Origin of the sequence: Rhizobacter sp. Root1221, assembly GCF_001425785.1 — a bacterium.
GTDB lineage: Bacteria > Pseudomonadota > Gammaproteobacteria > Burkholderiales > Burkholderiaceae_C > Rhizobacter.
The window spans coordinates 91,300-147,562 of the sequence record NZ_LMDI01000005.1 but is presented as its reverse complement, the minus strand read 5'-3'; the positions used below and the strand labels follow the sequence as shown (position 1 = coordinate 147,562).

48 protein-coding genes and 1 pseudogene (1 of these 49 cut by a window edge) are annotated in these 56,263 nt (G+C 68.2%); 30 read left to right on the top strand and 19 right to left on the bottom strand.

The features are described from left to right. A protein-coding gene (locus ASC87_RS05325; RefSeq protein ID WP_056657821.1) for a helix-turn-helix domain-containing protein crosses the window boundary here: on the bottom strand, positions 1–142 show its 5' end (the start). Its footprint begins 215 nt before the window's first position; 142 of the gene's 357 nt are visible here — the first part of the coding sequence; the start codon lies at positions 140–142; its stop codon lies beyond the left edge, outside the window. Positions 143–259: 117 nt separating this feature from the next. Between ASC87_RS05325 and ASC87_RS05320 the strand changes: the two genes are divergently transcribed. Then, positions 260–1,123 carry an NAD(P)-dependent oxidoreductase gene (locus tag ASC87_RS05320; RefSeq protein WP_056657818.1) on the top strand — a complete coding sequence of 288 codons (864 nt, stop codon included), beginning with the start codon at positions 260–262 and terminating at the stop codon, positions 1,121–1,123. 25 nt (positions 1,124–1,148) lie between these two features. Here ASC87_RS05320 and ASC87_RS05315 read toward each other — a convergent pair whose 3' ends face one another. Continuing rightward, positions 1,149–1,814, bottom strand: a complete 666-nt coding sequence (locus ASC87_RS05315; protein ID WP_056657815.1) for a GntR family transcriptional regulator — start codon at positions 1,812–1,814, stop codon at positions 1,149–1,151. 159 nt (positions 1,815–1,973) lie between these two features. On the opposite strand from ASC87_RS05315, the gene dctP reads away from it, so the two are divergent. The 4 genes from dctP to ASC87_RS05295 all read left to right on the top strand — a co-directional run bounded on the left by dctP (position 1,974) and on the right by ASC87_RS05295 (position 6,224). Next, on the top strand, positions 1,974–2,996 hold the full coding sequence (gene dctP / locus ASC87_RS05310; protein WP_369820735.1) for a TRAP transporter substrate-binding protein DctP: 1,023 nt from the start codon (positions 1,974–1,976) through the stop codon (positions 2,994–2,996). Then, positions 2,993–3,571 carry a TRAP transporter small permease gene (locus tag ASC87_RS05305; RefSeq protein ID WP_056657812.1) on the top strand — a complete coding sequence of 193 codons (579 nt, stop codon included), beginning with the start codon at positions 2,993–2,995 and terminating at the stop codon, positions 3,569–3,571. Before dctP ends, ASC87_RS05305 begins: the two co-directional genes overlap by 4 nt. Then, positions 3,568–4,929 carry a TRAP transporter large permease gene (locus ASC87_RS05300; protein ID WP_056657809.1) on the top strand — a complete coding sequence of 454 codons (1,362 nt, stop codon included), beginning with the start codon at positions 3,568–3,570 and terminating at the stop codon, positions 4,927–4,929. Before ASC87_RS05305 ends, ASC87_RS05300 begins: the two co-directional genes overlap by 4 nt. A gap of 194 nt (positions 4,930–5,123) precedes the next feature. Continuing rightward, positions 5,124–6,224: an ABC transporter substrate-binding protein gene (locus ASC87_RS05295; RefSeq protein WP_056657806.1), complete on the top strand. Its 1,101-nt coding sequence runs from the start codon at positions 5,124–5,126 to the stop codon at positions 6,222–6,224. Here the strand turns inward: ASC87_RS05295 and ASC87_RS05290 are convergent. Next, the gene (locus ASC87_RS05290; protein WP_056657803.1) at positions 6,221–6,907 is read right to left on the bottom strand and encodes a Crp/Fnr family transcriptional regulator; all 687 of its coding nucleotides are present in this window, start codon (positions 6,905–6,907) and stop codon (positions 6,221–6,223) included. The two genes, ASC87_RS05295 and ASC87_RS05290, sit on opposite strands and share 4 nt — an antisense overlap. Positions 6,908–7,005: 98 nt before the next feature. On the opposite strand from ASC87_RS05290, the gene ASC87_RS05285 reads away from it, so the two are divergent. Next, positions 7,006–7,779 (top strand): class II aldolase/adducin family protein, encoded by a 774-nt coding sequence (locus ASC87_RS05285; protein ID WP_056657800.1) that lies wholly within the window; start codon positions 7,006–7,008, stop codon positions 7,777–7,779. A 19-nt stretch (positions 7,780–7,798) separates the two neighbouring features. Here ASC87_RS05285 and ASC87_RS05280 read toward each other — a convergent pair whose 3' ends face one another. After that, the gene (locus tag ASC87_RS05280; protein ID WP_056657797.1) at positions 7,799–8,734 is read right to left on the bottom strand and encodes a LysR substrate-binding domain-containing protein; all 936 of its coding nucleotides are present in this window, start codon (positions 8,732–8,734) and stop codon (positions 7,799–7,801) included. 142 nt (positions 8,735–8,876) lie between these two features. Between ASC87_RS05280 and ASC87_RS05275 the strand changes: the two genes are divergently transcribed. From ASC87_RS05275 to ASC87_RS05265, 3 genes are all read left to right on the top strand, one after another. Further along, positions 8,877–9,854, top strand: a complete 978-nt coding sequence (locus ASC87_RS05275) for a tripartite tricarboxylate transporter substrate binding protein (RefSeq protein ID WP_056657795.1) — start codon at positions 8,877–8,879, stop codon at positions 9,852–9,854. Between the two features lie 308 nt (positions 9,855–10,162). Continuing rightward, positions 10,163–11,962, top strand: coding sequence for a polysaccharide lyase family 1 protein (locus ASC87_RS05270; RefSeq protein WP_162255132.1), 1,800 nt, complete (start codon positions 10,163–10,165; stop codon positions 11,960–11,962). Between the two features lie 66 nt (positions 11,963–12,028). Next, the gene (locus ASC87_RS05265; protein WP_056657789.1) at positions 12,029–13,180 is read left to right on the top strand and encodes a polysaccharide lyase family 1 protein; all 1,152 of its coding nucleotides are present in this window, start codon (positions 12,029–12,031) and stop codon (positions 13,178–13,180) included. Positions 13,181–13,295: 115 nt separating this feature from the next. On the opposite strand, the gene ASC87_RS05260 is transcribed toward ASC87_RS05265, so the two are convergent. After that, entirely contained in the window at positions 13,296–14,387 is a 1,092-nt protein-coding gene (locus ASC87_RS05260; protein ID WP_056657785.1) for a tartrate dehydrogenase, read from the bottom strand. Positions 14,388–14,611: 224 nt separating this feature from the next. Between ASC87_RS05260 and ASC87_RS05255 the strand changes: the two genes are divergently transcribed. Both ASC87_RS05255 and ASC87_RS05250 read left to right on the top strand, forming a co-directional pair. Beyond that, positions 14,612–15,091: a VOC family protein gene (locus ASC87_RS05255; protein ID WP_056657782.1), complete on the top strand. Its 480-nt coding sequence runs from the start codon at positions 14,612–14,614 to the stop codon at positions 15,089–15,091. Positions 15,092–15,182: 91 nt separating this feature from the next. Beyond that, positions 15,183–16,484, top strand: coding sequence for a hypothetical protein (locus ASC87_RS05250; RefSeq protein ID WP_056657779.1), 1,302 nt, complete (start codon positions 15,183–15,185; stop codon positions 16,482–16,484). Positions 16,485–16,503: 19 nt separating this feature from the next. On the opposite strand, the gene ASC87_RS05245 is transcribed toward ASC87_RS05250, so the two are convergent. From ASC87_RS05245 to ASC87_RS05235, 3 genes are all read right to left on the bottom strand, one after another. Further along, entirely contained in the window at positions 16,504–17,103 is a 600-nt protein-coding gene (locus ASC87_RS05245) for a YdeI family protein (protein WP_056657776.1), read from the bottom strand. A 90-nt stretch (positions 17,104–17,193) separates the two neighbouring features. Continuing rightward, a complete protein-coding gene (locus ASC87_RS05240) occupies positions 17,194–17,940 on the bottom strand; it encodes a sulfite exporter TauE/SafE family protein (RefSeq protein WP_056657773.1) in 747 nt (248 codons plus the stop codon). Beyond that, positions 17,937–19,259 (bottom strand): MgtC/SapB family protein, encoded by a 1,323-nt coding sequence (locus ASC87_RS05235; RefSeq protein ID WP_056657770.1) that lies wholly within the window; start codon positions 19,257–19,259, stop codon positions 17,937–17,939. The genes ASC87_RS05240 and ASC87_RS05235 overlap by 4 nt, the downstream gene beginning before the upstream one ends. Positions 19,260–19,456: 197 nt before the next feature. Here ASC87_RS05235 and putA point away from each other — a divergent pair, with 197 nt between their 5' ends. The 6 genes from putA to ASC87_RS05205 all read left to right on the top strand — a co-directional run bounded on the left by putA (position 19,457) and on the right by ASC87_RS05205 (position 28,178). After that, positions 19,457–23,269 (top strand): trifunctional transcriptional regulator/proline dehydrogenase/L-glutamate gamma-semialdehyde dehydrogenase, encoded by a 3,813-nt coding sequence (gene putA / locus ASC87_RS05230; RefSeq protein WP_056657768.1) that lies wholly within the window; start codon positions 19,457–19,459, stop codon positions 23,267–23,269. Between the two features lie 96 nt (positions 23,270–23,365). Beyond that, positions 23,366–24,490: a branched-chain amino acid ABC transporter substrate-binding protein gene (locus ASC87_RS05225; RefSeq protein ID WP_235582064.1), complete on the top strand. Its 1,125-nt coding sequence runs from the start codon at positions 23,366–23,368 to the stop codon at positions 24,488–24,490. Positions 24,491–24,545: 55 nt separating this feature from the next. Beyond that, complete coding sequence (locus ASC87_RS05220) at positions 24,546–25,475, top strand: branched-chain amino acid ABC transporter permease (RefSeq protein ID WP_056657762.1); 930 nt, start codon at positions 24,546–24,548, stop codon at positions 25,473–25,475. After that, positions 25,472–26,626, top strand: a complete 1,155-nt coding sequence (locus ASC87_RS05215) for an ABC transporter ATP-binding protein (RefSeq protein ID WP_056657759.1) — start codon at positions 25,472–25,474, stop codon at positions 26,624–26,626. The genes ASC87_RS05220 and ASC87_RS05215 overlap by 4 nt, the downstream gene beginning before the upstream one ends. Beyond that, the gene (locus tag ASC87_RS05210; RefSeq protein WP_056657756.1) at positions 26,623–27,435 is read left to right on the top strand and encodes an ABC transporter ATP-binding protein; all 813 of its coding nucleotides are present in this window, start codon (positions 26,623–26,625) and stop codon (positions 27,433–27,435) included. Before ASC87_RS05215 ends, ASC87_RS05210 begins: the two co-directional genes overlap by 4 nt. Then, entirely contained in the window at positions 27,432–28,178 is a 747-nt protein-coding gene (locus ASC87_RS05205) for an ABC transporter ATP-binding protein (RefSeq protein ID WP_056657754.1), read from the top strand. The genes ASC87_RS05210 and ASC87_RS05205 overlap by 4 nt, the downstream gene beginning before the upstream one ends. Here the strand turns inward: ASC87_RS05205 and ASC87_RS05200 are convergent. The 3 genes from ASC87_RS05200 to ASC87_RS33055 all read right to left on the bottom strand — a co-directional run bounded on the left by ASC87_RS05200 (position 28,154) and on the right by ASC87_RS33055 (position 29,783). Beyond that, positions 28,154–28,369, bottom strand: coding sequence for a hypothetical protein (locus ASC87_RS05200; RefSeq protein ID WP_056657750.1), 216 nt, complete (start codon positions 28,367–28,369; stop codon positions 28,154–28,156). The genes ASC87_RS05205 and ASC87_RS05200 overlap by 25 nt on opposite strands. A gap of 410 nt (positions 28,370–28,779) precedes the next feature. Then, entirely contained in the window at positions 28,780–29,262 is a 483-nt protein-coding gene (locus ASC87_RS05195) for a GreA/GreB family elongation factor (RefSeq protein ID WP_056657748.1), read from the bottom strand. 188 nt (positions 29,263–29,450) lie between these two features. Further along, positions 29,451–29,783, bottom strand: coding sequence for a LysR substrate-binding domain-containing protein (locus ASC87_RS33055; RefSeq protein ID WP_056657744.1), 333 nt, complete (start codon positions 29,781–29,783; stop codon positions 29,451–29,453). Positions 29,784–30,285: 502 nt separating this feature from the next. On the opposite strand from ASC87_RS33055, the gene ASC87_RS30590 reads away from it, so the two are divergent. The 6 genes from ASC87_RS30590 (at position 30,286) to ASC87_RS05160 (ending at position 41,702) form a co-directional block, all read left to right on the top strand. Next, the gene (locus ASC87_RS30590; protein WP_235582057.1) at positions 30,286–32,298 is read left to right on the top strand and encodes a DUF4157 domain-containing protein; all 2,013 of its coding nucleotides are present in this window, start codon (positions 30,286–30,288) and stop codon (positions 32,296–32,298) included. 525 nt (positions 32,299–32,823) lie between these two features. Continuing rightward, a complete protein-coding gene (locus tag ASC87_RS05180) occupies positions 32,824–36,759 on the top strand; it encodes a DUF1326 domain-containing protein (RefSeq protein WP_056657741.1) in 3,936 nt (1,311 codons plus the stop codon). Beyond that, a complete protein-coding gene (locus ASC87_RS05175; RefSeq protein WP_056657738.1) occupies positions 36,756–37,544 on the top strand; it encodes a DUF2182 domain-containing protein in 789 nt (262 codons plus the stop codon). Before ASC87_RS05180 ends, ASC87_RS05175 begins: the two co-directional genes overlap by 4 nt. A gap of 203 nt (positions 37,545–37,747) precedes the next feature. Then, positions 37,748–39,460, top strand: a complete 1,713-nt coding sequence (locus tag ASC87_RS05170; RefSeq protein WP_082568403.1) for a M20/M25/M40 family metallo-hydrolase — start codon at positions 37,748–37,750, stop codon at positions 39,458–39,460. A 435-nt stretch (positions 39,461–39,895) separates the two neighbouring features. Continuing rightward, positions 39,896–40,336, top strand: a complete 441-nt coding sequence (locus tag ASC87_RS05165) for a LexA family transcriptional regulator (protein WP_082568402.1) — start codon at positions 39,896–39,898, stop codon at positions 40,334–40,336. A gap of 10 nt (positions 40,337–40,346) precedes the next feature. After that, positions 40,347–41,702, top strand: a complete 1,356-nt coding sequence (locus ASC87_RS05160) for a Y-family DNA polymerase (RefSeq protein WP_056658108.1) — start codon at positions 40,347–40,349, stop codon at positions 41,700–41,702. A gap of 448 nt (positions 41,703–42,150) precedes the next feature. Here the strand turns inward: ASC87_RS05160 and ASC87_RS05155 are convergent, their stop codons facing one another. Further along, positions 42,151–42,510: a hypothetical protein gene (locus ASC87_RS05155; RefSeq protein ID WP_056657735.1), complete on the bottom strand. Its 360-nt coding sequence runs from the start codon at positions 42,508–42,510 to the stop codon at positions 42,151–42,153. A 277-nt stretch (positions 42,511–42,787) separates the two neighbouring features. Beyond that, positions 42,788–43,930, bottom strand: coding sequence for an ABC transporter substrate-binding protein (locus ASC87_RS05150; RefSeq protein ID WP_082568401.1), 1,143 nt, complete (start codon positions 43,928–43,930; stop codon positions 42,788–42,790). Between the two features lie 118 nt (positions 43,931–44,048). On the opposite strand from ASC87_RS05150, the gene ASC87_RS05145 reads away from it, so the two are divergent. From ASC87_RS05145 to ASC87_RS05130, 4 genes are read left to right on the top strand one after another with little or no spacing between them, the layout of a single operon-like run. Beyond that, positions 44,049–44,537: a DUF2867 domain-containing protein gene (locus ASC87_RS05145; protein WP_235582056.1), complete on the top strand. Its 489-nt coding sequence runs from the start codon at positions 44,049–44,051 to the stop codon at positions 44,535–44,537. A 41-nt stretch (positions 44,538–44,578) separates the two neighbouring features. Next, positions 44,579–45,577, top strand: coding sequence for a diguanylate cyclase (locus ASC87_RS05140; protein WP_162255131.1), 999 nt, complete (start codon positions 44,579–44,581; stop codon positions 45,575–45,577). Between the two features lie 37 nt (positions 45,578–45,614). After that, positions 45,615–46,949 (top strand): amidase family protein, encoded by a 1,335-nt coding sequence (locus ASC87_RS05135; RefSeq protein WP_056657722.1) that lies wholly within the window; start codon positions 45,615–45,617, stop codon positions 46,947–46,949. Between the two features lie 50 nt (positions 46,950–46,999). Next, positions 47,000–47,329: a hypothetical protein gene (locus ASC87_RS05130; protein ID WP_056657719.1), complete on the top strand. Its 330-nt coding sequence runs from the start codon at positions 47,000–47,002 to the stop codon at positions 47,327–47,329. Here the strand turns inward: ASC87_RS05130 and ASC87_RS05125 are convergent, their stop codons facing one another. Genes ASC87_RS05125 through ASC87_RS05105 form a run of 5 tightly spaced genes read right to left on the bottom strand, consistent with a single transcriptional unit; the run spans position 47,330 to position 52,813 of the window. Continuing rightward, positions 47,330–48,109 carry an enoyl-CoA hydratase gene (locus ASC87_RS05125; protein ID WP_056657716.1) on the bottom strand — a complete coding sequence of 260 codons (780 nt, stop codon included), beginning with the start codon at positions 48,107–48,109 and terminating at the stop codon, positions 47,330–47,332. It lies immediately after the preceding gene. Further along, positions 48,106–49,002 (bottom strand): 3-hydroxyisobutyrate dehydrogenase, encoded by an 897-nt coding sequence (gene mmsB, locus ASC87_RS05120; protein WP_056657713.1) that lies wholly within the window; start codon positions 49,000–49,002, stop codon positions 48,106–48,108. Before mmsB ends, ASC87_RS05125 begins: the two co-directional genes overlap by 4 nt. A 13-nt stretch (positions 49,003–49,015) precedes the next feature. Further along, on the bottom strand, positions 49,016–50,131 hold the full coding sequence (locus tag ASC87_RS05115; protein ID WP_056657710.1) for an enoyl-CoA hydratase/isomerase family protein: 1,116 nt from the start codon (positions 50,129–50,131) through the stop codon (positions 49,016–49,018). A gap of 15 nt (positions 50,132–50,146) precedes the next feature. Next, the gene (locus ASC87_RS05110; RefSeq protein ID WP_056657707.1) at positions 50,147–51,301 is read right to left on the bottom strand and encodes an acyl-CoA dehydrogenase family protein; all 1,155 of its coding nucleotides are present in this window, start codon (positions 51,299–51,301) and stop codon (positions 50,147–50,149) included. A 9-nt stretch (positions 51,302–51,310) separates the two neighbouring features. Beyond that, positions 51,311–52,813, bottom strand: a complete 1,503-nt coding sequence (locus tag ASC87_RS05105; RefSeq protein ID WP_056657704.1) for a CoA-acylating methylmalonate-semialdehyde dehydrogenase — start codon at positions 52,811–52,813, stop codon at positions 51,311–51,313. Positions 52,814–52,924: 111 nt separating this feature from the next. Here ASC87_RS05105 and ASC87_RS05100 point away from each other — a divergent pair, with 111 nt between their 5' ends. Continuing rightward, on the top strand, positions 52,925–53,818 hold the full coding sequence (locus tag ASC87_RS05100; protein WP_056657701.1) for a LysR family transcriptional regulator: 894 nt from the start codon (positions 52,925–52,927) through the stop codon (positions 53,816–53,818). On the opposite strand, the gene ASC87_RS05095 is transcribed toward ASC87_RS05100, so the two are convergent. Next, positions 53,815–54,831: an AraC family transcriptional regulator gene (locus ASC87_RS05095; RefSeq protein ID WP_056658104.1), complete on the bottom strand. Its 1,017-nt coding sequence runs from the start codon at positions 54,829–54,831 to the stop codon at positions 53,815–53,817. The genes ASC87_RS05100 and ASC87_RS05095 overlap by 4 nt on opposite strands. Positions 54,832–54,947: 116 nt before the next feature. On the opposite strand from ASC87_RS05095, the gene ASC87_RS05090 reads away from it, so the two are divergent. Together ASC87_RS05090 and ASC87_RS33050 are read left to right on the top strand one after the other, a co-directional pair. Next, complete coding sequence (locus ASC87_RS05090) at positions 54,948–56,132, top strand: acetyl-CoA C-acyltransferase family protein (RefSeq protein ID WP_056657698.1); 1,185 nt, start codon at positions 54,948–54,950, stop codon at positions 56,130–56,132. A 32-nt stretch (positions 56,133–56,164) separates the two neighbouring features. Next, a pseudogene (locus tag ASC87_RS33050) lies at positions 56,165–56,263 on the top strand (electron transfer flavoprotein subunit beta/FixA family protein); the annotation flags it as partial.

The window sequence follows — 56,263 nt, the reverse complement described above, 5'->3', positions numbered from 1 at the left end:
TGATGCCCGGCACCAGGCGCTTGAGTTCGCCGAAGCGCCGCGCCTGCCCGTGGATCTCCCACAGGATCACGGCCTTCCACTTGCCACCGATCACTTCGAACGCCGGGCCGATGCCACATCCGAACGGTTCTGCGCGCTTCATGCGAGGCCCCATCACTTACCAAATGGTCAGTACCGCACTTTACCGTGCGTACTTGACCCTTGGCAAGTGACGGTCCTACGATCGATTCGTCTTGAACCAACCCTGGAGTGAATCGACATGAGCGACGTGACCATCGTGGGCCTGGGCGCAATGGGTTCGACCATCGCGCAACTCTTCATCCGGCATGGCCTGGCCGTGACCGTCTGGAACCGCACGCCGGAGAAGGCCGCGCCGCTGGTGGCACAAGGCGCCCGCCTCGCGCCCAGTGCGTCGGCCGCCGTGCTGGCCAGTCCCGTGGTGGTCATGTGCGTGTACGACCACGCGGCCGCGGCGGCCATCCTCGCGATGGACAACGTGGCACCCGCGGTGCACGGGCGGCTGCTGGTCCAGCTCACCACGTTCAGCCCGAAGGAATCGCGCGACGCGCAGGCCTGGGCACGGCACCACGGTGCGCGTTACCTCGCGGGCGCCATCCAGGCAGCACCGAGCCAGATGGGGCAACCCGACACCCCGCTGCTGCTGTCGGGCCCCGCCGCCGACCGGGAGGCCGCGGCACCGCTGCTGAAGGTGCTGGCCGGAGGCATCGTCGACCTGGGCGAGCCCATCGCGGCCGCCGCGACGATGGACCTGGCCACGCTGTCGTACATCTACGGGGCGTCGCTCGGATTCCTGCACGGCGCGCGCATCGCCGAATCGGAAGGTTTCGACGTGGCCCGCTTCGGCGACATCGTGGCCGGCATCTCACCCAGCTTCGGGGCGTTCCTGAAACACGAAGGCCATGTGATCCAGTCGGACGATTTCACGATCTCGGAGAGCCCGCTGCGCATCTCCGTGGAGGCCACGCAACGCCTGCTCGACACGGCACGGCAATCCGGCATCGACACCGGTTTCCCGGCCTATGCGGCCGGGGTGTTCCGGCGCGGGCACGAGGCGGGGCTCGGCGGAGAGGAGATGGCGGCGCTGGTGAAAGTGTTGCGCTGACGGTGCCCCCGCGCGCGGCCACCGGTCACTTCACCGGCACCGCCTCCATGCGGGCCAGGCCGGCCACCAGGTCGGCGAACCGCTCGCCCTGCACCACCACGTGGCTGCGGATGGCGTTGACGGCCTGTTCGGCGTCGCCCGCCTTCAAGGCGTCGAGGATCTCCTGGTGTTCCTCGAACGACCGGCTCACCCGGTTGCGCACCCGCAACTGCAGGCGGCGATAGGGCCGCACCTTGCGCTGCAACGACAACGCCTGCTCGGCCAGGAAGCTGTTGTGCCCGGCGCTGTAGATGGCCTGGTGGAAGTGTTCGTTGGCGTAGAAGTACGCGTCGGAGTCTCGGGTGGCGGCCGCCTCGCGGCAGCGTTCGTGCGCCGCCTCGAGCGCGGCGATCTCGGCCGCGGTGATGCGGCGGGCCGCGAGCCGCGCGCACATCGCCTCCAGCTCGGCCATCACCTCGAACATCTCGAAGAGCCGTTGCGGCGTGACCTGCGCCACCACCGCCCCGCGGCGCGGGCGGATTTCCACGAGGCCCTCGCCCGCCAGCAGGCTGAGCGCCTCGCGGATGGGGGTGCGTGAGACCCCGAACCTTTGGGCCAGCTCGATTTCGTCGAGGTGGGTGCCGGGCAGCAGCTTGCCCGTGGCCACCTCTTCCTCGATGGCCTCCCTCAAGCTTTCAGACAAACGGTTCATGCCAGAAGTCTACGGTCGTTTGTATGACAGCGCACCGCCACCAAACCCTTCCGGGGTTTCTCCTCATACAAACCGGCTTGTTGGTTATACATGCCAGAACTACATTGCATGCACCCCAGGTGCCACTTCCCGGCGCCGCCCCCGTTCGACCAGGAGAACCTGATGAACCTGAGCAGACGCCAGATCATTCACGCCGCCGGCGGCACGGCACTCGCCGGCTGGATGGGCCCCGCCTTCTCGCAAGGCACCGCGCTCAAGATCTCCCACCAATTCCCGAGCGGCTCGCTGACCGACGGTGACTTCCGGGACCGCCTGTGCCGCAAGTTCGCCGCCGAGGTGGAAAAGCGCACGTCGGGCGCGCTGAAGGCGTCGGTGTACCCCGGTTCGTCGCTGATGAAGACGAACGCGCAGTTCTCGTCGATGCGCAAGGGCGCGCTCGACATGAGCCTCGTGCCGCTGTCGTACGCCGGCGGCGAGGTCCAGGAAACCAACATCGGCCTCATGCCGGCCCTGGTGCCCAGCTACGAGCAGGGCGCCGCGTGGAAAACCGCCGAGGTGGGCAAGCTGCTGTCGAAGGTGCTCGACGACAAGGGCGTGATCATCGTCAGCTGGGTCTGGCAGGCCGGTGGTGTTGCCAGCCGCTCGAAACCCCTGGTCACGCCGGAGGATGCCAAGGGCATGAAGGTGCGAGGCGGCAGCCGCGAGATGGACATGATGCTCAAGAGCGCCGGCGCCTCGGTCATCACGCTGCCGTCGAACGAGATCTACGCCGCCATGCAGACCGGCGCGATGGACGCGGCGATGACCTCGTCCACCAGCTTCATCTCGTTCAAGCTCGAAGAGATCGCCAAGCACCTGACATCGGGCCGCGAGCGCACCTACTGGTTCATGCTCGAGCCGCTGATGATCTCGAAGGACGTGTTCTCGAAGCTGCCGAAGGCGCAGCAGGACATCGTGATGGCCGTGGGCGCCGAACTCGAGGTGTTCGCCCGCGACGCTGCACGTGCCGACGACAAGGCCGCTGCCGAGATCTACGCCAAGGCCGGCGCCAAGGTGTACGACATGGACGAACCCACGCTGCGCAAGTGGCAGACCATCGCCCGCGACACGGCATGGAAGGACTTCGCCGAGAAGAACGAATCGTGCGCCGGCATGCTCAAGGCCGCGCAGAAGCTGCTATGAGCCACGGCGCCGACCTCGGCCCTGCCCCCGGCCCGGTGGTGGACCCCGACACCCCGGCGATGCTCGTGCCGCTCGCACGCGCGCTGCTGTGGGTGAACCGCGCGATGGTGTTCCTCGGCATGCTTGCGCTGCTGGTGGCGTCGTTCGTGCTGACGTTCAGCGTGTTCTCGCGCTACCTCGTGAAGGCGTCCACCGACTGGCAGGACGAAGCCGCGGTGTTCTGCCTGGTGGGCGCCACGTTCCTGTGCGGCGCGTTCGTGCAGTCGCTGCGCGGCCACGTGGGCATCGAGGCGGTGGCCACGCTGCTGCCCCGCGCGGTGAACCGCCTGCGCCTCGCGCTGGTGGACCTGATGTGCACCCTCTTCTGCGTCTTCTTCTCGTGGAAATCGTGGACGCTCCTCCATGAGGCGTGGGTCGACGGCCAGACCACCTCGTCGTCGTGGGCGCCGCCGCTGTGGATCCCCTACCTGCTGATGTCCGTCGGCATGTCGCTGCTCGCGCTGCAGTTGCTCGTGCAGTTCACCGCCCGCCTCAACGGGTTGTTCGTCAAATCCCGCCCAACGGTGACCGCATGAGCATGCTTCTCCTCGGGTCCCTGTTCGGGGTGGTCACGCTGCTGTTCATGTTCTCGGGCGCGCCCATCGCATTCGCGCTCGGCAGTGTGGCCGTGCTGTTCATGTACATCTTCATGCCCGCGTCGGCGCTCGACACGGTCACGCAGAACGTCTATGAGGAGATGGCCAGCATCACGCTGCTCTCCATCCCGTTGTTCATCCTGAAGGGCGCGGCCATCGGCAAGTCCCGGGCGGGCCAAGACTTGTACGCGGCCATGCATGTGTGGATGGGCCGCATTCCCGGCGGCCTGGGCATTGCCAATGTGTTCGCGTGCGCCCTCTTCGCCGCCATGGCCGGGTCCAGCCCGGCCACGTGTTCGGCCATCGGCAGCGCCGGCATCCCCGAGATGCGCAAGCGCGGCTACTCGCCGGGTTTCGCGGCCGGCATCATCGCCGCGGGCGGCACGCTCGGCATCCTGCTGCCGCCGTCCATCACGATGATCCTGTACGCGGTGGCCGCCGAACAATCGCTCGGCCGGCTGTTCCTCGCCGGCATCGTGCCCGGCGTGTTGCTGGTGGCGCTGTTCGCGGCCTATGCGGCGTTTCGCTACCGCAAGGAATACCACCTGGCCGAAGCCGAGTTCAATCGCACCGGCGCGGCCTCCGCGCTGCTGGCCAACGAAACGTTCACCCACCGCCAGAAGTTCGAGATGCTGCCCCGGGTGGTGCCGTTCGTGCTGCTGCTGATCGGTGTGATGGTGGCGCTCTACGGCGGCTTCGCCACCCCGTCGGAGACCGCCGGCCTCGGCGCGCTGCTCGCGCTGGTGCTGATCGCGGTGGTGTACGGCGTGTGGCGGCCGAAGGACGTGGCCCCCATCCTGTCGTCCACGCTGAAGGAGTCGACGATGCTGATGCTGATCATCGGCATGTCGCTGCTCTTCTCGTACGTGATGAGCTACCTGCACATCAGCCAGGCGGCGGCCGAGTGGATCGTGGGCATGCAGCTGTCGAAGTGGGTGCTGCTGGCTGCCATCCTGTTCATGGTGATCGTGCTGGGCTTTTTCCTGCCGCCGGTCAGCATCATCCTGATGACCGCCCCCATCATCCTGCCGCCGCTGAAGGCCGCCGGCTTCGACCTGATCTGGTTCGGGGTGCTGATGACCATCGTGATGGAGACCGGCCTGATCCACCCGCCGGTGGGCCTGAACATCTTCGTCATCAAGAACATCGCCCCCGACATCGCGCTCAACGACATCATCTGGGGCGTGCTGCCGTTCGTGGTGCTGATGCTGCTGGCGGTGCTGCTGATCTGCATCTTCCCCGGCATCGCCACCGCGTTCCCCGACCTGGTGATGGGTGTCGCCGCACCGGCCCGCTGAGCCGCGAACGCGCCCCGCGGGCCGCATCGAACCGGTGCGGCCCTGCGCATTGACAACAAATCACGGAGTTCCCGCGGGCTTACCCGTATCTGCGCAAAGTCGTGCGGAAATGGTGTCCCCGGACGAGCCCGGCGGCCCACAATGGCGCTCCATGTTCGTCACAGGAAGCGCCGGTTGTCCGGCCCACCGATACCATGAAGAAGTTCGCGTTGTACTGCGCCCTCTGGGTTGGCATATCGGGTTCCGCGTGGGCGGACATCAAGGTCGGGCAGACCGCCGGCCACACCGGCGCCGTGGCGGCCACCGTGTATGAAGCCACCCTGGGCGCCAAGCTCTACTTCGACGCCACCAATGCCCGCGGCGGTGTCAATGGTGAGCGCATCCAGCTGATCTCGCTCGACGACAAGTTCGACCCCAAGCTCGCGGTCGAAAACGCCCGCACCTTGATCGACCAGGGTGTCGTGGCACTGTTCCTGAACCGCGGCACACCGCACACGCAGGCCATCATGCCGCTGCTGGTCGAGCACAAGGTGCCACTCGTGGGGCCGTCCACCGGCGCGATGGTGTTGCACAGCCCGGTGCACCCGTGGTTGTTCAACGTGCGGGCCACCTACCGCCGTGAGGCCGAACGCGCCATCTCCCACTTGAGCCTGATCGGCGTGGACCGCATCGCCATCGTGCACGTGGACGACTCGTTCGGCACCGACGCCGTGGTGGGCGCGGTCAAGGGCCTCACCGCCGTCAACAAGCAGCCGCTGGCCCTCGAGAAGTACGACCGCGCCAAACCGGACTTCGGCCCCATCATGCCGAAGATCGTGGCTGCCGACCCGCAGGCCGTGATGTTCATCGGCTCCGGCACCGCCATCGTGGAAGGCATGAAGGCGCTGCGCGCCACCGGCTCGCGCGCGCAGATGGTCACGCTGTCGAACAACGCCTCGGCCGGCTTCATCAAGGACCTGGGTGACATCGCGCACGGCGTGGTCGTGAGCCAGGTGTTCCCGTACGAACGCTCCATTGCGTCGCCGCTGGTGAAGGAAGCCATGGAACTCGCCAAGGCTGCCAAGGTGGAACTGACCCCGAGCATTCTCGAAGGGTACGTGTCGGCCAAGGTGCTGGTCGAAGGCCTGCGCCGCGCCAGCCCGAACCCCACGCGCGAGAAGCTGCGCCGCGCCCTCGAGACGTTCAACCGCTTCGACGTGGGCGGCCTCGAGGTGAGCTTCAGCCCCGGCGACCACACCGGCCTCGACTACGCCGACCTCTCCATCGTGGGCCCGGACGGGCGCTTCAGGCGCTAGGCCTGGGCGCCCCGTTCCAGCATCGGCATCGACAAGATGTCGATGCGGCCATACCCCACCGAGATCGCGCCATCGCCAGCCAGCGCTTTCAGTTCCTTCGACAGCGTCTGGCGGCTGATGCCCAGCATCATCGCGAGTGACTCCTGCGGCAGCGTCACGGTGCGCCGGGCCACCGCCGACGGCGTGGTGTCCCCATGGGCCAGGCTCAGCAGCCGGCGGGCCACGCGTGACCGCAAGCCGCCCGGTGCGGCCGTGTCGATGAGCCCGTACAGCCCACGCACCCGCGACGCCAGCAGCACCGCCACGGCCCGCGCAAACGGTGCCGAGTCCATGCACGCGGCGAACACGGCGGCCGGCACCGCGAGCAACCGGCACGCGGACAGCGCGGTCACGTCGTGCGTGCGCAAGGACCCGTCCACCAGCGCCACCTCACCGAACCAGTTGCCAGCCTCCATGATCGCGAGGATCGACTCGCGGCCGTCAGCATGCAGCGTGGACAGCTTGAGGCTGCCATCGAGCACCGCATAGAAGGCGCCGCCGCCGTCGCCCTGCCGGTACACCATCTCCCCAGCCGGCACCGCCAGCGTTTCGGCGGCCGCCAGCATCGCCGCACGCTCGCGCGCAGGCAAGGCCACGAACCAGGGATTGCCCTGCAGGACGGTGGGCTCGGGGGTGGACGGCATGCGAGAAGCCAGGGTGTTCCCGAGGATTGTCAAATCCTTGACGGTGGTCCGTCAAGCCGGCGCCTACAGTGACCCGAAACCTGCCACGGAGCACCCCGATGACCACCCCTGCCTTCACCGACCCCGACCTCCGCCGCCATGTGTCCGCCGAAGAATGGCAGCTGCGCACCGACCTTGCCGCGTGTTACCGGCTCGTGGCGATGCACGGCTGGAGCGACCTGGTGTTCACCCACATCACTGCGCGCATCCCCGGCCCGGAGCACCACTTCCTGATCAACCCGTACGGCCTCGCGTTCGACGAGGTGTGCGCCTCGAACCTCGTGAAGGTAGATGGGTCGTGCAACAAGGTGATCCCGTCGCCGCACCCGGTGAACCCGGCCGGCTTCGTGATCCACAGCGCGGTGCATGCCGCGCGCGAGGACGTGCAGTGCGTGATCCACACGCACACGCGCGCTGGCGTGGCGGTGTCCGCCCAACGCGACGGCCTGCTGCCCATCAGCCAGCAATCCACATTCGTGCTGGGGTCGCTGACGTACCACGACTACGAGGGGGTCGCGTTCCGCGACGACGAAAAACCGCGCCTGCAGGCCGACCTCGGCACGTCGAACTTCCTGATGCTGCGCAACCACGGCCTGCTCGTGTGCGGGCAGTCCGTGGCCGATGCGTTCCTGTCGATGTACATCTTCGAGTCGGCCTGCCAGATCCAGGTCTCCGCGCAGGCCGGTGGCAGCGCCCTCACGCTGGTGCCAAGGCCCATCATCGACGGCGTGGCACAGGCGATGAAGGTGCAGACCGGCGGCATGGGCGGAGCGTTCGTGTGGCCGTCGCTGGTGCGAAAGCTCGACCGCACGGACCCGGGCTACCGCCAATGACAGCGGCCGGCCCAGGCCTTCAAGGCTCATGGTCCGCACTGACCTTCGCGAACGCCAGCTCCACGAACTTCACGAAGGCACGGACACGCGGTGAGAGCTGGTGGCGCTGCGCGTAGATGGCGTAGATGTCGGCATCGGGCGTCTTGTAGTGGGGCAACACCTCCACCAACCGGCCGCTCCTCAGGTAGCGCCGCACGTCCCACTCCGCACGCATCAGGATCCCGTGGCCTTCCAGCGCCCACTTGACCGCGATCTCGCCGTCGTTCGTGGACAGGCTGCCCCGGGTCTTGATGGACTCGGTGCGCTGGTTGGCTCCCCGCCGGCTGGTGAGCTTCCACACGCCAAAGCTTTCGTCGCCCTGGCGAATGCCGATGCAGTTGTGCCGGGTCAGGTCGGACGGTGACTTGGGTGTGCCGTGCTCGGCCAGGTAGCCGGGGGACGCACACAGCAGCCGCCTGTTGCCGGCCAGGCGCCGCGCGACGACGCGGGCGTCGGGCGGCTCTCCGAACCGGATGCAGACGTCGTACGCGTCGTCGCTCAACGGCGGCGGATTCACGGACAACTGCAGCTGCACCTCGACCTGCGGGTTCTCGCGCGCGAAGCGGGACACCACGGGCGCCACGTAGCTGCGCCCGAACCCGAGCGTGGCGTTGACCCGCAGCAGGCCGGTGGGTTGCCCCTTGGCGCTGCCCAGCAGCTGCTCCATCTCGTCGATCTCGGAGAGGATGCGGCGCGCATGCATCAGGTACAGCTCGCCTTCCGGCGTGAGGTTCATGCGCCGGGTGGTGCGGACCACCAGGGCCACCCCCAGGCGCGCCTCCATGTTGGTCAGGCGCTTGCTGATGGCGGCGGTGGTGAGGCCCATTTCGCGGGCCGCGGCACTGAGGCTGCCGGCGGCCGACAGCGTAGAGAAGAACCCTAGCTCGGAGGGTTGGGCGCCTGGGGAAACGAGCATGCGCTGTTGAAATCAAGTTAAGGGTGAGTTGACTCTAGGCTTGGTCGTCGACCCTGTCCACTCTCTAGAGTTGACTCGTCATCCGCTGCAGTCGCGGGTGGTACGCCGACGAATCGAGTCGGCGCCAACTGTGGAGAATCCCATGCGACCGATTCCATTCCCACGCGCCGTGCTGGCCGCGTGCAGCCTCACCGTCCTGCTGGCCAGCCAGGCCATGGCCCAGGCCTACCCCACGAAACCGGTGACCCTCATCGTGCCGTTCCCGCCCGGCGGCACCACCGACGTGCTGGCCCGCGCCCTGGGCGAAAAGCTCGGGCAGTCACTGGGCCAGACCGTCATCGTGGAGAACAAGCCCGGCGCCGGCGCCACCCTCGGCGCCGACTACGTGGTCAAGGCGAAACCCGATGGCTACACGCTGCTCATGGGTGCGGTGCACCACACCATCGCCACGAGCGTCTACCGCAAGCTCCCGTACAGCTTCGACAAGGACCTGGCGCCCATCACCACCGTCGCGCTGGTGCCCAACGTGCTGGTCGTCAGTGAAACCACGAAGGCCACCGACATGAAGTCACTGGTGGCCCTCGCGAAGGCGGCCTCCCCGAAGTTCACGTACGGCTCCAACGGCAACGGCACCGCGCAGCACCTGATCGGAACCCAGTTCAGCGCGCTCACCGGGACGGAGTTGCTGCACATCCCGTACCGGGGCAGCGGCCCGCTCACGACCGACCTGATCGGTGGCCAGGTCATGATGTCGTTCGACACCATCACGCCGGTGCTCCCGCACGTCAAGGCCGGCAAGCTGCGCGCGCTGGGCGTGACGACGGCGAAGCGGTCCTCCGCCCTCCCCGACGTGCCTACCCTGGACGAGCAGGGACTCAAGGGCTTCGACATGGGGACGTGGTTCGGCGTCCTCGCCCCGGCCGCAACGCCCAAGGACGTCGTCGCGAAGCTGAGCACCGAGATGATGAAGATCATCGCATCACCCGATTTCCGCAAGCGCATGAACGAGATCGGCGCCGAACCGATCGGGGACACACCTGCGCAGATGGCGCAACTGATCAAGACGGACACCGAGCGCTATGCACGACTGGTCAAGTCAGCGAACGTGACGCTGGACTGACACACCGGCACCCTGTCGAACGCCACGTCATGACATGTGCCCGGGGCCGGCGCTTCACAGCGCGCGGCCCCGGTGCCATTGGGTCGAAGCGGGCAGGCACAGGCCGGTGTCCGGCCTGAACGAAGCCTGCCTGGGCGAGTCCGTGCACGAGGTGCGACAACCTCTTGAAACACACGGTCATCGATCCGTCATTTCGGGAGCGGCACGGATGCCTAGCATCCGCCGGAAGCAAGCAGGCCCGGATCGGCTGTGGCACCACCAGGACGGCGGTGCTGTTCGCCATGCACCGGCCTATTCCAATGCACAACATGCCCACACTTCCCTTCACTCGACGCGCCTCGTGGGCGGTGGTCGCTGCCGTGGCCGCCGTCGTTGCGGCGTGCGGCGGCTCGGACAACGACGTGTCGTCCACCCCTTCGCCGTCGCCCAGGGCCGTGCCCTTGTCGCTCGGCGCCGATGGCTGGGCCACGGTAGCCGACGGCGGTGGTGTCTTCGCGGTCACCGGCGGCGCCGCGGCGGATGCCGGACACACCTTCATCGTCACCAACCGGGCGGAACTGGTTGCCGCGCTGTACGGCCCAGGTGTCGACCCCTCCACGGCAACCCCGGACAACACCCCCAAGCTGATCTATGTGAAGGGTTCGATCGACCTCAACGTCGACGACAGCAACCAGCCCCTGGCCGAAGCGGACTTCATGAAATCGTGCGAGACGAGCTACACGTCGTACGCCACGTTCATCGCGGACTACAAGCTCGCCTATGACCCCAACCTCTGGGTCAAGCAGTCGCTGGATACCGACAACAAGCCGCCCGCCTTGCCCATGACGGCGACCGATGGATCGCTCACGCTCGAGGGCCAGCGCCGGTGTTTCCAGCGTGCACAGGCCAAGCGCGCCGTCCTGGTCGTGGGTTCCAACACCTCGGTGCTGGGCCTGGGCCCGGATGCACGGCTGCTGCACGCCAGCCTGCGGCTGGGCGACGCGGCGGCTTCGAGCAACAAGGACGCGGCCGGCTACACCATCCTGTCGAAGAACGTGAAGGCGAACAACATCGTCATCCGCAACATCGCCTTCGAAGACGCCTACGACATGTTCCCGTCCTGGGATCCCAAGGATTCGTTCAGCATCACCCCGGCCGAGTTCGGCACCGGCAAGTGCGCCAAGGCCTACGACGCGGCCGCCGACACCGGCCCGCATCAGTGCGCCAGCCGCAAGGGGGGCCGCTGGAACTCCGAGTACGACATGATCTCGATGCTCAACGCCACGAACGTCTGGATCGACCACAACACGTTCAGCGACGGCAGCCGGCCCGACGACCTCGACCCGCCCGTGCCCACGTGGGCCGCGCCATTCAACGAGCACGAGCAGAAGGTCCAGCATCATGACGGCGCCGTCGACATCACGATGTTCACCGACCGCGTGACGGTGTCGTACAACCACTTCAAGGATCACGACAAGACCAACCTGCTGGGCGGCAGCGACACCGCCACCCGCTACAGCGACGGCACGAGCGTCGTCGCCAGCACCGGGCCCGACAAGCTGTCGGTCACGATGCACCACAACTTCTTCGAGAACACCGTGCAGCGGCAACCGCGGGTGCGCTTCGGCAAGGTGCATGTCTACAACAACGCCTACAGCGGCCGGCTCGCACCGAAGGATGAAACGAAGACGGGCCCGGCCTATCCGTGGCAGGCCGCGTGGGGCATCGGCACAGCCTCGAAGTACTACCTCGAGAACAACGTGCTCGACGTCACCGTGGGCGATCCGGCCGACGCGATGCCCGATGCAGCCAAGCTGGCCTTCGGCAACGCCGTGTCCTCGTCCACCGGCAACCGCGACAAGTGCACCGCTGCAGCCCCCGGCGCGGCGTACCCGGCCGCCGATTGCGATACCTACTTCTTCGAAACCGGCACGTTGCTCAACGGCACCCTGGTCGCCGAGGGCAGCCTGCTGGCCGCCGCACAGCTCAAGGGCACGGGCAGCAACGTGCGCCCGAAACTGCTGGATGCGAGCTACTGGGTGCCGAGCTCGAGCTACGCGTATCAAGCGCAGCCGGTCGACACGGTCAAGGCCGACGTGCTGGCGAAGGCCGGAGCCGGGAAGCTCTGACTGCCGGCGCCATCCCCGTTGACCCCCAGGATCCCCTCTCCCTCCCACCACCGCAAGAAGTCCATCATGAACCGTCCTCGATTCCTCTTCGCCCTGTCAGCGCTCGCCTTCGCGGGGGCAGCCCTGGCCGACAACAGCACCGACGTTGCACCCAAGGATGGCTGGGCCAGCCAGGGCGGTGGCACCACCGGCGGTTCGGCGGCCTCGTCGAAGTACATCTCGAAGGTCAGCTCGGCTTCTCAGTTGGAGTCCGCACTGTCCCTCGGCGGCACCAACCCGAAGATCATCAAGATCTACGGCACCATCGACATGGCCTCGGCTGACAACGGCGGCGCGTTCACCGACCACGACGACCAGGCGGCCCGCGGCCTCATCGTGGTTCCGAGCAACACCACGTTGATCGGTGCCAGCGCCGATGCCAAGATCGTCAATGCGTCGATCAGCATCAAGAAGGTCGAGAACGTGATCCTCCGCAACCTGACGATCGTGTCACCTTGCGATGTCGAACCGGTGTGGAGCTCGAGCGAAGGCCGTTGGAACTCGGAGTTCGATTCCGTCGTGATCTACAGTTCCAAACGCGTCTGGGTCGATCACAACAAGTTCACCGATGCACCGCTGACCGATGACCAGCTGCCGGTCGAGAATGGCCAGGTCAAGCAATGCCACGACGGCGCACTCGACATCATCCACGCCAGCGACTACATCACGGTCTCGAACAACACGTTCGACCAGCACGACAAGAACAACCTGATCGGTTCGTCGGACACCAGCAAGGATGAAGAAGGCCACCTGACCGTGACCTTCCACCACAACCTGTTCACCAAGGTGATGGAGCGTGCCCCGCGCGTGCGCTATGGCAAGGTTCACATCTACAACAACTACTATTCGGGCAGCAAGTCCGACTCGCCGTACAAGCACAACTACAGCGTGGGCGTGGGCTACAAGTCGCAGATCCTGTCGACGAACAACGCGTTCGACATCACCGGGGCCAAGACCTGCGCCGACGTGGTGAAGAACCCCGGCTCCTCCAAGTTGACCGGTAGCATCGCGGACAGCGGCTCGCTGCTCAACGGCACCGATCTCGCGCTGTCGACCAAATGCAGCTTCGCCAAGGCGAGCTGGACGATTCCGTACACCGGCTACCCCCTCGACAACGCCGCGAACGTGAAAAGCAAAGTCACGGCCAATGCCGGCGTGGGCAAGCTGACGGTCAACTGACGGGAGGCAGGAACCGCCGCCCCGGGCTGACAGGCAGCCACCTCCGCGGTGGAGGCGGTGCCGCCCAGGGTCCGGGGAGGAGCCCTCGCGGGCCCCTCGGATCAAACCTGCGCGCTCAGGCGGCGCGGCGGCCGCTGGCGGTGCCGGCCAGGCTGGCGCACACGGCGGCGGTCACCTGTTCGGTGGTGGCGGTGCCACCCAGGTCGCGCGTGTGCAGCGACGGGTCGGCCGTGACGGCCTCGATGGCCTTCATCACCTGGGCCGCGGCGGCGGTCTCGCCCAGGTGTTCGAGCAGCATGACCACCGACCAGAACGTGCCCACCGGGTTGGCGAGGCCCTTGCCCATGATGTCGAACGCCGACCCGTGGATGGGTTCGAACATCGACGGGTAGCGCCGTTCCGGATCGATGTTCCCGGTGGGTGCGATGCCCAGGCTGCCCGCGAGCGCCGCGGCCAGGTCGCTCAGGATGTCGGCGTGCAGGTTGGTGGCCACGATCGTGTCGAGCGTGGCCGGCTTGTTGACCATGCGGGCCGTGGCGGCGTCGACGAGTTCCTTGTCCCACGCCACGTCCGGGAACTCGCGCGACACCTGCAGCGCGATCTCGTCCCACATCACCATCGCATGGCGTTGCGCGTTGCTCTTCGTGATGACCGTGAGCTGCTTGCGCGGCCGGGACTGGGCAAGCTTGAACGCGAAGCGCAGGATGCGCTCGACGCCTACCCGGGTCATGATCGACACGTCGGTGGCGGCCTCGATGGGATGTCCCTGGTGAACACGGCCGCCCACCCCCGAGTACTCGCCTTCCGAGTTCTCGCGCACGATGACCCAGTTCAGGTCTTCCGCGCTGCAACGCTTCAGCGGACCATCGATGCCCGGGAGAATGCGGGTGGGCCGGACGTTCGCGTACTGGTCGAAGCCCTGGCAGATCTTCAGGCGCAGGCCCCACAGCGTGATGTGGTCGGGGATGTGCGGGTCACCGGCCGACCCGAACAGGATCGCGTCCTTCCCGCGCAGCGCGTCGAGCCCATCGTCCGGCATCATCACGCCGTGCTCGCGGAACCAGTCGCCGCCCCAGCCGAAGTTCTCGAACTCGAACGCGAACTGCTGGCCGGCCGCGCTCAGCGCCTCCAGCACCTTCTGCCCGGCCGGAACCACTTCCTTGCCGATGCCGTCACCCGGGATGGTGGCAATGCGATACGTCTTCATCAGTCTCTCCTGCGTCGATGCGGCATGCCGCGATGAAGAGACTTTAAGAACCTGCAGCGCGTGCAACTCGCGCACGATTTCAAGGCATCGTTAACTTCGGTTCAACAGCGGGTTTCCGCTCGCCGGGCGTCGGCGTCATGGGCACAGGGTTTCCATCTAGACGCCTGCCATGGGGGTACCCCACGGGTACGATGCACGTCCCGGTCATGAGCAGGAGAACGAACGTGATCCCCAAGAACACCCTCTGCCTCTGGTACGACGGCACCGCCCTGGACGCCGCACAGTTCTATGCCAAGACATTCCCGGACAGCGCGGTGGGCGCGGTCCATCGCGCGCCCGGCGACTTCCCCGCCGGCAAGCAGGGCGACGTGCTGGTCGTCCATTTCACCGTGGCCGGCATTCCGTGCATCGGCATGAACGGCGGCCCGGGCATGAAACACAGCGAGGCGTTTTCGTTCCAGATCGCCACCGACGACCAGGAGGAAACCGACCGCTTGTGGAACGCGATCGTCGGCAACGGCGGCCAGGAAAGTGCATGCGGCTGGTGCAAGGACAAATGGGGCTTGTCGTGGCAGATCACGCCCCGCGTGCTGACGGCAGCGTTCACCGACCCTGATCGCGCGGTGGCCAAACGCGCATTCGAGGCGATGATGAAGATGACGAAGATCGACATCGCCGCGATCGAAGCGGCCCGCCGGGGCTGACAAACCGGAACTTCTGCCGGAAGTCGCCACCTCGCCTTCCGTTGAGGGCCACCCTTGTTGTTAAGGTGGCGGCCTCAACTGGAGACCCTCGATGGCATCTACACAGCAGGAAACGATCAGCGTCCCCGCATCCCCGGCGGACGGCCGGGCCACCGTCGACGCGGCGCTCGCGGCCGCCGCGGCCAAGCTGGCGCGCCTCGCCCAACTCGACCCGCTGCTGATCGACGTCTCGCTCCGTGAACCCTGCTTCGCCTCGCCGCTGGGCCACACGCTGCAGGACAAGCTGGCGTTGCTGTCGCTGGCCGAGGCGTTCGGCATCCAGGACCGGATCGTTGCGACGCTGGACTACCAGTACCCCGACCAGGCCCAGGTCGAGGACCAGTTCTGCCTCCACCTGCGCAACACGGGCTACGACTTCCGGCGCTCCTTTGCGGCATCGTCGCTCGGCTCGTTCACCGGCGGGTCGTTCGTGCCCCACACGAGCATGGTCAAGCTGGTGGAGTACACGATTCCCAACACGCTGCACGAATTCGTGTTGTTGCCGGATGCGGGCCCCCGGCCGTCGCTGGCCGCGATCACGGGCAGCATCGCCTGGTTGCGGCAGAACCTGCCTGCCGTAGACGGCGCGCCGGGCCGGATCTACGTCAACGTGCTGGACCTGGTGGACGGGTTCCTGGTGGACCCCGATTGGGCGTGCGAGGTGCTCACGCTCCTGGCCCAGGCACCGGTGGACGGCATCTCGTTCGAGGACGACCGCGGCACCTTCTTCCCGTTCCAGGTGGGGGCGACGGTCTCGGCAGCCAAGGCGCTGCTGCGGCCCGACCAACTCGTGCTGTTCCATGCGCACACGGGCAACGGCATGGAAAACGCTTCGGTCATCGAGGCGCTGTTGAACGGCGCCGCCGGGTATTGGGGCGGCCTGACGCGCACGTCGTCCACCATCGGCCATGCGAGCCTGGCCGATCTCATCGCCAACCTGATGCGTGCCGGGAATCCACAGATGAGCGCCCGATACCGCGTGGAGCGGCTGCTGCCGGTGTGCGACGCGATGCACCGCATCAACATCGGCGAGCCCGCCCCGGACGATTGGCCGATCACCGGCCACAACGCCTACCGCGAGGTGCTCTCGGACTTCCGCCAGCGGGCCGGGCGCCCGAATGACCTGCCGCCGCAGTCCATCGGCGGCACGTACCAGTTCCGCATCGCCCCGGTGGGCAGCGACGTGCCGGTGGTGGTGGGCCGGGTGAAGGAAGCGCTGGACCTCGACATCGGGGCCGACGTGGCGCAGCGGATGATCCTGCTGATGCGCAGCGACCTGATGGCCGGCGTGCGCATCCACTACGACGAGCCGCCGCAGCTGCGCGAGCTGTACCTCCGCGCCACACGCCCTTGAACGGCGCGGGCGGGGCGGCCTACCGCGCCTTCTGCGGGTAGATCGTCTCGCCGCGCTTGAGCATCTCCACGAAGGTCTCGATCTTCTTCTTGCGGCCCGCCTCGGTCTTCATGGTGTGCACGCGCAGGGCGAGCGCGAAGCGGTTCTGCGCGGTGAGCTTGCCCAGCATCTGCCGGGCCTTGGGCTCGGCATCGATGGCGGCCTGCAGGTCGTCGGGGATCTGCATCGCCTTGCCGCTGCCGTAGGCACGGTCCCAGCGGCCGTCGGCCTTGGCGGCGTCGACTTGCCTGAGGCCGTGCGGGGTCATCCGGCCGGCCTCGATCAGCCGCGCCACGTTGCCCACGTTGATCTTGCTCCAGATGCTGCCCTTGCGCCGCTGCGTGTAACGCTGCAGGTAGCTCGTGTCGTCGAACGCCTTGCGCACCGCGTCGATCCATCCCCAGCAGAGCACGACGTCGATGGCCTGCTTCGGCGTGATCGATGGCAAGCCCGAGCCCACCTTGTAGATCTTGATCCAGACCTCCTCCTCCCGGTCGTGGTGCCGGGCGAGCCAGTCGTGGAAACCTTGCTCGTCGGCGAATTCGTGAACCTTCGCGGGGTCGACGGTGACCGGTGCCATGGGCGGGGCTTCCTTTTCCAGGTGGATCGGCTTCGAGCCTGCGACTTTACTTGCTGCATCGCCGAGCGGCGCCCGGCTGGCCTGCGAGGTTCACCGGGCCAACCCGTCCCAGAGCAGCTTCACGCCGGTCAGGAACATGCCGGTGTACGCGAGCCGGTAGAACCAGGTGGGCCGGATGCGGCGTGCCAGCCACACCCCCGCCCACACGCCCACCGGCGCGAGCGGCATCAGCGCGAGCGACGTGGTGACGTTGCGCGCATCGATCAGGCCGAGCCACGCGTACGGGATCCACTTCGACAGGTTCACCGCGCCGAAAAAAACGGCCATGGTGGCCGTGTACGTGAGCTGCGGCAGCCGCAGCGGCAGCACGTACGCATTGATGGGCGGGCCGCCCGCGTGGGCCACGAAACTGGTGAATCCGGACGCGATGCCCAACGCGAACCCGAGCGGCGGCGAATGGCGGGGCACATCGCTGCGCGGCGGGAACAACAGGCGCTGGGCCAGGAACAGCAGGGTCAACCCACCCACCACCGCCGCCACCGTGTGCTGCGACAGCACACCGAAGAGGAACGCGCCCACCAGCGTGCCGAGCAGCCCGGCCGGCAGCAGGAGCTTGAGCAGCGCCGGGTCGCGTTCACGCCAGAGCTGCTGGATGCCCACGGCGTCCATGACGAGCAGCAGCGGCAGCATCACCGCGGCGGCCTGCGGCACGGGGATCGCAAGGGCCATCAGCGGCGTGGCGAGTGAACCGAAGCCGCTGGCAAAACCGCTCTTGCTCAAGCCCATCAACAGCACGGCCGGCACGGCCACCGCGTAGAACCACGGGTCGCTGATCATCGGAGCACACGTTCCTCGAGTTGCGGGATCCACCGCGACACCCACGGTTGGACCGTGCCCCAGGCCAGCAGGCCCACCACACCCGCCAACGCCACACAAGCCATCGCCACGGTAAGCCGGCGCACCAGCTCCGGGCTGCCCGACCGCATGACGAACGACAGGCTGAAGGCGATGCTGGTGAACGAGGCCAGCACGGCCCCGGTGCCGGCCACTGCCGGCGACAGGGAACCCTGTGACGCCAGCGTGGCCGCGGCGGCCACGGCGCTGGCGCTCGACATCAACCCGCCCACGATGCTGACGAAGTAGAAGCCCACCTCGCCGAACTCGCGTTGGGTGAGGCCGCCCACGATGTGCAACACCAGGAACACGAGCCCGTATTTCAGCGCCTGCGGCAGCGAAAACGGCAGCTCCAGCTTGATCTCGGTCGCCTCCTCCGGGCGTCCCGGCCCCCGCCGGAAGCTCCACAACACGATCGCCGCACTCGCCACCCCCATCAGCACGAAGGCCGCGAGCGAACCGAGGAGTGCCAGCGGCGCGAGGATGAGCAGCAGCAGCGCGTTGCGGGCCACCATGGCCGCGGTGGCGAGCAGGATGCCGCGGTAGGCCGATGCCGTGCCGGCCCCGTTGCTGGCCTTCACGCGCGAGGCCAGTTCGATCACGGTGAAGTTGCTGTTCACGAGGCCGCCGAGGAATCCCGACAGTTCGGTGCCCCGTGCGCCGTACACCTTCCACAGGATGTAGTTCACGAACCCGATGCCCGAGATGAGGATGACCGTGACCCACGCGGCACGCGGCTCGATCAGCTTCCACGGACCCACCGCGCCCACGGGCAGCGCGGGGTAGATGACGATGGCGAGGATGGCCAGCAGCAGCGCCGAGCGCATCTCGCCCTCGGTGAGGCCGGTGGAGAAACCCGCCAGGCGCTCCTTCCACGCGAGCAGCGCGGTGGCGATCACCATCACCGCGGCCGGCGAGATGGTGTGGCCCAGCCCGCACAACACACCGGCCATGCAGGTGACCAGCATCGCGGCCGACGTGGTGAGTTCGGTGCCCTGCCCGGCGCGCAGCGTCTGCACGTTCAGCAGCACCGCGAGCATGCCCACCAGCGCGAGGATCATCAACGCGAACCCGTCGCCGAGCAGCCCGCCCATCGCCCCCAGCAGCGACACGAACCCGAAGGTGCGCAGCCCGGCCTCCTTGCCACGCCGCTCGCGCTCCAGCCCGATCAGCAGCCCGAGCGCGAGGCTCAGTGCGAGCCGCAGCAGCGTCTGTTGATAGGGCCACTCGGCATGCGGCAGCACCGCGATGGAATCGGGCATCGGTTCGGGGTCGTGTGAGGAGCCCGTCAGTGTAGGCCGTCGAAGCCAAACAGCGGCTGGCACGTCTGGCGCCCAAGGTTGCACCCAGGTGTCGCGCAAGGTTGCACCTTCAGGGTTTCACCTGAAGCCAAAAAGGTTGCACCTGCGAGATAGTCGGCACCTGGCACATCCCAGGCACCGGTCACGACAGCAACCTCATGGGCACGACAACGTTGGGCATCAAGGTAGACGACGCGTTTCGCAACCGCTTGCGCGCGGCCGCGAACACGCTGGGCCGCACGCCCCACTGGTTCATCAAGCAAGCGGTGCTGGCCTGGATCGAGAAGGTGGAGAACGGCGTGCTCACGCTTCCCCTGTCCGCGTCGGGCGAGGCCCCTGGCGACGACGCCGAGGCGGCGGTGGGAGAGAGCCAGGCGGCGCCCCGGCCGTTCCTCGAGTTCGCACAATCGGTGGCGCCGCAGTCCGTGCTGCGCTCGTCGATCACGGCCGCCTACCGGCGCCCGGAAACCGAGTGCATGCCGGCGCTGCTCGGGGCGGCGCGGCTCAAGCCCGCACAGCGCGAGTCCGCGCAGGCGATGGCCGCCCAACTGGTGCAGGCCATCCGCGCCAAGCGCAGCCGCCAGGGCGGGGTGGAGGGGCTGCTGCAGGAGTTCTCGCTGTCCAGCCAGGAAGGCGTGGCATTGATGTGCCTGGCCGAGGCGCTGCTGCGCATCCCCGATCGCGCGACACGCGACGCGCTCATCCGAGACAAGATCAGCCGGGGCGACTGGAATGCCCACATCGGGCAATCTCCGTCCCTGTTCGTCAACGCCACCACCTGGGGCCTGATGCTCACCGGCAAGCTGGTCGGCACCAGCAGCGAGAAGTCGATGTCCTCGGCGCTCACCCGCATGATCGGGCGGGGCGGGGAACCGCTGGTCCGCAAGGGCGTGGACATCGCGATGCGGGTGCTGGGAGAACAGTTCGTCACCGGCGAGACCATCTCCGAGGCGCTCGCCAACAGCCGCAAGTTCGAGGGGCGCGGGTTCCGCTATTCCTACGACATGCTGGGCGAGGCGGCCACCACCGCCGACGATGCCGCCCGCTACCACGGGCTCTACGAGCAGGCGATCCACGCCATCGGCAAGGCGAGCGCGGGCCGGGGCATCTACGAGGGCCCCGGCATCTCGGTGAAGCTGTCGGCCCTGCACCCCCGGTATGCACGCGCCCAGATGGAGCGTGTGATGGGCGAACTGCTGCCGCGCCTGCGGGCGCTGGCGTTGCTGGCCCGCCGCTACGACATCGGCCTGAACATCGACGCGGAGGAGGCCGACCGCCTCGAGATCTCGCTCGACCTGCTCGAAGCGCTGTGCCTGGACCCTGCGTTCGAAGGCTGGGACGGCATCGGCTTCGTGGTGCAGGCCTACCAGAAGCGCGCGCCCGGCGTGATCGACCACCTGGTGGACCTGGCGCGCCGCACCCGGCGCCGCATCATGGTGCGCCTCGTCAAGGGGGCCTACTGGGACAGCGAGATCAAGCGCGCGCAGCTCGACGGGCTGGAGGGCTACCCGGTCTTCACCCGCAAGGTGCACACCGACGTCTCGTACATCGCGTGCGCGCGCCGGCTGCTCGCGGCACCGCAGGCCGTGTACCCGCAGTTCGCCACGCACAACGCCTACACGCTGGCCGCCATCTACCAGATGGCGGGCAAGAGCTACTACCCCGGCCAGTACGAGTTCCAGTGCCTGCACGGCATGGGCGAACCGCTCTACGAGGAGGTCGTGGGGGCGGTGGCCGACGGCAAGCTCAACCGGCCCTGCCGCGTCTACGCGCCGGTGGGCACCCATGAGACGCTGCTGGCCTACCTCGTCCGGCGCCTGCTCGAGAATGGCGCCAACACGTCCTTCGTGAACCTGATCGCCGACCCGAAGGTGAGCGTGGAGACCTTGGTGAACGATCCGGTGGAAGCGGCCGAGCGCCTCGTCCCGGTCGGGTCGCCCCACCCGAGCATCGGGCTGCCACTCGACCTGTTCCGCGGGGCCACGGGCGCGGGCCGCGCCAACTCGGCCGGGCTCGACCTGACGAACGAGCACCGCCTGGCCTCGCTGTCGGCGGCGCTGCTGCACAGCGCTGCAACACCGTGGCGTGCCGCGCCCGCGCTGGACGGCGCGGCCACCTGGGACGACACAAGGGCCCGGCCGCTGCGCAACCCGGCCGACCACCGTGACATCGTGGGCCAGGTGATCGAGGCCGACGAGGCCGACGTGGCGCGCGCAGTGGCCGCTGCCGTGCAGGCCGCCCCCATCTGGCAATCCACACCGGTGTCCGAGCGGGCGCGCTGCCTGGTGCGGGCCGCGGATGCGCTCGAGGCGCAGATGCAGCCGCTCCTGGGCCTGCTGGTGCGCGAGGCCGGCAAGTCGCTGCCGAACGCGATCGCCGAAGTGCGCGAGGCGGTGGACTTCCTGCGCTACTACGCCGAGCAGGCCGAGGGACTGCTGTCGAACGACACGCACCGCCCGCTGGGCCCGGTGCTGTGCATCAGCCCCTGGAATTTTCCGTTGGCGATCTTCACGGGCCAGGTGGCCGCCGCCTTGGCAGCGGGCAACACGGTGCTGGCCAAGCCGGCGGAGCAGACACCGCTGGTGGCCGCCCAGGCCGTGCAGCTGCTGCACGCGGCGGGTGTCCCTGCCGGCGCGCTGCAGCTCCTGCCGGGCCGGGGAGAGACGGTGGGCGCCGCGTGCGTGGCCGATCCCCGGGTGCGAGGCGTGATGTTCACCGGCTCGACGGACGTGGCGCGCGTGATCGCCCGCACGCTGGCGGGGCGCCTCGACGACCGCGGCCAGCCCGTCCCCCTCGTGGCCGAAACGGGCGGGCAGAACGCCATGGTGGTGGATTCGTCGGCCTTGCCCGAGCAAGTGATCAACGACGTGCTGCAGTCCGCGTTCGATTCGGCCGGCCAGCGCTGCTCCGCGCTGCGGCTGCTGTGCCTGCAGGAGGACATCGCCGAGCGCACGTTGACCATGCTGCGCGGGGCCCTGAAGGAACTGAACGTGGCGCCCACCGACGAGCTGTCGGCGGACGTGGGCCCCGTGATCGACGCGGACGCGCGCGACGGCATCCTGCGCCACATCGAGGGCCTGCGCGCCGCGGGCCGGCGCGTGGACCAGCTGCCGCTCTCCGCCGCGTGCGCCCACGGCACGTTCGTTCCGCCCACGCTGATCGAACTCGCCCGCGTGGACGAACTGCAGCGCGAGGTGTTCGGCCCGGTGCTGCACGTGGTGCGTTACCGCCGAGACGAGCTGGACGCGTTGATCGATGCCATCAACGCCACCGGCTACGGCCTCACGTTCGGCATCCACACCCGCATCGACGAGACCATCGCCCGCATCCTGCCCCGCGTCCGCGCGGGCAATGTCTACATCAACCGGAACATGGTCGGCGCCGTGGTGGGCGTGCAGCCTTTCGGAGGCGAGGGGTTGTCGGGCACCGGCCCGAAGGCGGGCGGGCCGCTGTACCTGCATCGCCTGTTGGCGGTAGCGCCGCCACCCGCCGTGGCACTCGACGCGGCCGTGACGTTGCCGGGCCCCACCGGGGAGCGCAACACCTACAGCCTGGCACCCCGCGGCACCGTGCTGTGCATCGCCGCCACGGCTGCCGGCGCGCAGGCCCAATGGGACGCGGCCCGCGCCACCGGCAACCGCGTGACGTGGCAAGACACACCCGCCGTCCGGGCCTGGCTCGCGTCGCCGCCGGGCAAGCCCGCCACAGACACCTCCGTGCTGTCCGGCGAGGCAGTCGAGGACGCGGCGGTGGACGCCGTGCTGTTCGAGGGCGACAGTGACGCGCTGCGCGACCTCAACCAGCGGCTCGCCCGCCGCGACGGCCCCATCCTGCTGCCACAAGGCCTGTCGTCCGAAGACATCGCGAGCGGTCGAGGCCGCTACGCCCTGGAGCGCCTCGTCCTGGAGCGCTCGCTCAGCATCAACACTGCCGCCGCAGGAGGCAATGCGTCGCTGATGACCATCGGCTGACGTCTCCTCATCGCCGGCCCCTGCCCGGCTCCACCACTTTTTTTTGGAATGAGTGACACCATGAAGATGCACAGAAGAAGCCTGCTCGCAAGCGCCATGGTCGGAGCCGCGGCCTGGGCTGTATCCGCACCGGCGATGGCCCAGACGGTGGACATCAAGTTCGGTTTCGCCGCCCCGATGACCGGACCGCAGTCGCACTACGGCGAAGAAATGCAGAACGGCATCCTGCTGGCACTTGCCGAGGCCAACGCGAAAAAGATCAAGGTGGGCGGCAAGGTGGCCAACTTCACGCTGGTCACGCGCGACGACCAGGCCGACCCGCGCATCGGCGTGCAGGTGGCGCAACAGCTCGTCGATGCCGGCATCAGCGGCATGCTGGGCCATTTCAATTCGGGCACCACCATCCCGGCCTCGCGCCTCTACAACGAAGCGGGCGTGCCCCAGATCGCCATGGCCACGGCGCCCGAGTACACCCGGCAGGGGTACAACACGGCGTTCCGGATGATGACGAGCGACACCCAGCAGGGTGCGGCCGTCGGCGGTTTCATGGTGAAGAACCTCAAGGCGAAGAAGGTCGCCATCGTCGACGACCGCACCGCCTACGGCCAGGGCCTGGCCGACCAGGTGGAAAAGGCCGTCAAGGCCGGCGGGGGACAGGTGGCGCGCCGCGAGTACACGACGGACAAGGCCACGGACTTCGCGTCCATCCTGACCAACGTGCGCACCGCCGGTGCCGATGCACTCTTCTACGCCGGCACCGATGCGCAATCGGGGCCGCTCAAGCGCCAGATGAAGCAGCTGGGCCTGACCATGCCGCTGCTGTCCGGCGAAATGACGCGCAGCGACACGTTCCTGCGCCTGGCCGCCGACGCCGCGGAAGGCACGTATGCCTCGCTGGCCGGCGTGCCCCTGGAGACCCTGCCCGGCGGCAAGGCGTTCCAGGCGGCCTACAAGGCCCAGTTCAAGAAAGACTCGGGCGTGTACTCGCCGTACGCCTACGACGGCGCCTGGAACATGATCCACGCCATCGAGCAGGCCGGCTCGGCTGATCCGGCGAAGTACTTGCCCAAGCTCGCGAAGCTGCAGCGCAAGGGCCTCACGAGCAACAGCATCGCGTACGACGACGCGGGCGACCTGAAGGAAGTGGCCGTGACGATCTACCAGGTCAAGGGCGGCAAGTGGGTGCAGGCCGAGACGGTGGTGGGCCAGGCCGGCAAGTAAACGCGTCGCCGGGGCGCGTGGCGCGCGGCCCGGCCCGCGCATTCGAAAGCAATCGATGGAAAAACTGGTTCAGCAGCTGGTGAACGGGGTGACGCTGGGCAGCGTGTACGCCCTCGTGGCCTTGGGCTACACCATGGTGTACGGCATCGTGGGCTTGATCAACTTCGCGCATGGCGAGGTGGTGATGATCGGCGCGATGGTAGCGACGATGGTGGCCACCGCGCTGTTGGTGCAGTCGCCCGAGATGGCGCCGCTCGTGGTGCTTGCGCTGAGCTTGCTGGTGGCCGCCCCCGTCTGCATGGGCGTGGGGTGGACGGCCGAGCGGGTCGCCTACCGGCCGCTGCGCAAGGCGCCGCGCCTGTCGGCGCTGATCACGGCCATCGGGGTGTCCATCATCCTCCAGAACGGGGCGATGATGATCTGGGGCCGCGGCCACCTCAATTTTCCCCGGCTGTTCGAACCGCAGGTGTACGCCTGGGGGGCCGTGCGCGTCGACAGCGTGCAGGTCGCCATCGTGCTGATCGCCGCGGTCATCATGGCGCTGCTGCTCGCGCTGGTTCACCGCACGAACCTCGGCATCGCCATGCGGGCCACGGCCCAGAACCGCGAGGTGGCGGGCCTGATGGGCATCAACATCGACACCGTGATCGCCGCCGCGTTCCTGATCGGCTCGGCGCTGGCCGCCGTGGCCGGGTTGATGGTGGCGGTGCAGTACAGCCTCGTCAATTACTACATGGGTTTTCTCCTCGGCCTGAAGGCCTTCACCGCCGCCGTGCTGGGCGGGATCGGCAACCTCGGCGGGGCGATGCTGGGCGGGCTGCTGCTCGGCATCATCGAGGCCATGGCGTCCGGCTACAGCGGTGACCTCACCGGCGGCGTGCTGGGCAGCCACTACCAGGACGTGTTCGCCTTCGTGGTCCTCGTGCTGGTGCTGATCTTCCGGCCGTCGGGCCTCGTGGGCCAGCGTTCGGGAGATCGCGCATGAACGGGCAGGCCTCTCCCGAGGTCGACGGGCCCCGCCGCTTCCTCGCGTCCCGGCGGGCCAGCCTCGTGGGGCTGGTGCTCGTCGGCGTGGCGTTGATGTTCCTGCCGTACGTGCTGGGCCTCGGCGGTGGCCAGGGCTGGGTGCGCCTCGTCAACTTCGCGCTGCTGTACGTGATGCTGGCGCTGGGCCTGAACATCGTGGTGGGCTTCGCCGGCCTGCTCGACCTCGGGTACATCGCGTTCTATGCGGTGGGTGCCTACACGTGGGCGTTGCTGGCGTCGCCCCACTTCGGCCTGCACCTGCCGTTCTGGGTGATCCTGCCCGCCGGCGTGGCGGTGGCCTGCCTCTTCGGCGTGCTGCTCGGGGCGCCCACGCTGAAGCTGCGCGGCGACTACCTCGCCATCGTGACACTCGGCTTCGGCGAGATCGTCCGCATCTTCATGACGAACCTGAATGCGCCCGTCAACATCACGAACGGGCCGCAGGGCATCAACCGCATCGACCCGCTGACCATCGGCAGCTTCTCGTTCGCCAAGACCGAGTCGTTCCAGTTCGACTTCTTCGGCCTGCTCGCCGAGCCGGTGTCGTGGCGGCTGACCGGGCCGGACAAGTACTACTACCTGCTGGTGGTGCTGGCCCTCGTGATCATGGCGCTGTGCATCCGCCTGCAGACGTCGCGCGTGGGCCGGGCGTGGGAGGCCGTGCGCGAGGACGAAGTGGCCGCCAATGCCATGGGCATCAACACCCGCAACATCAAGCTCATGGCCTTCGCCATGGGCGCCTCGTTCGGTGGGCTGGCTGGTGGCCTGTTTGCCTCGATGCAGCGCTACATCAGCCCTGAAAGCTTCAGCCTGCTCGAGTCGGTCTCGGTGCTCTGCATGGTGGTGCTGGGCGGCATGGGCCACGTGCCTGGTGTCGTCTTCGGCGCCATCCTGCTGGCGGTATTCCCCGAGGTGCTTCGCCACCTGGTGGTGCCGCTGCAGGAGGCCGTGTTCGGCGCCGTGGTGCTCGACCCGGAAGCCATCCGGATGATGCTGTTCGGCATCGCGATGGTCGCCGTGATGCTGTGGCGCCCGGAGGGCCTGTGGCCCTCCCCCGTGAGAAAGCGCGAGCTGGCCGCGCTCGAAGAGGATGGGGGGAGCAAGGCATGAGCACGGCACCGGCACTCCTCGATGCGCGCGGGTTGGGCAAGCGGTTCGGCGGGCTGCAGGCCTTGTCGGACGTGACGTTCAGCATCCGCAAGGGCGAGATCTACGGCTTGATCGGCCCCAATGGCGCTGGCAAGACCACCCTCTTCAACGTGCTGACGAACCTCTACACCCCGGAAGACGGAGAGATCCTGTTCGACCAGCGCCCGCTGCGCGGCCTCAAGCCGTGCGACATCGCGGCGCGGGGCCTCGCCCGCACGTTCCAGAACATCCGCCTGTTCGGCAGCATGACGGCGCTCGAGAACGTGATGATCGGCCGGCACGTGCGGACGTCGACCGGCATCTGGGGCGGCATGTTGAAGACGCCGGCGGCCCGCGCGGAGGAACGCGACATCGCGGCGCGCGCGATGAAACTGCTGAACTACGTGGGCATCGGCCGCCGCGCCAACGAGCAGGCGCGCTCGCTGCCGTACGGGGACCAGCGCCGGCTCGAAATCGCCCGCGCGCTGGCCACCGACCCCCTGCTGCTGGCGCTGGACGAACCGGCGGCCGGCATGAACGCCACGGAGACGGCCGCGCTCAGCCAGTTGATCCGCACCATCCGCGACGACGGCGTGACGGTGCTGCTGATCGAACACGACATGAAACTGGTGATGGGGCTGTGCGACCGCCTCCTGGTGCTCGAATACGGCAAGGTGATTGCGGAGGGGGTGCCGGCCGACGTGCAACGCCACCCGGCGGTGATCGAAGCCTACCTCGGCGCCGGGGCCGCCGACGGCGCCCACACCGCCCCCCAGGGAACCGCCCCATGACCACTCCATCCCAAGACGCCGGCCCGCCGCTGCTGCAACTGCGCGACCTGCATGTCGCCTATGGCGGCATCAAGGCCGTGCGCGGCGCGAACCTCACCGTGCGCGAGGGCGAGCTGGTCTGCCTGATCGGCACCAATGGCGCCGGCAAAAGCACGACGCTGCGCGCCATCTGCGGCCAGGTGCCGGTGGCTGGCGGCGAGGTCACCTATGCCGGGCGGTCCATCGCCGGCAAGCGGCCGTTCGAGCTGGTGCGCGAACACCTCGTGATGGTTCCCGAAGGGCGCGGCATCTTCGGGCAGCTGTCCATCGAGGAGAACCTCGTGGTCGGCGCCTACACCCGCAAGGACAAGGTGCAGATCGGCCGCGACATCGAACGCGTGTTCTCCCTGTTCCCCCGGCTCGCCGAGCGGCGCGGCCAGGTGGCCGGCACCCTGTCGGGTGGCGAGCAGCAGATGCTGGCGATGGGGCGCGCGATGCTCTCCAAGCCGCGCCTGCTGCTGCTGGACGAACCCTCGATGGGCCTTGCGCCGCTCATGGTGGAGAAGGTGTTCGAGCTGGTGCGCACCATCGCGTCAGAAGGCGTGACCATCCTGCTGATCGAGCAGAACGCGCGGCTGGCGCTGGAGGTGAGCCAGCGCGGCTACGTGATGGAGTCGGGCGCCATCACGCTCGAGGGCCCCGCGGCCCAGCTGCTGCACGATCCGAAGGTGCGCGCGGCTTACCTGGGCGAGGCCGCGGCTTGAGCTGATGGTCGGAGCCCGTAGTCCGAGTCGGGGCCCACGATCAGTGCGTGGTCCACCCCATGCGCGTCGAGCACGTGGCCGAGCTGCCGGGCCGTGGCGACCTCACCGCCGGCCGGGCGGTAGAACGTGTCGGCCCCATAAGGGAAACGGGCGGGATCGAAGACGTGGGCGTGGCAGTCGATGATCGGCATCGGGGGGACTGTACTCCGGCCTCTTGCTGGCCGCTGGGCGGCATGGTCGACGCTCATCGCCCTGTTTTGATCTCTTCAGGTCACAGTGTTGAACTGAGGCTGAATGCTGCGCGGCGTGGAGGTCACGGTTTCGATTCGTGTTGATCGAGGCGTGCATTTCAGCGAGCTTGGCGGGAATGCCCCCTTGCAGCCGCTCGCGGCGTCCAGCTCAGCGACAGCAGTGCAGCGGTTGCTGCCGGTGATGTCGGCCCCCTGAGTTCACGGCCACACAGCGGTCATTCATGCGCCAGTGACATCTCGGACCCAGTGGCCGGTTTCAACGTACTGCTGACCTTGCCAGCCAGCCGGTACGTTCATGACGCTTGAACGTCTGCTGACCTCGGCCAATTCGACATGAACTTGCTGGCCGCTTAATGAACCCGCAGTACCTCAAACTGCTGTCGGATTGGAGCGACCTGTATCGACACCTCGTCACCCTCGCATTTACCCAGCATGGCCCTGCCCAAAGGGGCTTCGCTGCTGATGACCTGAACGAGCTGAGCGCCGCTGACCAACTTCATGCTGCCCCCATCCGGGCCGAGAAAGATCTGTTGCTGCTTGTCGTCGGAATCGACTAAGCAGACCAGCGCGCCGAGCTGTATACCTTTGCTGGCGTCGTAGGGGCGCGGGCGGAATTGGCGCCAATTAGCCATCGCCTGGCGGATGGCTTCGGCGCGACGAGCTTGGCCGATGGCCAGGTAGGCGGCTTCGAGTCCCAATGTGTCGTACTTGTTTTCGGCGATGTTTTCTTCGTGAGTCGCCGTTTCATGGGCCGCCCGCACTGCCTGTTCGGCTTGCAGCAGGTCTTCGGCGAGCCGTTCCAGCACCTGCTGCTGCAGCAAGAATTTATCCATGACGAAAGGTAGGCATCTCGAACAAGCGGGGGCAGGTCTGAATTATGAAGGGCTCCGCCAGCCTTCGACGCTTCTGTAGGCTGGAGCCAGATAGCTGACCTTCGCCAACGGTGCTCAAGCCTTGAGCGTCAACTTCCTGGCGCCGCCTCGTACTCACACTGGCGGCCAGGACCGGCCAGTCGCGAGCGTCAGCTTTCGGGAAGGCTACGGGCGCCTGCAATCTTTCGCGCCTTTGCCTCGCCGGCAGCGAGCTCCCTGTCGCTCATTACGAAGCGGTCTGCATGCGCGACACGATCAACGGCCAGGTCGATAAACCCTCGCACGCGAGCCGGCTGCGACGTGCGGCTTCCGTAGTACACGTGCACACCGAGGTGCTTCGTCGCATGTTTCGCCAACAGCGGGAGCAGTCGCCCGGCTCTGATGTGGGGTGCGACCGAAAAGCCGGAGAGCAAACCGATGGCGTGCCCCGACATAACGGCGTCAACCTCCAACTCAGTGTCGTTCGTGGAGAGCGCCGGCATACATCGTCGCCAACCAACGTCCAAGGCAACACCCGAGCCCCCTGGTACTCCTTGGCCGTCTGCCCTCCTTGCCTCACCAGAAATTCATACGCGGGAAATCCGCATTGCACCGATGGCAATTGGCATCGGGCGGCGCTAAGGTGTGAGGGACACACGAGATGAGCGATCGTGACGTCACGAGGGCCGCCAGATGAAAATCCACCAATCAGACTCCGATGCCAGGTCGCACGAACCTGCAGCCAGGTCAAACGAGAGGGCGCCGCTTCAAAAAGTTCATGCTGCCGCAGTAGACCAGCACTGCTTCGGCATTGACAACTGCTGGAGAGTGAAGCGGACATTCGCGTCGTGCTCACCACGCTGACCGAGACTTGTTTGTCTTCAAGAATCAGGAGGCGCTGGCGCGCGTCCTGAAAGAGTTCGAGCAATGAGGCGAGCAATGAAGCCAGCGGATCTGAGCCTCTCGCGACATCCCGGTCGATCTTCGAGCAGCCACGGAGCGCATATGAAAACCCACACCGCACGTCATTCCATCTCGACTGCAGGGGACGCCGCTACGGAGCGCCAGCACGGGTCGAGCGGTACCGTCGCCACGCAATTGCACTTGAGTCAGCGCATGAGTGCGCAGCGTCAGAGTGTCGCCAGTGCGTTCGGTACGGTGGCGCAGTTGGCGGACCCATCCGAGGAGGAACTGCAGATGAAGTCGCTGCAGCGCCTCGTGCCCGAGGCAGAGATCCCGCTGCAAGGCAGATTGGCGACAGCGCAGCTCCAGGGCGGTCTGGAGGAGAAAGAACCGCTGCAACCCAAGTCCACGCCCAATCACACCGGCATGCCGGATGCGTTGAAGGCGGGGATCGAATCCCTCTCGGGCATGGACCTGTCGTCGGTCAGGGTCCATGCCAACTCCGACAAGCCCGCCCAGTTGAATGCGCTGGCCTATGCTCAGGGCAATGACATTCACCTCGGCCCGGGACAGGAAAAGCACCTGCCGCACGAAGCCTGGCACGTGGTGCAGCAGCGGCAGGGCCGGGTCGCCGAGACGGCGAGGGTCGCCGGAACGAAGGTGAACGACGACGCGGGCCTGGAACAAGAAGCGGACGCAATGGGAGGCCAGGCAGTGCTGCAGGGCGCGGGGCTCGTCGAGGAGGAGGACGCCCCGGCCCGGGCCGAGGCCCCCGCGCAGCGAGCGGCCGCCGGCGACGTTGCGCAGCGCATCCGCTTCGTCGATGCGCCCCCGCGCGGCGAGGGCGACAAGCGCTATCTCGCCCCGCCGTTCCAGCTCGCCACGGTCCAGTTCGCAGGGACCTACGACATCCAGCGGTATGCGGCCGAGATCATCGACTACGCCCGGCGATGCAAGGATGCCGGCACCATTCCGGTGGTCGAGTTGCGCCAGTACGATGCGGCGCTGAAGGTCGGCGTGACCGACTACCTGACGAAGGCCCGCGAGCAATTGCGGCCACTCTTCACCCACGACGATTTCGACGTCACCTGCACCATCCTGCGCGACGAGACCGCGACCCCGGAGGCGATCGAGCAGGAAGAGAGCGATGCCATCATGGGCACCATGCGCGAATTCGCCGAGTGGCTGGCCGCGGTCAAGGACACGTCGGTCGAGAGGCTCACCGGCCAGCGGGCCGAGCGGAAGAACGCCCTGGACCAGCCCGCCGGGCAGATGCTCGCGGGCCGCATGATGATTCCGCTGGAGGAAGCGATCGCCTTCGCGAACCGGCCGCCGACCGAGCTGCAGGAGATCTACAACGGCGCCGGCAGCCAGCGCTACAGCCTGCATCACCGCGCGCTCGCCAAGGTAATGATCATGAACGCGGACAAGCGGCTCACGCCGTCCCGCACGCACAAGCGGATGCGCCGCAACTCGCTGGTGCGGCCGGACACTGTCACCCTCACCAACCTCGTCACCGGCACCGAACAGCTCACGCTGGGCAGCACGCTGGCGGCATGCAACGCCGCGTTCCAGAAGCAGGCGACGCAGGTGCTGCTCATCATCGAGACGCGCGGGGAGGACGGCGCCCGTCGCGCGGCCACGCAGATCGAGGCCCTGCAGAGAAGCGGCTACGTCGTCGAGTTCATCGAGAAGATCAGGGGCGCCAAGGGCGTGCAGCAAAGCGGCGTGGCCCTGGGCGAACCCGAGCCGGTGCCCGAACGCATCAAGATCCGTGTGCGCAAGGCGCAGGTGAGCGATGCGGACGCCCTGGTGAAGGGCGACCCCGCGCTGAACCAGTGGGAAGCCACGGACAAGACGAAGGACCGGTTCGAGCAGCTGACCTCCCAGTACACCTATTCCGCGTGGTACGCGCAGTTCGTTGCAGGAGACAAAGAGGAGTTCGATCACTGGAGCGCGTACTTCCCGCACTACCAGGACGAGCTCTGCGGCCGTTATCCGCACTTCGTCGTCCACATCCACGACATGGACCCGGGCTGCTTCAGGAACACCTATCCCCATCACCAGAAGCTCTACGAGAAGCAGCGGCTGCAGGACCAGCAGCGCACAGGGTGACGTGTGCCCTCCGATGCAGGGCCTCCTTCAGGTGCCTGTGTTCGCGCTCGACCGGCAGCTTTGCGGCATCGAGATCAGGACGATGTAGTCTCTTGAGGGTCGGATGCGAGAGTTCGGCGCCGCGAGCAGCAGTCGATGGACAGGGCGTGGGCGGTGCGGGCTGAGCGCCGACGCAGACCAGGTGGGTTCAATGACAGCAGTTGCGCCGGGACCGTGAGCTGGGCTGCGACCAGCGACGGACCGGACACGCTGCATCCCGGTCGCTCAGCTCATCGGCGCAAGTGCGACAGGCTGAGTGCATCGGGTTGTTTGGTTACCGCATTGCGCCGGCCGATGGCGGACTCGAATGCTGACGTTGGCGTCATTGATCTTGAGGATGTGCGTGGCGCCAGCGATGGCTACTGTCCGATCTGTTCTGAGCTCGGCCCGGAGTTCGCCATGGCACTACTTCCTCCGCGAGTGATCGGCCCCCTGTCGGAGTGCAGCGGAAGTGTCCGCGTGCAGGGGCAACTGACTGGATCGACTGTGACGATCTTCGCCGACGGGTTGCCGGTCGGATCGGGCCTGGCCAACTGGCCTGATCAGACCTTCGTCTTGAGCATGCCGCTCGGGCCGGGTCAACAGGTTACGGCGACACAGACGCTCGGTCTGGACACCAGCGTGGCATCGCCTGAGTCGGTGCAGGTGCAGGCCAAGCCGCCGGTGGTCGGCGGCGTCGGATTCCGCAGCCACTTGAACCAGTGCGGCGAGTGCGTCTGGCTCGAGGGCCTGGTGCCCGGCGCCAAGGTCGAGTTGCGCGACGGCGGCACGGTGCTAGGCAGTGGCGAGAGCTACGACGGCAACGCACGCTTCCACCTGCCGACGCCGCTGGCCGCCGGCATGGCGATCAACGCGCAGCAGACAGCCTGCGGCATGCCTGGCAGCACGACCAACGGGCCGCCGGTCGACGTCCTCGTCGAGAGACTGCGAACGCTTCCGACCCCGGTCGTGGAGGTGCCGCTGCGCGAATGCGAGCGGCGCGTGACGATCAGCAACATCCTGCACGGCGCGCTGGTCACGCTGATGCGCAGCGCAGGCCCGAACCTGCAGGCCTGCTTCGATCTCGATTCGCTGTGGATGGGCGTGAATCCGCCGCTGGTGCTGGGCGAGACCATCAGCGCGCGCCAGGAGTTGCGCGGCCGCTGCAAGATCAAGAGCGCCGATGCCACGCCGGTCACGGTGCAGGACAACACGCCGGTGCCGGTGGCCAACGTGGTGCCGCCGCTATGCGAGGGCAACACCACGGTTGTGCTCAATGGGTTGGTGATGGGCGCGCGGGTGCAGATCCTGGCCGATGGCGTTGTGCTGGGCCAAGCCGAGGCGCCGGTCGACGGCACCTACGACTTCCTGGTGCCACCGCTCGTCGGCGGCACGAGGATCACGGCGCAGCAGGAGTTATGTGGCGAGTGGAGCTCGCCCGGCGCTGGCGTCCTCGTCGACAAGGCGCCGTCCAAGCTGCCCACTCCCAAGGTGCACGAGCCGTTGTACGAATGCGGTGCCGCGGTGCGGGTGTCGAACGTGCACATCGGCGCGCGCGTGTACGTCTACTCGAGCATGCTGGGCGCGCCGATCGGCGAGCTCACCGCCGATGCCGCGCAGGTCGATGTCCCGGTGGCGCCGCTGCTCATCAAGGGCGACAAGATCTACGCGGTGCAGCGCGGCTGCGGCCTGGTGAGTTCGAAGTCGAATGTCGCCGTGGTCGGCGTGATCGAGCGGCTGCCCGCGCCCAAGGTCGTCGATCCGCTGTTCTCGTGCGAGGCGAGGGTCCGGTTGGCCAACGTGGTGCCCGGCGCGCGGGTGGATGTCTACGTGAACGGCATCTTCGCGGGCAGCGGCGTGGGCGGCGGCACCGATCTCTCCGTAGGTGTCAGCGCTCCGCTCAAGGTGGGCGATTCGGTCACGGCGCAGCAGCGGCTGTGCCAGCACATCTCGCCCATGAGCAAGGCGGTCATCGTGCAGGAGTTCCTGGGCCGCTGGCGGCAGGTCGGCGGCAGCAATGCGGCCGGCATCCTCGCGGTGCATGCCGCGTTGCTGCACACCGGCAAGATCGTCTACTTCGGCGGCGACCAGCACGACAGCGGCCTCAACAGCTCGGGCGACGTGGACCACACCCGCCTGTTCGACTGCACGACGGAAGCCATCACCACGGTGACCGGGCTGCCCGGCAACAGCGACCTGTTCTGTGCCGGCCATGCGCAGCTCGCTGACGGGCGCATCCTTGCCGCGGGTGGCACGCGCAAGTGGGGCGGCGGTGGCATCCATCCGGCGGGGCATTTCATCGGCCTGCGTGACGCCTATCTGTTCGACCCCGCCGACGATTCATGGCATGCCACCGGCAAGCTCGTGACCCAGCGCGCCGGTGAGGTGGCTGCCGGCAAGGACATCGAGAAGACCGGCGGCAAGTGGTACCCGACCCTGGTCACGCTGCCCGACGGGCGCGTGCTGGCGCTGTCGGGCCATCCGGAGATCGACGACTCGCGCCACAACAACAACTCGCTGGAGTTGTACGACCCGGCGACCGGTGCGTGGGCCATCGTCGGGCCAAACGACTACGCCAACATCGATTCGGTGGCGGCGCGACGCTACGAATACCCGCGACTGCACGTGCTGCCCGACGGCAGGGTGATCTCGATGTCGCCGATGTCCAACGGGCGGCTCGAGGCCTGGCATCCGTACGCCGACGCCAACGACTGGGACGACGTGATCGCCCCGCCGCCCGAGGGAATCTACGACAACGGCTTCGCGCAGGACACCACCTCGGTGATGCTGCCGCTCGCTCCGGGCGACGGCTACCGCGCGCGGGTGATGCAGGCGGGCGGCTCGACCCCCTTCATCCTCGACCTCGGCAATGTCGCTGGTGGGTGGGCCGCCGCGCCGCGGGCCATGTTCGACCACCCCACGAGCGGCGACGTCAACCCGGTGCGCGAGAACGCCGACTCGATCATCCTGCCCACCGGCGAAATCTTCATCGAAGGCGGGCTCAAGGCTGGCAACAACGATGCCACCGGTGTGCGCGCGCCGGAAACCTACGATCCCGCGAGTGGCAACTGGCGGGTGCTGCCGGCGTCTGCGGTCGTTCGCGGCTACCACAGCACTGCGCTGCTGATGCCCAGCGGCGCGGTCTGGGTCGCGGGCTCGAATTTCAATGCCAGATCCGGGATTGCCAACCGCGAACTGCGGATCGAGATTTTCGAGCCCTGGTACTTCTGTGGCCGCCGGCCGTCGATCAGCGACGCGGCACCGTCGGCATGCCACGGCGAGGATGTCGAGATCACGACCCCCGATGCGGCCGACATCAAGAAGGTGGTCATCGTTCGCTGCGGCACGGTGACGCACAACTTCAATCCCGACCAGCGGCACATCACGCTCGAGTTCAAGCGCGACAAGGGCGATACCCTGGTGGCGCGGGTGCCTGCGGAACCGAATGTCGCGATCGTCGGGTACTACCTGTTGTTCGTGATTGCGTCGAGCGGCCGGCCGAGCGTCGGCCGGTTCATCCAGATCTGCAAGGGCAGCGGCCGTTCGCTGCGGCCTTGGCGAGACGCCCAGTGGTGGGAATGGCTGCGCGAGATCCTTCGCGATGGACGGCGCCTGCTGCCCGAGGAGATTCGCCGCATCCAGCGCCAGGCGCTCGATGTAGCCGTGCCGCCGCGGCGGCGGCCTTACTCGATGGAGCCGCATGGTCCTGGTGACCAGGGCGGACATGGCGGGGGTGGGCATGGTGGCGGAGGTGTCGGAGCTGGTGGTGAACCAGACCTCGACCACGGGCATGGTGACGGCCTCGATCCGCCGGTGGAGCGTGTAGCCCCGTACGCGCTGCAGGGCGACTTCCTCGAGGTCTGCGATTGCTTCACGATCTGCCCCTGCTGGACCGGCCGCGCGCCGGACGAAGACGTCTGCACCGGCGTCTTCGCCTGGGTTATCGAATCCGGCCAAATCGACGGTGTCGATGTCGGCGGGCACATCGCGGTGAGCGTGTCGACGCACAGCGGCCACCGCAAGGATGCGCAACAGCAGGTGCAGCTGTACGTGAGCGAGGACGCGAGCGACGACCAGGCGCGTGTGCTGGGCGGAGCATTCAGCGGCTTGCATGGCGGACCGCTGGGCGAGCTGGGCCGGCTGCTGGGTGAGCTGGTCGGGGTCGAGCGGGCGCCGATCGAAGTCGAGTTCAAGGCGCGGCGCGCCACGCTCAGCGTTGGGCAGCGGATCACCGCGGACACCGAGTCACTCACCGGTGCGAACGGTGAGCTGACGATGTTGTCGGGTGCCAAGCTGTCGACCGTGCTCGGCACGCCGGCCGAGGTGGGTGAATCGCAGCACGTGCGCATCGACGTGCCCCGCCTCGGCATCCAGCTGGACTTGCGGGGGCGCAGCGCGATGCGGGGCCGCTTCGCCTACCGGCACGCGCCTGACGAAAGATGAGCCGCGTTGCCGCTCGGCTGCCCTTCGGCCTGGCTGCGCCGGCCGGCATCGCGCTGGCGGTAATGGGCGTGGCGGCAGCTTCGCTGCTGTTGCTGGCCATGGGCGATGCCGGTGCCTGGTGGAGCCATGGGGTGCGGCCCGCGCAGGCCAGCCTGCCCGCATGGGTTGCGCTCTTCCTGGCCGCGTGGACCCTGATGACGGGCGCCATGATGCTGCCCACGTCGCTGCCCTTCTTGCTGGCAGCCCTTCGCGTCGGCGGCGAAACGGCCAGCACGATGGCGGGCCTGGGCTTCACGGCGGTCTGGTTGGCGATCGGCGCGATCGAATGCTCGGCCCTGTGGGCCGCCGGCGAGTTGCTCGACGCGTTCGCGCCGGGCCGTGCCGAACAGCTGGCCGGGGCGAGCCTCGTCGCTGCGGCGGCGTACCAGCTGAGCCCACTTGCAAACGCCTGCCAGCGCGCATGCGCGCGGCCGTTCGCGATCCTGGCGCAGCACGTGCACGGCACGGGCTCGTCGCGTCGCGAAGCGCTGGCCGCCGGGCTGCACTACGGCGCGAGCTGTGTCGGGTGCTGCCTGCCGATGATCGTCGTGATGTTCGTCGTCGGGGCCCACGACCTCGCCTGGATCCTGGCACTGGCCCTGTTGATGGCGATCCAGAAACACGCCGTCTGGGGCGCGCGGATCGCACTGCCGGCGGCCGCGGTACTGGCGCTGTGCGGCTTGGCGATCGGCATCGGTTGGTGGGTGCCGCCGCTGCACAGCCTGCGCGCGCTATGTGGCAGTTGAGCGTACGGGCCTGGCGTGCTCGTCCATGGCGGGTTCGAATGGAGCGCCCGCGATGTCGTCACGGTCTTTAGGGTCAGGCCTGAAGTTTGAACTGCAAACTAGAGACTTGGCCCTCAGTGCCCGGCGATTCATCGACCGCCGTCGATGAAAGCGCCATCAGCCCGTGACGTGAACACTCCGGAGGTTTCTCTATGCTTCGTTGCATGAACGGCGACCTTGTGCGTCACGCTCGCTTGGCTGTCGCTGCCCTTGTGCTCGTCGCTGGCTGCGGCAGTTCGGATGGCGACGACATCCGCCCGTCCCTGGAGCGGATGCTGTCGCAGCAATTCGTCTCCGAGACGAGCCACCTCATCACGCTGCAGACGTACCGCACGGAAGACCCGCAAAGCGAGCAGCGGGTGGTTGACAATCTGGCGAGCGCGCGAGGCTACCTGATGGGGCTTGCCGACGAGTTCAATCGGGGGCAGCGCACCCTCAAGCTCGAGCCGTTCGAGTGGCGCCGGGCGGGCCCGTCCCAGACCCAATGGGTGTTCGGGTTCCGTCTCGGCAGCGGGCCGAAAAAGGTCGCGATCCTGGCGCACCTGGACACGGTGCCCCCCGGCAATGCGGATTGGCGGCCTTTCGAGCCGCGTGTCGAAACGCGCGACCACCGCGGCGCGGCCCAGCCTTTCCTGGTGGGCCGAGGGGCGGTGGATGACAAGGGCCCAGCCGTCCTCGGGTTCATCGTGATGCGGGCGCTGGCGAACCTCTACGACGGAACCAACGCACTCGACGGGCTGACGATCGAACTGATCTTCGACACCTCCGAGGAGACCGACTTCTCGACCGCGTACTACTTTCAGGAGGTCGGCGCGCCCGATTTCGGCATTGTCTTCGACGCGGTCTGGACGGTTCGCGCCGAGAAGGGGATCGAGCGGCCGGTCTTCACCGTCCCGCTCGGCGCAGCGCCGAGCAGCGGCATGTTCATCGAGGCCTTCGACAGCGCCCCCGGGGCCACCAATCAGATCCCGGACACGGTGACCGCGCGCATCAACGGCGACGATGAGGCCGCGCTCGACCGCCTGGCGGCCAACGTCGCCGATCTCTACCAGCAACACGGCTTCGATGATCCGCAGTATCGGCGTGCGCCGCTCGAGGTTTCGCGCGACGCCAAGGCGGTGGTCCTGACCACCAAGGTCATCGGCGCGCAACACGGGTCGGTGCCGAATGAAAACCGCGAGACGGGGGCGAGTCCGGTCGTCTCGCTCGCGAACTTCCTCGCTCACCTGGTGGACGACGGGACGCTCGCGCCGAACGGCGTCGGGCGGATGCTGCAGTTCATGACCTGGGGTTGGGGCACGATGGTCTTCGGCGAGAAGCATCCCGACCTGCTCGAACGCCACGATCAGGTCTTCGAGCAAGGCAACGGGACGACCTACGCGCTGACGCGCGTCACGACCAGCCCGCAAGACGTGGCGCTCAGGATCGACATCCGCTATGCCCTCGGCCACCACGGCGTGGCGTGGGACGGCAAGACCGAGGGGCAGTTGCCAGACACCAGCGTCTTTCCCGATGTCTTCGGGCAACTCGTCAGCCGCTTTCAGCAGGAGCGGCCGGGTCAGGCGGTCACGGTGACAACGGTGAATGCTGCTTCGCCCGACGTGCGCGACCCCCAGAGCCCGCGGTTTCAACGGATCAGCGGCGCCTATGAGCGGGCGGTGGGCGCGCCGATGCCGTTGGCGGCCATCGGCGGGGGCACTGATGCGAAAGGGCAGGTCAATCTCGTGGCGGCCGGCCCGCTCTTCACCCTGGCGTTCGGGCCACCGGTCAATTACCACGGCTTGGAGGAGGGGGCGCCGATCGAAGACCTGAAGCTCAGCGCGCGCATCCTGTACCAAATCATGCTGGACGAGATTGCAGACAAGAGCGCGAGATAGCCTGCGGCCCTCCAGGTCTGCCCCGTCGTCCTTCCCCATCAGCCCATCTTCAGGTCAAGCGTTGCCGCCATGGCCTGTGGCCGCCCGACGGGTCAGGCTGGGAGCGATCACGGCAGTTACCGCGCCAGCTGATGTAGCCGCCGCGACGGCGTGGCTCAATGGGCGACGTCGGTGCGGTTGTGTCTGGCGTAGCAACTGAACACGTGTCGCCGGCAGATCATCGGCGGCCCCGGACTCGTACCGGCCGCGCGCCCGCATCTTTTCGGTGGACCGTCGCGCTGTATTTATATACAGTTGAATGCCCCGCCGCTGCCGAGCCATCCGATGACCGCCTCCTTGCCGCCAGAGCTCAACCTCGGCATTGATGTGCATCCGCAGGTCCGGCCGCGTCGGGCAGCGCATGCCACCTCCACCCTGCCGCGGGAGTAGACGGGCATGGACGATCCATCGGAGCCTCGGGCCGCCCGCGTCGGGCGCGACACCACCACCGCCGCGCAGCCGTTGCGCACCAGCGTGGCCATCAGTTTTGGCTCGCCTGCCACTGAATCCGGCGTCACGCGCCTGGACCTGAACGACATCTTCATCAGGAACCCGCAGGCCACCTACATGATGCGCGTGGCCGGCACCGCCATGCGCGACGCCGGCCTCGACGACGGCGACATCGTGCTGGTCGACCGGGCCATCACCCCCGCCCATGGCCACGTGGTCATCGCCGTGGTGGATCAGGAATTCATGTGCCGCCGTCTGGTGTGGCAAGGCGGCGCACTCACCCTCTGCGCCGCCGACCCGGCCGTGGCCGCGGTCCACCCTCGCGACGGCGACGAGTTCCAGCTGTGGGGCGTGGTCACCACCGTGATGAAGTCGCTGCGGGTGTGAGGTGACGAGCATGTTCGCCCTCGTCGACGTCAACAACATGTACGTCAGCTGCGAGCGCGCGTTCAAGCCCTCGCTGATCGGCCGGCCCGTGGTGGTGCTGTCCAGCAATGACGGTGCCTGCATTGCACGCAGCAACGAAGCCAAGGACCTGGGCGTGAAGATGGCGCAACCCTGGTTCGAAGTGCGCCACCTGGAACGCACGGCCGGGCTCATCGCGCAGTCGGCCAACTTCGAGCTCTACGGCGACATGTCCAGCCGCATGATGGCGCTGGCGGCGCAGTACGCGCCGCGCCAGGAAATCTACAGCATCGACGAATGCTTCCTCGATTTCGACGGCGTTCGCGGCGACCTGGTCGACACCGGCCGCCACCTGCGGGCCACCGTGCTGCAGTGCACCGGCCTGCCCACCAGCGTGGGCTTCGGTCCCACCAAGACCCTGGCCAAGCTGGCCAACCACGTGGCCAAGACAGAAGACCGCAAGCCCGGCACCTACCCCGCGCACGTGGCCCGCGTCTGCAACTTCGGGAACATGACCCCGCGCGAGCTCGACGACATCCTGCGCCGCACCGACGTGGGCAGCGTGTGGGGCGTGGGCCGAAAAACCACCGCCCGCCTGAACGAGGGCAATGTGCGCACCGTGCTCGACCTGGTCAACGCCGACGTCGCCTCCCTGCGCCGCCAGTTCAACGTGCTGCTCGAGAAAACGGTCCTCGAACTGCGCGGCACCTCGTGCCTCGACGTCGACGATGCGCCCGCACCCAACCAGCAGATCATGGCGTCACGCTCGTTCGGCGAACCCGCCACCGACCTCACCGCCCTCAGCGAAATCGTCAGCGGCTTCACCACCCGCGTGGCGGCCAAGCTGCGCGTCCAGCACAGCTTGGCCGCCGCCGTGCGCGTGTTCATCACCACCAGCCCGTACCGCCGGCAAGACGCCCAGCACAGCCCGAGCGTCACGATGCCCTTGGTACGACCTACGTCCGACACGAGGGCCCTCATCGCTGCGGCGCTGCGGGCACTGGAGGGCATGTACCGACCGGGACACAACTATGTCAAAGCGGGCGTGATGCTGATGGACCTGCGCGACGAGGTTCAAACGCAGGGGGAGCTGGACCTGTTCGCCGAGCCCAGCGGGCCGTCGGAGCTGTCGGAGCTGTCGACCGAGGCGACAACGAGGGCGAAGACAACGAACGCACGGCTCATGAGCGCCGTGGACGCGTTGAACCTGCGATTCGGCCTAGGTGCCGTGGGCGTGGCGAGCGGGTTGCAACGGGAGCAGGGGGCGGGGCGCCATGCGGCGAAGCAGCAGCGCAGGTCGCCGAGGTACACGACGCGGCTGGATGAGATTGCCACGGTGAAGGCATGATGGCGCCGTGATCGGTGTCGGCAGTTCCGTTGCGGATGGAACGGCCGCCGTCAACGAATGGGCGCACTCTGCCTGGAGAGCCCGCCCGCGGACTTGGCTGCCGGGGGCTCGAACTACCCAAAGCGCCCCCCCGTTCACGATTGAACCCGCAAGTGCAAGTCGGCCGTTACGCTGGACATCGGCCAGCAAGAGATCGTGCCGGTCGGGCGGTGATCGTTGCTGGGTGAAGGGCGGCTCTGTCTTCACCCAGTAGTGGTCGTCGGTGTCCAGGAGTACGCAGCCAAGCCGAGCACTCAGTTTTCTGGCGACGACAGTCTGCCCTGATCCTGAAGGACCTGTCACCAAGATTCGCACATCACGCTCCCACGTCGTATGAACCGTCGCAACTCCCCGGCCCAGTGTTCCGCGACCGGCGTACGCTTAAGGCTGAAAGCAGGCGTGCGTCGGTTCAATGGGAATTCTGCGACGTGTACTCGCGAATGACATCCTGCTGCGCGTCGAAGTGCCCGTAGTCGTATGCGATGGCTTGCTTGTCTAAGCAGGAGGCCAACCGGGTGCACCAGTCCTCGACCGTGCCGAGAGGGATTCCATAGCCGCTTGCGTCGACAGTGAATGGAGACTCCGGCGCTATGTTTCCCACGTATCGCAGATGGAAGCGAGCAATGGGTTCGAACAGGGTCAGCTTCCATGGGCCCACGACGACCGGAATGCCCGCCGCGCTCAGAATTTGAGCCAAATCTTCCTTGGTGGAGCCGTAGAAGACATTCCCCTGAACGAACGAATCGGACTCACTCACCTGCGCCCCCAAGTTGACCAGCTCCTAAATCATAGTGGTTCGACCTGCGACCGCTTTCGCTGCAAAGCAGCCCAAGCTCTTTCGAGCCACGCATGCACGGCCGTGTGAAGCTGCGCCGAAATGTGCTGCCGGAGCGCGTCGATTCGAAACATCGACCAACACGGCGCGCAGCAACTGGCAGCGGCTCGGCATCGAGTTCCAAGCCCTGGCGCGCATGTTCTGCGCGCAGCTTCGCCCCTCGCCCAAGTGATTGAGTTCAAAACGTTGCTCCCAGCGCCCTCCTGCCCGCTCACCCGATCAACCGCCCATTCCCCTGCAACATGATCTGGTTCACAAAGCTGCTCCCACGGCGGTCGCGCGAGAAGTCGATGGTCACGCCGCCCAGGTCCGCGGCCGGGCGTCGCGACAGGTCGGCCAGCACCGTGGCCCGCCCGGCATTGGCCGAGGTGCCGGCCAGCACCTGCGCGGCGTACCGGCCGGCGATGTAGCCGGCCAGGCTCACGGGCGACGGCGCCTCCTCGTAGTAGGCCTTCAACGCCGAACGGTAGCCGCGCACCAGGGGCAGCGCGCTCGACTGCGGGTTGGGCACCACCTGCGTGAAGATGAGCGGCACGCCCTTGCCCGGGCCGAGCTGCATCAATGCGGCGATGTCCACGTCGGCCAGCGACACCACGTAGCGGGACATGCCACGCTGGCCCAGCCCCTGCGTCAGCAGCGCCAGTTCCACCGTGCCGCCGAGGAACAGCACGACCGCCGGCAGGCTGGCCGGCAGCTGGGCGGCAAATGCGGCCATGTCACGGCCAGCCGGCACGGTGTGCACCTGGGTGCGCAGGTTGAGCTTGGCCGCGGTCTGCAGGATGCCGGGATGCATCGCCCGCTCGGCAGCCCCATGGGGGTACATGAGCCCCAGTTCGTTCACGCCGGTGGACGCCAGGCTGCGCATCGCGTGCAGGATCTGCGCCTCGCGCGACGCGAACAGCGGCAGCACGTGCGCGTCCGCATCGAACCGGGTGTCGGCCAGCCACGGTGCGAGGTGGGCGATGTCGAGCCCGACCTGCTTCGACGTGGTGACGGCCGCCAGCGCCAGCCGCTCACCGGCGGTGCCCAGCAGCGCCACCTGCGACGTGTCGTCCTTGATCGCCTGCAACGCGCCCTGCAGCGAAGCCGTGCTGCCATCCACCTCCACCGACGTCAGGTGAGGCACCCGGACGCCCGCGCGCGCGAGTTCCGCGAAGGCCAGCCGCACGCCGGTCGAGTAGTCGCGGGAAAGCTCCTGCTGTTCGAGCGAGGTGTCGAGCAGCTGGGTGACCCGCACCGGGCGCGACGGGGCCTGGGCCCGCCCCACGAGGGGCACGGCGCCCGACACCGCAGCGGCGGCGGCGCCTTGCAACAAGCGGCGGCGGCCGAGGTGAACAACGGGATCGGCAGTCATGAAAGGCGTGGAAAAAGGCGGATGATGGCGCTTCCGATGTGACAGTTCCACCTCGAAGCCGCCGATGACCCGCAACTTCCTTCACGCATGTGCAACTTCGTTGCCCCCTGACAGTGCTGTGGCCGTTCGTTATCCCGGCGCCCACCTCGCGGACGCCTTCTCGATCGTGCTGCCCCATGGCACGTCCCACGACGTCGAACGCCTCGCCCGCGCCGCACTCGGCGACCCGCCCGCCTGGCTCCGCGTGTTGCTGGCCATCCGAGACGCGGCGATGGCCCCCTTCGGGGTGAAGACCACGGCCCAGCTCCGCGGGTCACCCGCGGCGAAGCAGGCGGACGTCATCGACTTCTTCCACATCCGAAGCCGCTCCGAGCGGGAGCTGGTGCTCGGTGAAAACGACCGCCACCTCGACTTCGAGGCGTCGGTGCTGCTGCGTCCCGCCGCCGCTGCGGGCGGGCACGCGGAGCTGGTGGCCACTACCGTGGTTCATTGCCACAACGGGCTCGGCCGCGTCTACCTCGCGGTGATCGCGCCGTTCCACCGTCGCGTGGTGCGGTCGGCGCTGCAGCGTGCGGCACGGCGGGGATGGCCGGCCGCAGTGATCTGATCCACACTGGCATCAGCGAGGTCCTTGCCCACCAGGTTCCCATGCCCGACGACACCCCCTCCGATCAGCGCCCCATCACCGAGGCCCGCCTGCTCGCCATGGTGAACGCCAGTGGCGACAGCTTCTGGGAGATGGACGTCGACCGCCGGTTCGTGCACATCAGCGACAACATGTGCCGCACGATGGGTTACCCGCGCGAGGAACTGCACGGCCGCCCCGTGCTCGAGTTCATGACCCCCGAGTACCGGGCGGAAATCATCCGGCTGGCCGCGTCGCGCGGTTCGGCCAATGATCCGCTGGCCCATGCCGGCCCCATCCGCCACGAAGGCGAGTTCTTCCGCAAGGACGGCTCGCGCCTGTGGGTCGAGACCGTGTCGGTCCCGGTGTTCGACGACCACGGCACCCACCTCGGCTACTTCGGCATCACGCGCGACGTGACCGAGCGCAAGCGCGCCGAACAGGCACTGCGCGATGCGAACCGCCAGCTCGAGGAACAGCTGCGCCACATCCAGGACCTGCATGCGCTGATGCGCGAGCAGGCCATCCGGGACGAACTGACCGGGGTGCACAACCGGCGGCATTTCGTGGAGGTGGCCCAACGCGAACTCGACCGGGCCCGCCGCCACGGCATGACCCTGTCGCTGGTCATGCTGGACATCGACCACTTCAAGAGTGTCAACGACCAGCACGGCCACCACACGGGCGATGCCGCGCTGCAGGCCGTGGGCGCGATGCTGAGCGACACCACCCGGGCCGAGGACCTGGCCTGCCGGCTGGGGGGCGAGGAATTCGCGGTGCTGCTGATGGGCATGGGCCACGACGGCGCCATGGAACGCGCCGAGACCTGGCGGTCCACGCTGGCCGCGATGCACATCCCCACCGACGGCACGCCGCTGCGGCTGACCGCCTCGTTCGGGGTGGCCACGTTCCCGCTGCAGGCCGACTGCCTGGTGGACCTGATGAAGGTGGCCGACGCGCGCATGTACCGGGCGAAGTCCCAGGGCCGCGACCGCGTGGCCGGGGACACGCTGACCCGCTGATCGCACAACCCGAAACACCCACTTCCGAGAGAACACCATGACCCCCTTCCCCACCGCCACCCGCCTCGTCGAGGCGCTCGCCCGCGGCGAAGCCACTGCCATCGGCTTGTGCGAAGCGGCCATCGAGCGCATCGAACGGCTCGACCCCGCCATCAACGCGGTGGTGGTGCGCGATTTCGACCGCGCCCGCGCGCAGGCGCGCGAAGCCGATGCGGCCCTGGCCCGCGGCGAGCGCCGTCCGCTGCTCGGCCTGCCGATGACCGTGAAGGAATCGTTCAACGTGGCGGGCCTGCCCACCACGTGGGGCTTTCCGCATGCGGTCGCACTGCCGGTGACGGAAGACGCCGTGGCCGTGCAACGGCTGAAGGCGGCCGGCGCCGTCATCCTCGGCAAGACGAACGTGCCCGTGGCGCTCGGCGACTGGCAAAGTGTCAATCCCGTCTACGGCCGCACGCTGCACCCGCTGGACCCGGCCCGCACGCCAGGCGGGTCGTCCGGCGGTGCGGCCGCGGCCCTCGCCTCCGGCATGGTGCCGCTCGAACTGGGCTCCGACATCGGCGGGTCGATCCGCGTGCCGGCGGCGTTCTGCGGGGTGTTCGGCCACAAACCCACGCACGGCCTCATCCCCACGCGCGGCCACGATTTCCCGGGCCACACCGGGGCGCCCGACACACTCGCGGTGGCAGGCCCGCTGGCCCGCAGCGCCGACGACCTGGAACGCGCGCTCCACGTGCTCGCAGGCCCGGACACCGACGAGGCCACGGCCTGGCAGCTGGCGCTGCCACCAGGACGGCACGCACACACCGCCGGCCAGCGCGTGCTCGTGCTGACCAGTCACCCATCGGTGCCCACTGCGCGTGACGTGGCCTCGGCGGTCGAGCACCTGGCTGCGCGGCTGGCCGACGGAGGCGCACGCGTCGAACACCGCAGCCCGCTGCTGCCCGACCTGGCCGCCGCCCACGACACCTACATGGGCCTGCTGCTCGCCACCGTCACGCGCGGCAACCCGAACGGCCCGCCGCCGATCTCCGCCCACACGTGGCTCGACCTGATGGACCGCCGGTTCAGGCTGCGCACGCAATGGCGGCAGTTCTTCGAGGCCTTCGACGTCGTGCTCGCCCCGGCCTTCAGCACCGTGGCCTTCCCCCATGACGACGAGGCCGACCCGGCGCTGCGCGCACTGCTCGTGGACGGGAAACCCACGCCCGGCACCGGCCCCCTCGCGTGGCCCGGCGTGGCCACGTTGCCCGGCCTGCCCGCCACCGCGATGCCCACCGGCCTCACCAGCGAGGGCATGCCCATCGGCATCCAGCTCATCGGCCCGGCGTTCGGCGACCTGTCGACGATCAGGCTGGCGGGCGCGCTTTCCTGAACCTCCAGGCCGACGGGCAAGCGAAGCGAACACCGCGGCGGAGCGTGCAGATGACCGACACCGACCGCTACACCCCGGAGGAATGGGAAACCCGCCTGGCCGAGATCGACCTCGAGATCGTCCGGCAGGCCGTCATCTGCAAGGTGAAACTGTTCGACCCGGGGGTGGTGGAGCGGGTGCTGGCCAACGACACGCAGGTGTGCGGCGCGCAGCACCCGGTGGCTTTCGAGACCTTGCGGGCGCTGCTGGTGATGCACTACGCCGAAGGCCAGCACCTGGCCCAGGCGCTGAGCCCGGAGCAGGCCGGTGCCATCGCCCACGAGGTGCGTGACGCGCTGCGCCGGCGCGTGGGCAACCAGCTCGGCGGGGCCGCCCGCTGATCAGCGGTGCTGGAACACCGGGGTGCGCTTGTTCAGGAAGGCGTCCATGCCTTCCTTCTGGTCCTGCGTGGCGTACATCGCGTGGAACAGGCGGCGCTCGAACATCACGCCGTCGGACAACCCGCTTTCAAATGCGCGGTTGACGGCCTCCTTCGCCGCCATCACCGCGATCCGGCCGAAACCGCAGATCACCAGTGCGGCCCCGAGGGCCTCGTCGGCCAGCTTGTCGTACGTCACCACGCGGCTCACCAGGCCGGCCCGTTCGGCCTCGGCCGCGTCCATCATGCGGCCGGTGAGCACCATGTCCATGGCCTTGCTCTTGCCCACCGCGCGCGGCAGGCGCTGCGTGCCGCCCGAGCCGGGGATCACGCCGAGCTTGATCTCGGGCTGGCCGAACTTGGCGTTGTCGGCGGCGATGATGAAGTCGCACATCATCGCCAGCTCGCACCCGCCGCCCAGCGCAAAGCCCGACACCGCAGCGATCACCGGCTTGCGCACCGAGCGGATCGTCTCCCAGTTGCGCGAGATGAACTCGTCCTTGTACACATCGGAGAAGGTGTACTTCGCCATCGCGGCGATGTCGGCGCCCGCCGCAAAGGCCCGCTCGCTGCCCGTGACGATGATGCAGCCGACGGTGTCGTCGGCGTCGAACGCCTTCAGCGCGGCGCCGAGTTCGTTCATCAGCGTGTCGTTCAGCGCATTGAGCGCCTTGGGCCGGTTCAGCGTGATGATGCCGACCTGGCCGGCTTCGATGCGGGTCTCGATGGTTTCGTAGGTCATGGTTGTTTCTGCAGGAGTTGGATGATGCTGGAAAAGTCTAGCGGGCCGTGCCCCGACAGGCTGTGCGCGGCATACAGGCTGCGCGCCAGCGCCCCGAGCGGCGTGGCCGCGCCCACGCTGACCGCATTGTCCGACGCCAGGCCCAGGTCCTTGAGCATCAGGTCGGTGCCGAACCCGCCGGCGTAACCCTTCGACGCCGGCGCCGCGGCCATCACCCCGGGGAACGGGTTGTACTTCTCGAGCGCCCAGTTGCCGCCCGAGCTGCGCCGCATGATCTCGGACAGCACCTGCGGGTCAAGCCCGTTGGCGGCCCCGAGCGCCAGCGCCTCGGACGTGCCGATCATCAGGATGCCCAGCAGCATGTTGTTGCAGATCTTCGCGGCCTGGCCCGCGCCCACGCCCCCGGCGTGGAAGATGTTCGCGCCCATCTTCTCGAGGACTGGCCTGGCGCGTTCGAGGTGGGCCGCCTCGCCGCCCACCATGAAGGTCAGCGTGCCGGCCACGGCCCCGCCCGTGCCGCCCGACACCGGCGCGTCGATCACCGGGATGCCACGTGCCGCACCGGCGTCGGCCACCTTGCGCGACGAGGCCGCGGCGATGGTGCTGCTGTCGATCACGAGCGTGCCGGGTTCGATCCGCGCCATCAGGCCGGGGCGGGTGTCGTCGCCGAGGTACAGCCCCTCCACATGGCGGCTGGCGGGCAACATGCTGATGACCACCTCGGCACCGGCCACGCTGTCCTCGGCCGACGGTGCGATGCCCACGCCGGCCTCGGCCAGCTTCTGCGTGGCCGCGGGAGACAGGTCGAACGCACGGACGGTGTGGCCGGCCTTGTGCAAGTTCAGGGCCATCGGAGCGCCCATGTGGCCGAGGCCGATGAAGGCGATGTTCATGGCAAGGGGTCCTTCAGGTGAGGTGAGCCAGCCGCGCCGGCAGGTCGCCGCGCGGCCGGAGGTGGTCGTCGATGAGGTCGGCGGTGACGGCGTCGAGCGTGGCCGGCTGCCAGCGGGGCTGGCGGTCCTTGTCGATCAGGAGCGCCCGGATGCCTTCCACGAAGTCCGCGTGGGCGCAGCAGCCGAGCGCCGCGTGGTACTCGAGGCGGAACACGTCGGCGAGCGCCAGGCCACGGGCCCGGTGCCACAGCGCCCACGACAGCGCCGCCGACGTGGGCGACCCCTTGGCGAACGACGCCACGCCGGCCTGCAGCCACGGGTCGTCGCTGTGCAGGCCACGCAGCCGGGCGGCGATGGCGGCGAGGTCGTCACCTGCCACCAGGCCCTCGATGGTTGTGGTGTGGCGGCGCACCAGCGAGTCGGGTGGCACGGCCCCTTCGCCGGCAGCGGCGAGCAGCGCGGTCAGCGTGGCACCGTCGCGAACGCGTTCACCCACCCACGCGGTGGCCGCGAGCGCTGCCAGCACCTGTGGTTTGCGGTCGTGCGGCACGAACGCGTCGGCCAGGTGGCCGTGGATCGCATCGGCCGCGTTGAGCGGCGCCGCGGTGAACGCGAGGAACAGCCCGGTGCGGCCCGGCATGCGCGGCAGGAACCAGCTGCCCCCCACGTCCGGGAACAGGCCGATGCCGATCTCCGGCATCGCAAGCCGCGTGCGTTCGGTGACCACACGGTGCGACCCGCCGGCCATCAGCCCCACGCCGCCCCCCATCACGATGCCGTGGCCCCACACCAGCAGCGGCTTCGGGTACGTGTGGATCAGGTGGTCGAGTTCGTACTCTTCGCTGAAAAAGGCCTCGGCATCCGGGTTGCGCTCGGCGCCGTGTTCGCGGATGGACTGGTACAGCTGCCGCAGGTCGCCGCCGGCGCAGAAGGCCTTGTCGCCCGCCGCGTCCAGCAGCACGCCGGCCACGTTGGGGTCAGCGGCCCAGGCGCGCAGCCGCGGGGTCAGCAGCCGCACCATGCCGGCGGACAGTGCGTTGAGCGCCGCGGGCGCGTTCAGGGTGGCCACGCCGAAGCGGCGGCCGCCCGGGGCGCCGAGTTCGCGGAACAGCACGACGGGGTCGGACATGGGAGGGAGAACCTTTCAGCGGATGTCGGTGTGGCCGTCGAGCAGCTTGCGCGCGATGATGACGCGCATGATCTCGTTGGTGCCCTCGAGGATCTGGTGCACGCGGGTGTCGCGCACGAGGCGTTCGAGGGGGAACTCCCCGAGGTAGCCGTAGCCCCCGTGCAGTTGCAGCGCATCGTTGCACACGTTGAAGCCCGCATCGGTGGCAAACCGCTTGGCCATCGCGCAGTACGTGGTGGCATCGGGCGACCCGGCATCGAGCTTCGAGGCCGCCAGGCGCACCATCTGGCGTGCGGCCACCAGCTCGGTGGCCATGTCGGCCAGCTTGAACTGCAGTGCCTGCAGCGTGGCCAGCGGTTGGCCGAACTGCTGGCGCTCGTGCAGGTAGCGGCGCGCCGCATCCAAGGCCCCTTGGGCGGCACCCACCGAACACGTGGCGATGTTGATGCGCCCGCCGTCGAGCCCCTTCATCGCGAGCCGAAAGCCCTCGCCCTCCTGCCCCAGCAGGTGGTCCGCGGGAACGTGCACGCCGTCGAACGTCACGGCGCGGGTGGGCTGGCTGTGCCAACCCATCTTGTGTTCGTTCCTGCCGTACGCCACGCCCGGCGCGTCGGCAGGCACGACAAAGGCCGAGATGCCACCCGCCCCCGGCCCGCCGGTGCGGGCCATCACCACCAGCACGTCGGTGGCGCCTGCGCCCGAGATGAAGGCCTTGCTCCCGTGGAGCACGTAGCCGTGGGCCGTGCGTTCGGCGCGGGTCTTCAGCGACGCCGCGTCCGAGCCCGACCCGGGTTCGGTCAGGCAGTACGAGGCCAGCAGCCGCCCGCTGGTGAGTTCGGCACCCCAGCGCGCGTGCATGGCGGCCGTGCCCCACGTGCCGATCATCCACGTGGCCATGTTGTGGATCGTGAGGAACGCGGCGGTGGACGGATCAACGGCCGCCAGCTCCTCGAACACGAGCGTAGCGTCGAGCCGCGGCAGCGCGAGCCCGCCGATGGACTCGGGTGCGTACAGCGCGCAGAAGCCGAGCGCGCCCGCGCGGGCGATCGTCTCCTTCGGGAATTCCGACTCACGGTCCCAACGGGCCGCATGCGGGGCGAACTCGCTGGCCGCGAAGTCGCGCGCCGTCTGCGCGAAGGCGCGTTGCTGTTCAGACAGTTCGAAGTCCATGGGGCGGTGTCACTTGAGGCTGATGGTGGTGTTGACCCCGTGGGCCACGGTGCTGTCGTCGAACCAGCGGGCCGTCACGGTCTTGGTCTGCGTGTAGAACAGCACCACCTGCTTGCCGTAGGGCCCCAGGTCACCGAGCTTCGACGCACGCGAGCCGGTGAACGAGAACATCGGCACCGGCACCGGAATGGGCACGTTGATGCCCACCTGGCCCACGTCGATGTCCTCCTGGAACCGGCGCGCCGCGGCACCCGATTGCGTGAAGATGGCCGTGCCGTTGCCGTTCGGGTTGGCGTTGACGAGCGCGATGGCCTCGTCGAGCGAATCCGCGTTGGCCAGGCACAGCACCGGGCCGAAAACCTCCTGGTCGTAGACGGCCATGCCGGGCTTCACGCCGGCAAAGATCGTGGGGCCCACGAAGTTGCCCTTCTCGTACCCCGGCACCACGGGTTGCCGCCCGTCGAGCGCCAGCGTCGCGCCGTCGGCGACACCCCGTTCGATCAACGTGCTGACGCGGTCGAACGCCGCGCAGGACACCAAGGGCCCCACGTCGACCCCCTTCTCCGTGCCCGCGCCCACCTTCAGCCCACGGGCCTTTGCCACCAGGTCGGGCACCCACTGCTGCGCCTCACCCACCAGCACCGCCACCGACACGGCCATGCAGCGCTGCCCGGCCGCGCCGAAGCTGGCCCCGGCCAGGGCGTTGAGGGTCTGCTCCTTGTTGGCGTCGGGCATCACGATGGCGTGGTTCTTCGCACCCATCATGCATTGCACCCGCTTGCCGGCGAGCGTGGCCCGCTGGTACACGTGCGTGCCCACCTTGGTGGAGCCCACGAAACTCACGGCCTTGATGTCGGCGTGGTCGCAGATGGCGTTGACCACCGCCTCGCCGCCGTGCACCACGTTCAACACCCCGGCCGGGATGCCCGCTTCGAGCGCCAGTTCGCACAGGCGCATCGTCACCATCGGGTCCTGCTCCGACGGCTTGAGCACGAACGTGTTGCCGGTGACGATGGCCATCGGGAACATCCACAGCGGGATCATCGCGGGGAAGTTGAACGGCGTGATGCCGGCGCACACCCCGAGCGGCTGCATCAGCGTGTAGGTGTCCACGCCACTCGCCACGTTGTTTGCCAGTTCACCGAGCTGCAGGTTGCCGATGGCGGCGGCGTGTTCCACCACCTCCAGGCCGCGGAAGACGTCGCCCTCGGCGTCGGGCAAGGTCTTGCCCTGCTCGGCCGTGAGGATCGCGGCCAGCTCGCCCATGTGCTCGCGGATGAGTTGCTGGTACTTCAGGAAAATGCGCGCGCGGGTGCCGACGGAGGTCTTGCGCCACGTGGTGAAGGCGTCCTTCGCGGCGGCCACCGCGGCATCCACCTCGGACGCCGTGGCAAACGGCACCCGGGCGAGCACCTGTTGCGTGGCCGGGTTGATCACGTCGCGCCACTCGGTGGTGGCCGAGTCGACGAACCGGCCGCCGATCAGCAGCTTGACGGTGGGGATGGTGGGCATGGCGGAACTCCGGTGGGGGAATGGCCTGATCGTAGTTGTGCAGATTTGCGTCAACAATGACCAAATTCGCAGCAGGGCTTTGCGTATTTGCACACTCCACCGGAGCTTGGCATGGATTGGGATCACCTGCGGTTTTTCCTGGAAGTGGCGCGCTGCGGCACGCTGCTCAGCGCGTCGCGCCGGCTCGGGGTGGACCACACCACGGTGGCGCGCCGCATCCAGAGCCTGGAGAAACAATTGGGCGCGCCGGTGTTCTCGCGGGAGGCCACCGGGCACCGGCTCACCGAGGCCGGCCGCCGCCTGTTGCCGCAAGTGGAGGCGATGGCGGCGGCGTTCCTCGCGGTGGAAACCGCGGCCGAACCGGCCCCGGCTGGGTTGTCGGGCACCGTGCGCATCGGGGTCACCGAAGGGTTCGGCACGGTGGTGGTGGCCCCCGCCGTGGCTCGCCTCGGCCTGGACCACCCCGGCCTCGTGATCGACCTGCTGGCGCTGCCCCGCCTCGTGAACCTGTCGCGCCGCGAGGCCGACATCGTGATCTCGCTCGAACGCCCCGCCCGCGGGCCGGTCGTGGTGGTGAAGCTGACCGACTACACGCTGCGCCTGTACGCGGCCAAGGCGTACCTGGCCGCCCACGCCCCCATCCGCCGGCCCGCCGACCTGCAGGGCCACGGGTTCATCACGTACGTGGACGACCTGCTGTTCAGCAAGGAGTTGCAGCTGCTGCACGAGGTGCATGCGCCCGAGCGGTTCACGTTGCGCAGCACCAGCGTGCTCGCCCAGCACCGCGCGGTGGCCACGGGCGCGGGCCTCGCCGTGCTGCCTGCGTTCCTGGCCGATGCCGACCCGGCCCTCGTGCGTGTGCTGCCCGACGCGGCCCGGTTCACCCGCACGTTCTGGATGTCGATGCCCGTGGAGATGAAACACGTGGCCCGCGTGAAGGCCGTGTGGACGCTGCTGCGCGACACGGTGTCGGCGCAGCGGCTGGTGCTGCTGCCGGAAGACTAGGTTCGCCGCTGCCGCCGGTACTCGCCCGGCTGCAACCCGCTCCAGCGCTTGAACGCGCGGTGGAAGGCACTGGCGTCGTGGAAACCCAGCTCCTCGCCGATCTCGTCGACCGTGGCCGGGCTGTGCACGAGGCGGTGGATCGCCAGGTCGCAGCGCACGCGGTCCTTGATCTCCTGGTACGACGATCCCTCGGCCTCGAGCCGGCGGCGCAGCGTGGTGGGGGCGGTGTTCAGTTCGTCGGCCACGTCCTCGAACACCGGCCACGGCTCCCCGGCCTGCCGTGCACGCAGGCGGCGGCGAAGGCGGGCTGTCCAGCTCTCCTCGTTCTCGAACTTCAGGAACACCGAACGCGGCGCGGCGCGCAGGAAACGCCGCAACGTGGCGGTGTCGATGGTGACCGGGCGCGCGAGCAGGGCCGCATCGAAGCAAAGGCGGGTGCGTGAGGCCCCGAACACCATCACCGGACTGAACATCGCGGTGTACTCCGCCGCATGCGCCGGCCGGTCGAACCCGAACTCGACCCGGTTGGGGGGCACGCGCTGCCCGGCCAACCAGCACAGCAACCCGTACACCATCACGAGGAAGGTCTCGTCCGCGAAGCGGTGTTCCGGCCCGGGTGGCAGCCGGTTGACCACCACGATCGCCGCCTCCCCGCCGGCCACGTGCAGTTCACCGTGCACGTCGTCGAGGAACAGCGACAGCCCGCGCAACATGCGGCGCACGGCCCGGTCCACGTCGTGGCACGCGGCCACGGCCTGGCAGATCAGCGCGAAGCTGCCCGGCTTCATGGCGCGGCGGTCGAGCCCGAAGAATTCATCGCCCGACTCGCGCGCCACCGCCACCCACAGGGCCGAGTACGACACAGCCGACACCCGCGCCTGCGGCAGCGCCAGCCACTGCGGGGCGATGCCTGCGGCGGCCAGCACGCGCGCGCGGGTGGCAGGGTCGAGCCGGGCGACGGCGGCTTCGACGAAGTACATCGACACCGTGTGTTTTTCGGAGAGAGGCGGCATGGCCTCGCCATTGTCCCCGGGGGTGGCGAAAACCACCATACTTGTGGCGGCTGAGGCCATGGCCGCCGGCCGCAGCGGTCACTACATTCAGTGCGACCTTTCTCCGGAACCGACCCATGACCTCCACGGACATCTACATCGTCGGTGCAGCCCGCACCGCCATCGGCACCTTCGGCGGTTCGCTGAAGGATGCTCCCCTCACCCAGATCGCCACGCTCACCGTGCGCGAAGCGCTGCGCCGCAGCGGTGCCGCCGCCGACCGCGTGGGCCATGTCGTGATGGGCAACGTGATCCCCACCGAACCGCGTGATGCCTACCTGTCGCGCGTGGCCGCCATCGAGGCCGGCATCCCGCAGGAAACGCCGGCGTTCAACGTGAACCGCCTGTGCGGCTCCGGCCTGCAGGCCATCCTGCTGGCCGCGCAGACACTGACAGCGGGCGACGCCGAGATCGCCATCGGTGCCGGCGCCGAATCGATGAGCCGCGGTCCGTACCTGGTGCCCGCCGCACGCTGGGGCGCGCGCATGGGCGACACCCCGCTCACCGACTACATGCTCGGCATCCTCCACGACCCGTTCCACAAGATCCACATGGGCATCACCGCCGAAAACGTGGCCGAGCGCGACGGCATCACGCGCGAGATGCAGGACGCGCTCGCGCTGGAGAGCCAGCGCCGCGCCGCGCGGGCGGTGGCCGAGGGGCGTTTCATCTCGCAGATCGTGCCGGTGGAACTGGTGGGCCGCAAGGGCACCGTCATGTTCGACACCGACGAACACGTGCGCGGCGATGTGACGATCGAGCAGCTCGCGAAGATGAAACCCGCGTTCAAGCCCGACGGCACCGTGACGGCCGGCAACGCCTCGGGCCTGAACGACGGTGCCGCGGCGCTGGTGCTGGCCACGGGTGCCGCGGTCAAGTCCGGCAACCTGACCCCGCTCGCCCGCCTCGTGAGCCACGGCCATGCCGCCCTCGATCCGCGCCTGATGGGCCTCGGCCCGGTGGCCGCGTCGAGGATCGCGCTGGAGCGTGCCGGCCTGCGGGTGAGCGACCTCGACGTCATCGAATCCAACGAGGCGTTTGCCGCCCAGGCCTGCGCCGTGAGCCGTGCGCTCGACTTCGACCCGGCCAAGGTCAACCCCAATGGTTCCGGCATCTCGCTGGGCCACCCCGTGGGTGCCACCGGCGCCATCATCGCCACGAAGGCGATCTACGAACTGCAGCGCATCCAGGGCCGCTATGCGCTCACCACGATGTGCATCGGCGGCGGCCAGGGCATCGCCGCGGTGTTCGAACGGGTCTGAACCCCTTTACCAATCTGAAGAAGCGAAGCGACATGAAAGTCTTGGTGGCAGTCAAACGGGTGGTGGACTACAACGTGAAGGTTCGCGTGAAGAGCGACGGCACGGGGGTGGACATCGCGAACGTGAAGATG

Excerpts from the sequence above, each read along its gene's own strand:
- ASC87_RS05320 (WP_056657818.1), top strand. The coding sequence starts at position 260 with ATGAGCGACGTGACCATCGTGGGCCTGGGCGCAATGGGTTCGACCATC.
- ASC87_RS05315 (WP_056657815.1), bottom strand. The coding sequence starts at position 1,814 with ATGAACCGTTTGTCTGAAAGCTTGAGGGAGGCCATCGAGGAAGAGGTG.
- ASC87_RS05305 (WP_056657812.1), top strand. The coding sequence starts at position 2,993 with ATGAGCCACGGCGCCGACCTCGGCCCTGCCCCCGGCCCGGTGGTGGAC.
- ASC87_RS05300 (WP_056657809.1), top strand. The coding sequence starts at position 3,568 with ATGAGCATGCTTCTCCTCGGGTCCCTGTTCGGGGTGGTCACGCTGCTG.
- ASC87_RS05295 (WP_056657806.1), top strand. The coding sequence starts at position 5,124 with ATGAAGAAGTTCGCGTTGTACTGCGCCCTCTGGGTTGGCATATCGGGT.
- ASC87_RS05290 (WP_056657803.1), bottom strand. The coding sequence starts at position 6,907 with ATGCCGTCCACCCCCGAGCCCACCGTCCTGCAGGGCAATCCCTGGTTC.
- ASC87_RS05285 (WP_056657800.1), top strand. The coding sequence starts at position 7,006 with ATGACCACCCCTGCCTTCACCGACCCCGACCTCCGCCGCCATGTGTCC.
- ASC87_RS05280 (WP_056657797.1), bottom strand. The coding sequence starts at position 8,734 with ATGCTCGTTTCCCCAGGCGCCCAACCCTCCGAGCTAGGGTTCTTCTCT.
- ASC87_RS05275 (WP_056657795.1), top strand. The coding sequence starts at position 8,877 with ATGCGACCGATTCCATTCCCACGCGCCGTGCTGGCCGCGTGCAGCCTC.
- ASC87_RS05270 (WP_162255132.1), top strand. The coding sequence starts at position 10,163 with ATGCCCACACTTCCCTTCACTCGACGCGCCTCGTGGGCGGTGGTCGCT.
- ASC87_RS05265 (WP_056657789.1), top strand. The coding sequence starts at position 12,029 with ATGAACCGTCCTCGATTCCTCTTCGCCCTGTCAGCGCTCGCCTTCGCG.
- ASC87_RS05260 (WP_056657785.1), bottom strand. The coding sequence starts at position 14,387 with ATGAAGACGTATCGCATTGCCACCATCCCGGGTGACGGCATCGGCAAG.
- ASC87_RS05250 (WP_056657779.1), top strand. The coding sequence starts at position 15,183 with ATGGCATCTACACAGCAGGAAACGATCAGCGTCCCCGCATCCCCGGCG.
- ASC87_RS05245 (WP_056657776.1), bottom strand. The coding sequence starts at position 17,103 with ATGGCACCGGTCACCGTCGACCCCGCGAAGGTTCACGAATTCGCCGAC.
- ASC87_RS05240 (WP_056657773.1), bottom strand. The coding sequence starts at position 17,940 with ATGATCAGCGACCCGTGGTTCTACGCGGTGGCCGTGCCGGCCGTGCTG.
- ASC87_RS05235 (WP_056657770.1), bottom strand. The coding sequence starts at position 19,259 with ATGCCCGATTCCATCGCGGTGCTGCCGCATGCCGAGTGGCCCTATCAA.
- putA (WP_056657768.1), top strand. The coding sequence starts at position 19,457 with ATGGGCACGACAACGTTGGGCATCAAGGTAGACGACGCGTTTCGCAAC.
- ASC87_RS05225 (WP_235582064.1), top strand. The coding sequence starts at position 23,366 with ATGGTCGGAGCCGCGGCCTGGGCTGTATCCGCACCGGCGATGGCCCAG.
- ASC87_RS05220 (WP_056657762.1), top strand. The coding sequence starts at position 24,546 with ATGGAAAAACTGGTTCAGCAGCTGGTGAACGGGGTGACGCTGGGCAGC.
- ASC87_RS05215 (WP_056657759.1), top strand. The coding sequence starts at position 25,472 with ATGAACGGGCAGGCCTCTCCCGAGGTCGACGGGCCCCGCCGCTTCCTC.
- ASC87_RS05210 (WP_056657756.1), top strand. The coding sequence starts at position 26,623 with ATGAGCACGGCACCGGCACTCCTCGATGCGCGCGGGTTGGGCAAGCGG.
- ASC87_RS05205 (WP_056657754.1), top strand. The coding sequence starts at position 27,432 with ATGACCACTCCATCCCAAGACGCCGGCCCGCCGCTGCTGCAACTGCGC.
- ASC87_RS05200 (WP_056657750.1), bottom strand. The coding sequence starts at position 28,369 with ATGCCGATCATCGACTGCCACGCCCACGTCTTCGATCCCGCCCGTTTC.
- ASC87_RS05195 (WP_056657748.1), bottom strand. The coding sequence starts at position 29,262 with ATGGATAAATTCTTGCTGCAGCAGCAGGTGCTGGAACGGCTCGCCGAA.
- ASC87_RS33055 (WP_056657744.1), bottom strand. The coding sequence starts at position 29,783 with ATGCCGGCGCTCTCCACGAACGACACTGAGTTGGAGGTTGACGCCGTT.
- ASC87_RS30590 (WP_235582057.1), top strand. The coding sequence starts at position 30,286 with ATGAAAACCCACACCGCACGTCATTCCATCTCGACTGCAGGGGACGCC.
- ASC87_RS05175 (WP_056657738.1), top strand. The coding sequence starts at position 36,756 with ATGAGCCGCGTTGCCGCTCGGCTGCCCTTCGGCCTGGCTGCGCCGGCC.
- ASC87_RS05170 (WP_082568403.1), top strand. The coding sequence starts at position 37,748 with ATGAACGGCGACCTTGTGCGTCACGCTCGCTTGGCTGTCGCTGCCCTT.
- ASC87_RS05165 (WP_082568402.1), top strand. The coding sequence starts at position 39,896 with ATGGACGATCCATCGGAGCCTCGGGCCGCCCGCGTCGGGCGCGACACC.
- ASC87_RS05160 (WP_056658108.1), top strand. The coding sequence starts at position 40,347 with ATGTTCGCCCTCGTCGACGTCAACAACATGTACGTCAGCTGCGAGCGC.
- ASC87_RS05150 (WP_082568401.1), bottom strand. The coding sequence starts at position 43,930 with ATGACTGCCGATCCCGTTGTTCACCTCGGCCGCCGCCGCTTGTTGCAA.
- ASC87_RS05140 (WP_162255131.1), top strand. The coding sequence starts at position 44,579 with ATGCCCGACGACACCCCCTCCGATCAGCGCCCCATCACCGAGGCCCGC.
- ASC87_RS05135 (WP_056657722.1), top strand. The coding sequence starts at position 45,615 with ATGACCCCCTTCCCCACCGCCACCCGCCTCGTCGAGGCGCTCGCCCGC.
- ASC87_RS05130 (WP_056657719.1), top strand. The coding sequence starts at position 47,000 with ATGACCGACACCGACCGCTACACCCCGGAGGAATGGGAAACCCGCCTG.
- ASC87_RS05125 (WP_056657716.1), bottom strand. The coding sequence starts at position 48,109 with ATGACCTACGAAACCATCGAGACCCGCATCGAAGCCGGCCAGGTCGGC.
- mmsB (WP_056657713.1), bottom strand. The coding sequence starts at position 49,002 with ATGAACATCGCCTTCATCGGCCTCGGCCACATGGGCGCTCCGATGGCC.
- ASC87_RS05115 (WP_056657710.1), bottom strand. The coding sequence starts at position 50,131 with ATGTCCGACCCCGTCGTGCTGTTCCGCGAACTCGGCGCCCCGGGCGGC.
- ASC87_RS05110 (WP_056657707.1), bottom strand. The coding sequence starts at position 51,301 with ATGGACTTCGAACTGTCTGAACAGCAACGCGCCTTCGCGCAGACGGCG.
- ASC87_RS05105 (WP_056657704.1), bottom strand. The coding sequence starts at position 52,813 with ATGCCCACCATCCCCACCGTCAAGCTGCTGATCGGCGGCCGGTTCGTC.
- ASC87_RS05100 (WP_056657701.1), top strand. The coding sequence starts at position 52,925 with ATGGATTGGGATCACCTGCGGTTTTTCCTGGAAGTGGCGCGCTGCGGC.
- ASC87_RS05095 (WP_056658104.1), bottom strand. The coding sequence starts at position 54,831 with ATGCCGCCTCTCTCCGAAAAACACACGGTGTCGATGTACTTCGTCGAA.
- ASC87_RS05090 (WP_056657698.1), top strand. The coding sequence starts at position 54,948 with ATGACCTCCACGGACATCTACATCGTCGGTGCAGCCCGCACCGCCATC.